Origin of the sequence: Kribbella yunnanensis (assembly GCF_039529655.1) — a bacterium.
Taxonomy (GTDB): domain Bacteria; phylum Actinomycetota; class Actinomycetes; order Propionibacteriales; family Kribbellaceae; genus Kribbella; species Kribbella yunnanensis.
The window spans coordinates 129,627-185,605 of sequence record NZ_BAAANF010000013.1 but is presented as its reverse complement, the minus strand read 5'-3'; the positions used below and the strand labels follow the sequence as shown (position 1 = coordinate 185,605).

At 67.2% G+C, this 55,979-nt stretch carries 56 protein-coding genes and 1 riboswitch; of the genes, 32 read left to right on the top strand and 24 right to left on the bottom strand.

Translation table 11 applies throughout. From position 1 onward, the window contains the following. Positions 1–407 precede the first annotated feature (407 nt). Positions 408–803: an SRPBCC family protein gene (locus tag ABD231_RS18770; protein ID WP_344153164.1), complete on the top strand. Its 396-nt coding sequence runs from the start codon at positions 408–410 to the stop codon at positions 801–803. Between the two features lie 655 nt (positions 804–1,458). Here ABD231_RS18770 and ABD231_RS18765 read toward each other — a convergent pair. Continuing rightward, positions 1,459–2,115, bottom strand: a complete 657-nt coding sequence (locus ABD231_RS18765) for a response regulator (protein ID WP_344153161.1) — start codon at positions 2,113–2,115, stop codon at positions 1,459–1,461. Continuing rightward, the gene (locus tag ABD231_RS18760) at positions 2,112–3,260 is read right to left on the bottom strand and encodes a sensor histidine kinase (protein ID WP_344153158.1); all 1,149 of its coding nucleotides are present in this window, start codon (positions 3,258–3,260) and stop codon (positions 2,112–2,114) included. Before ABD231_RS18760 ends, ABD231_RS18765 begins: the two co-directional genes overlap by 4 nt. Positions 3,261–3,416: 156 nt before the next feature. On the opposite strand from ABD231_RS18760, the gene ABD231_RS18755 reads away from it, so the two are divergent. Genes ABD231_RS18755 through ABD231_RS18745 form a run of 3 tightly spaced genes read left to right on the top strand, consistent with a single transcriptional unit; the run spans position 3,417 to position 7,026 of the window. Then, a complete protein-coding gene (locus ABD231_RS18755; RefSeq protein WP_344153156.1) occupies positions 3,417–5,534 on the top strand; it encodes an MMPL family transporter in 2,118 nt (705 codons plus the stop codon). A gap of 39 nt (positions 5,535–5,573) precedes the next feature. Further along, positions 5,574–6,365 carry an MBL fold metallo-hydrolase gene (locus ABD231_RS18750; protein ID WP_344153154.1) on the top strand — a complete coding sequence of 264 codons (792 nt, stop codon included), beginning with the start codon at positions 5,574–5,576 and terminating at the stop codon, positions 6,363–6,365. A 40-nt stretch (positions 6,366–6,405) separates the two neighbouring features. Next, positions 6,406–7,026 carry an LLM class flavin-dependent oxidoreductase gene (locus tag ABD231_RS18745; RefSeq protein ID WP_344153152.1) on the top strand — a complete coding sequence of 207 codons (621 nt, stop codon included), beginning with the start codon at positions 6,406–6,408 and terminating at the stop codon, positions 7,024–7,026. Here the strand turns inward: ABD231_RS18745 and ABD231_RS18740 are convergent. The 3 genes from ABD231_RS18740 to ABD231_RS18730 all read right to left on the bottom strand — a co-directional run bounded on the left by ABD231_RS18740 (position 7,015) and on the right by ABD231_RS18730 (position 9,872). Further along, on the bottom strand, positions 7,015–7,449 hold the full coding sequence (locus tag ABD231_RS18740; protein WP_344153149.1) for a hypothetical protein: 435 nt from the start codon (positions 7,447–7,449) through the stop codon (positions 7,015–7,017). The two genes, ABD231_RS18745 and ABD231_RS18740, sit on opposite strands and share 12 nt — an antisense overlap. A 111-nt stretch (positions 7,450–7,560) precedes the next feature. Next, a complete protein-coding gene (locus ABD231_RS18735; RefSeq protein WP_344153146.1) occupies positions 7,561–8,943 on the bottom strand; it encodes a hypothetical protein in 1,383 nt (460 codons plus the stop codon). Between the two features lie 137 nt (positions 8,944–9,080). Continuing rightward, complete coding sequence (locus ABD231_RS18730) at positions 9,081–9,872, bottom strand: hypothetical protein (RefSeq protein WP_344153143.1); 792 nt, start codon at positions 9,870–9,872, stop codon at positions 9,081–9,083. Between the two features lie 415 nt (positions 9,873–10,287). Here ABD231_RS18730 and ABD231_RS18725 point away from each other — a divergent pair, with 415 nt between their 5' ends. The 5 genes from ABD231_RS18725 (at position 10,288) to ABD231_RS18705 (ending at position 14,744) form a co-directional block, all read left to right on the top strand. Then, positions 10,288–11,415 carry a helix-turn-helix domain-containing protein gene (locus tag ABD231_RS18725; protein ID WP_344153140.1) on the top strand — a complete coding sequence of 376 codons (1,128 nt, stop codon included), beginning with the start codon at positions 10,288–10,290 and terminating at the stop codon, positions 11,413–11,415. A gap of 47 nt (positions 11,416–11,462) precedes the next feature. Beyond that, complete coding sequence (locus tag ABD231_RS18720; RefSeq protein ID WP_344153137.1) at positions 11,463–12,569, top strand: hypothetical protein; 1,107 nt, start codon at positions 11,463–11,465, stop codon at positions 12,567–12,569. 71 nt (positions 12,570–12,640) lie between these two features. Further along, the gene (locus ABD231_RS18715) at positions 12,641–13,153 is read left to right on the top strand and encodes a GNAT family N-acetyltransferase (RefSeq protein ID WP_344153133.1); all 513 of its coding nucleotides are present in this window, start codon (positions 12,641–12,643) and stop codon (positions 13,151–13,153) included. A gap of 105 nt (positions 13,154–13,258) precedes the next feature. Next, a complete protein-coding gene (locus ABD231_RS18710; RefSeq protein WP_344153130.1) occupies positions 13,259–13,999 on the top strand; it encodes an oxidoreductase in 741 nt (246 codons plus the stop codon). Between the two features lie 13 nt (positions 14,000–14,012). Further along, positions 14,013–14,744, top strand: a complete 732-nt coding sequence (locus ABD231_RS18705; protein WP_344153127.1) for an SDR family NAD(P)-dependent oxidoreductase — start codon at positions 14,013–14,015, stop codon at positions 14,742–14,744. On the opposite strand, the gene ABD231_RS18700 is transcribed toward ABD231_RS18705, so the two are convergent. From ABD231_RS18700 to ABD231_RS18685, 4 genes are all read right to left on the bottom strand, one after another. After that, on the bottom strand, positions 14,673–15,611 hold the full coding sequence (locus tag ABD231_RS18700; RefSeq protein WP_344153124.1) for a LysR family transcriptional regulator: 939 nt from the start codon (positions 15,609–15,611) through the stop codon (positions 14,673–14,675). The genes ABD231_RS18705 and ABD231_RS18700 overlap by 72 nt on opposite strands. 241 nt (positions 15,612–15,852) lie before the next feature. After that, positions 15,853–16,887 (bottom strand): amidohydrolase family protein, encoded by a 1,035-nt coding sequence (locus ABD231_RS18695; RefSeq protein WP_344153121.1) that lies wholly within the window; start codon positions 16,885–16,887, stop codon positions 15,853–15,855. Positions 16,888–16,920: 33 nt separating this feature from the next. Next, positions 16,921–17,499: a suppressor of fused domain protein gene (locus ABD231_RS18690; RefSeq protein WP_344153118.1), complete on the bottom strand. Its 579-nt coding sequence runs from the start codon at positions 17,497–17,499 to the stop codon at positions 16,921–16,923. Between the two features lie 22 nt (positions 17,500–17,521). Further along, positions 17,522–18,013 carry an HAD domain-containing protein gene (locus tag ABD231_RS18685; RefSeq protein WP_344153115.1) on the bottom strand — a complete coding sequence of 164 codons (492 nt, stop codon included), beginning with the start codon at positions 18,011–18,013 and terminating at the stop codon, positions 17,522–17,524. Between the two features lie 70 nt (positions 18,014–18,083). On the opposite strand from ABD231_RS18685, the gene ABD231_RS18680 reads away from it, so the two are divergent. After that, entirely contained in the window at positions 18,084–18,374 is a 291-nt protein-coding gene (locus tag ABD231_RS18680) for a DUF6247 family protein (RefSeq protein ID WP_344153112.1), read from the top strand. A 266-nt stretch (positions 18,375–18,640) separates the two neighbouring features. Continuing rightward, complete coding sequence (locus ABD231_RS18675; RefSeq protein WP_344153109.1) at positions 18,641–19,111, top strand: NUDIX hydrolase; 471 nt, start codon at positions 18,641–18,643, stop codon at positions 19,109–19,111. Here the strand turns inward: ABD231_RS18675 and ABD231_RS18670 are convergent. Together ABD231_RS18670 and ABD231_RS18665 are read right to left on the bottom strand one after the other, a co-directional pair. After that, entirely contained in the window at positions 19,062–19,697 is a 636-nt protein-coding gene (locus ABD231_RS18670; RefSeq protein WP_344153106.1) for a tyrosine-protein phosphatase, read from the bottom strand. The two genes, ABD231_RS18675 and ABD231_RS18670, sit on opposite strands and share 50 nt — an antisense overlap. Before the next feature lie 61 nt (positions 19,698–19,758). Continuing rightward, complete coding sequence (locus tag ABD231_RS18665) at positions 19,759–21,183, bottom strand: MFS transporter (protein WP_344153103.1); 1,425 nt, start codon at positions 21,181–21,183, stop codon at positions 19,759–19,761. Between the two features lie 83 nt (positions 21,184–21,266). On the opposite strand from ABD231_RS18665, the gene ABD231_RS18660 reads away from it, so the two are divergent. Genes ABD231_RS18660 through ABD231_RS18650 form a run of 3 tightly spaced genes read left to right on the top strand, consistent with a single transcriptional unit; the run spans position 21,267 to position 22,770 of the window. Beyond that, the gene (locus ABD231_RS18660; RefSeq protein ID WP_344153099.1) at positions 21,267–21,935 is read left to right on the top strand and encodes a TetR/AcrR family transcriptional regulator; all 669 of its coding nucleotides are present in this window, start codon (positions 21,267–21,269) and stop codon (positions 21,933–21,935) included. 4 nt (positions 21,936–21,939) lie between these two features. Then, the gene (locus ABD231_RS18655) at positions 21,940–22,533 is read left to right on the top strand and encodes a GNAT family N-acetyltransferase (RefSeq protein ID WP_344153096.1); all 594 of its coding nucleotides are present in this window, start codon (positions 21,940–21,942) and stop codon (positions 22,531–22,533) included. Positions 22,534–22,584: 51 nt separating this feature from the next. Then, a complete protein-coding gene (locus ABD231_RS18650) occupies positions 22,585–22,770 on the top strand; it encodes a YegP family protein (RefSeq protein ID WP_344153093.1) in 186 nt (61 codons plus the stop codon). 57 nt (positions 22,771–22,827) lie between these two features. On the opposite strand, the gene ABD231_RS18645 is transcribed toward ABD231_RS18650, so the two are convergent. Further along, positions 22,828–23,190 carry a YciI family protein gene (locus ABD231_RS18645; RefSeq protein WP_344153090.1) on the bottom strand — a complete coding sequence of 121 codons (363 nt, stop codon included), beginning with the start codon at positions 23,188–23,190 and terminating at the stop codon, positions 22,828–22,830. Positions 23,191–23,284: 94 nt separating this feature from the next. On the opposite strand from ABD231_RS18645, the gene ABD231_RS18640 reads away from it, so the two are divergent. Together ABD231_RS18640 and ABD231_RS18635 are read left to right on the top strand one after the other, a co-directional pair. Then, positions 23,285–24,247, top strand: coding sequence for a pyridoxal-phosphate dependent enzyme (locus ABD231_RS18640; protein WP_344153088.1), 963 nt, complete (start codon positions 23,285–23,287; stop codon positions 24,245–24,247). A gap of 293 nt (positions 24,248–24,540) precedes the next feature. After that, a riboswitch (cyclic di-AMP (ydaO/yuaA leader) is annotated at positions 24,541–24,710 on the top strand. Beyond that, entirely contained in the window at positions 24,710–25,543 is an 834-nt protein-coding gene (locus ABD231_RS18635; protein ID WP_344153085.1) for a C40 family peptidase, read from the top strand. It overlaps the preceding riboswitch by 1 nt. Before the next feature lie 118 nt (positions 25,544–25,661). Here ABD231_RS18635 and ABD231_RS18630 read toward each other — a convergent pair whose 3' ends face one another. Together ABD231_RS18630 and ABD231_RS18625 are read right to left on the bottom strand one after the other, a co-directional pair. Continuing rightward, complete coding sequence (locus tag ABD231_RS18630) at positions 25,662–26,321, bottom strand: response regulator (RefSeq protein ID WP_344153082.1); 660 nt, start codon at positions 26,319–26,321, stop codon at positions 25,662–25,664. Beyond that, complete coding sequence (locus tag ABD231_RS18625) at positions 26,318–27,523, bottom strand: sensor histidine kinase (protein ID WP_344153079.1); 1,206 nt, start codon at positions 27,521–27,523, stop codon at positions 26,318–26,320. Before ABD231_RS18625 ends, ABD231_RS18630 begins: the two co-directional genes overlap by 4 nt. 143 nt (positions 27,524–27,666) lie before the next feature. On the opposite strand from ABD231_RS18625, the gene ABD231_RS18620 reads away from it, so the two are divergent. The 3 genes from ABD231_RS18620 to ABD231_RS18610 all read left to right on the top strand — a co-directional run bounded on the left by ABD231_RS18620 (position 27,667) and on the right by ABD231_RS18610 (position 29,786). Then, a complete protein-coding gene (locus ABD231_RS18620; protein ID WP_344153076.1) occupies positions 27,667–28,551 on the top strand; it encodes an ABC transporter ATP-binding protein in 885 nt (294 codons plus the stop codon). A gap of 34 nt (positions 28,552–28,585) precedes the next feature. After that, entirely contained in the window at positions 28,586–29,392 is an 807-nt protein-coding gene (locus ABD231_RS18615; protein WP_344153073.1) for an ABC transporter permease, read from the top strand. A 205-nt stretch (positions 29,393–29,597) separates the two neighbouring features. Beyond that, a complete protein-coding gene (locus tag ABD231_RS18610) occupies positions 29,598–29,786 on the top strand; it encodes a DUF3073 domain-containing protein (RefSeq protein ID WP_344153070.1) in 189 nt (62 codons plus the stop codon). A 267-nt stretch (positions 29,787–30,053) separates the two neighbouring features. On the opposite strand, the gene purM is transcribed toward ABD231_RS18610, so the two are convergent. Then, complete coding sequence (gene purM, locus ABD231_RS18605) at positions 30,054–31,127, bottom strand: phosphoribosylformylglycinamidine cyclo-ligase (RefSeq protein WP_344153067.1); 1,074 nt, start codon at positions 31,125–31,127, stop codon at positions 30,054–30,056. Positions 31,128–31,169: 42 nt separating this feature from the next. Beyond that, positions 31,170–32,729 (bottom strand): amidophosphoribosyltransferase, encoded by a 1,560-nt coding sequence (purF, locus tag ABD231_RS18600; RefSeq protein WP_344153064.1) that lies wholly within the window; start codon positions 32,727–32,729, stop codon positions 31,170–31,172. A gap of 325 nt (positions 32,730–33,054) precedes the next feature. Between purF and ABD231_RS18595 the strand changes: the two genes are divergently transcribed. Both ABD231_RS18595 and ABD231_RS18590 read left to right on the top strand, forming a co-directional pair. After that, positions 33,055–34,038, top strand: a complete 984-nt coding sequence (locus ABD231_RS18595) for a helix-turn-helix transcriptional regulator (RefSeq protein ID WP_344153061.1) — start codon at positions 33,055–33,057, stop codon at positions 34,036–34,038. Further along, entirely contained in the window at positions 34,039–35,022 is a 984-nt protein-coding gene (locus ABD231_RS18590; protein ID WP_344153058.1) for a helix-turn-helix transcriptional regulator, read from the top strand. 610 nt (positions 35,023–35,632) lie between these two features. Here the strand turns inward: ABD231_RS18590 and ABD231_RS18585 are convergent. From ABD231_RS18585 to ABD231_RS18570, 4 genes are all read right to left on the bottom strand, one after another. Continuing rightward, positions 35,633–37,003 carry an NAD(P)(+) transhydrogenase (Re/Si-specific) subunit beta gene (locus ABD231_RS18585; protein ID WP_344153055.1) on the bottom strand — a complete coding sequence of 457 codons (1,371 nt, stop codon included), beginning with the start codon at positions 37,001–37,003 and terminating at the stop codon, positions 35,633–35,635. Continuing rightward, positions 37,000–37,305 carry an NAD(P) transhydrogenase subunit alpha part 2 gene (locus tag ABD231_RS18580; protein WP_344153052.1) on the bottom strand — a complete coding sequence of 102 codons (306 nt, stop codon included), beginning with the start codon at positions 37,303–37,305 and terminating at the stop codon, positions 37,000–37,002. Before ABD231_RS18580 ends, ABD231_RS18585 begins: the two co-directional genes overlap by 4 nt. Then, positions 37,302–38,426 (bottom strand): NAD(P) transhydrogenase subunit alpha, encoded by a 1,125-nt coding sequence (locus ABD231_RS18575; protein ID WP_344153049.1) that lies wholly within the window; start codon positions 38,424–38,426, stop codon positions 37,302–37,304. The genes ABD231_RS18580 and ABD231_RS18575 overlap by 4 nt, the downstream gene beginning before the upstream one ends. An 80-nt stretch (positions 38,427–38,506) precedes the next feature. After that, on the bottom strand, positions 38,507–39,841 hold the full coding sequence (locus ABD231_RS18570) for a dipeptidase (protein WP_344153046.1): 1,335 nt from the start codon (positions 39,839–39,841) through the stop codon (positions 38,507–38,509). 92 nt (positions 39,842–39,933) lie between these two features. Here ABD231_RS18570 and ABD231_RS18565 point away from each other — a divergent pair, with 92 nt between their 5' ends. Further along, positions 39,934–40,872 (top strand): hypothetical protein, encoded by a 939-nt coding sequence (locus ABD231_RS18565; RefSeq protein WP_344153044.1) that lies wholly within the window; start codon positions 39,934–39,936, stop codon positions 40,870–40,872. Here ABD231_RS18565 and ABD231_RS18560 read toward each other — a convergent pair. Next, a complete protein-coding gene (locus ABD231_RS18560) occupies positions 40,869–42,293 on the bottom strand; it encodes a serine/threonine-protein kinase (RefSeq protein ID WP_344153041.1) in 1,425 nt (474 codons plus the stop codon). The two genes, ABD231_RS18565 and ABD231_RS18560, sit on opposite strands and share 4 nt — an antisense overlap. 87 nt (positions 42,294–42,380) lie before the next feature. Here ABD231_RS18560 and ABD231_RS18555 point away from each other — a divergent pair, with 87 nt between their 5' ends. The 9 genes from ABD231_RS18555 (at position 42,381) to ABD231_RS18515 (ending at position 51,436) form a co-directional block, all read left to right on the top strand. Next, positions 42,381–43,481, top strand: coding sequence for a hypothetical protein (locus ABD231_RS18555; RefSeq protein WP_344153038.1), 1,101 nt, complete (start codon positions 42,381–42,383; stop codon positions 43,479–43,481). A 28-nt stretch (positions 43,482–43,509) separates the two neighbouring features. Continuing rightward, a complete protein-coding gene (locus tag ABD231_RS18550; RefSeq protein WP_344153036.1) occupies positions 43,510–44,676 on the top strand; it encodes a hypothetical protein in 1,167 nt (388 codons plus the stop codon). Between the two features lie 14 nt (positions 44,677–44,690). Then, complete coding sequence (locus ABD231_RS18545) at positions 44,691–45,428, top strand: metallophosphoesterase family protein (protein WP_344153034.1); 738 nt, start codon at positions 44,691–44,693, stop codon at positions 45,426–45,428. Between the two features lie 17 nt (positions 45,429–45,445). Continuing rightward, a complete protein-coding gene (locus ABD231_RS18540; RefSeq protein WP_344153032.1) occupies positions 45,446–46,576 on the top strand; it encodes a histidine kinase in 1,131 nt (376 codons plus the stop codon). A 9-nt stretch (positions 46,577–46,585) separates the two neighbouring features. After that, a complete protein-coding gene (locus ABD231_RS18535; RefSeq protein WP_344153030.1) occupies positions 46,586–47,329 on the top strand; it encodes a LytR/AlgR family response regulator transcription factor in 744 nt (247 codons plus the stop codon). A 1-nt stretch (position 47,330) separates the two neighbouring features. Further along, positions 47,331–47,717: a hypothetical protein gene (locus tag ABD231_RS18530; RefSeq protein WP_344153027.1), complete on the top strand. Its 387-nt coding sequence runs from the start codon at positions 47,331–47,333 to the stop codon at positions 47,715–47,717. An 11-nt stretch (positions 47,718–47,728) separates the two neighbouring features. Continuing rightward, the gene (locus ABD231_RS18525; RefSeq protein WP_344153024.1) at positions 47,729–49,267 is read left to right on the top strand and encodes a sodium/solute symporter; all 1,539 of its coding nucleotides are present in this window, start codon (positions 47,729–47,731) and stop codon (positions 49,265–49,267) included. A gap of 190 nt (positions 49,268–49,457) precedes the next feature. Continuing rightward, positions 49,458–49,796 (top strand): DUF485 domain-containing protein, encoded by a 339-nt coding sequence (locus ABD231_RS18520; protein ID WP_344153021.1) that lies wholly within the window; start codon positions 49,458–49,460, stop codon positions 49,794–49,796. Then, positions 49,793–51,436, top strand: a complete 1,644-nt coding sequence (locus tag ABD231_RS18515) for a solute symporter family protein (protein WP_344153018.1) — start codon at positions 49,793–49,795, stop codon at positions 51,434–51,436. The genes ABD231_RS18520 and ABD231_RS18515 overlap by 4 nt, the downstream gene beginning before the upstream one ends. 112 nt (positions 51,437–51,548) lie before the next feature. Here ABD231_RS18515 and ABD231_RS18510 read toward each other — a convergent pair whose 3' ends face one another. From ABD231_RS18510 to ABD231_RS18500, 3 genes are read right to left on the bottom strand one after another with little or no spacing between them, the layout of a single operon-like run. Next, positions 51,549–53,033 carry a CYTH and CHAD domain-containing protein gene (locus ABD231_RS18510; RefSeq protein WP_344153015.1) on the bottom strand — a complete coding sequence of 495 codons (1,485 nt, stop codon included), beginning with the start codon at positions 53,031–53,033 and terminating at the stop codon, positions 51,549–51,551. Positions 53,034–53,053: 20 nt separating this feature from the next. Continuing rightward, entirely contained in the window at positions 53,054–53,197 is a 144-nt protein-coding gene (locus ABD231_RS18505; RefSeq protein WP_344153012.1) for a hypothetical protein, read from the bottom strand. Next, positions 53,194–53,985 (bottom strand): methyltransferase, encoded by a 792-nt coding sequence (locus tag ABD231_RS18500; RefSeq protein WP_344153009.1) that lies wholly within the window; start codon positions 53,983–53,985, stop codon positions 53,194–53,196. The genes ABD231_RS18505 and ABD231_RS18500 overlap by 4 nt, the downstream gene beginning before the upstream one ends. Before the next feature lie 28 nt (positions 53,986–54,013). Between ABD231_RS18500 and pdxR the strand changes: the two genes are divergently transcribed. Beyond that, on the top strand, positions 54,014–55,471 hold the full coding sequence (gene pdxR, locus ABD231_RS18495; RefSeq protein WP_344153006.1) for a MocR-like pyridoxine biosynthesis transcription factor PdxR: 1,458 nt from the start codon (positions 54,014–54,016) through the stop codon (positions 55,469–55,471). Positions 55,472–55,979 lie beyond the last annotated feature (508 nt).

Here is a 55,979-nt window from a genome sequence, read left to right as displayed (position 1 = left end):
TGTGAACCGCGTACGCCTCGCCTTCCACTATCGGCCAGATGCGCCTGGCCAGTGAGAGTGCGGAGCAGGTGGGCGGCCGACTCCGCACACAAAGCGGTCCCCGGGTCCCCGGCGAGGGCGGACTCGGGGACCGCTCTACAACCTCACGCCTCGGTCGGAAGATCTGAGTCCTGGGACGTCGGGCGGCTCGCTGCGGGTCTGGATGGCAGGTTCGTGCCGGTGGCTGCGGGACACAGGTGGGCCGGACTGGCATCGGCGGCGCGGTTTGCTGGCTGGACCCGCATCTTCTGCCGGGGACTGGAGCGATTCGCCATGAAGTACACCGTCTCGATCGAGATCGCGCTGCCGCGGGAGAAGCGGTTCAGTTGCTCGCTGACTCCGCGCACGTGCCGAAGTGGGTGCGGGGCGTGGTGCTGCATGAACCGCTGAACGGGCTGCACGGACAGGTCGGCACCAAGTCGCGCGTCGTGATGCGGATGGGGCAGCAGGAGATGGAGGCCATTGAGACCATCACGCGTCGGGAACCGGCGGACCTGCACGGGATCCCGAAGGACGCCGTCGTTCGCTTCGAACGTGAGATCGTTGCCGAGGGCATGTGGAATGCCGCGCGCGAACGACTGACTGAAGCCGGGCCGGAGATGACGCTCTGGGTGAGCGAGAACGAATTCCGGTTCAGCAGCTTGCCGATGCGGCTGGGGGCGACTTTCCTGCGCGGCGCCTTCCGCAAGCGGTCGCAACAGCACATGCAGGACTTCAAGGCGTTCGCCGAGCAGGGAACGGATGTTCGCGAAGCGAAGGGCTGACCCACGCGCTGGCTCTGCCGCGCACCCTCGAGACGTGTCCCATGGATTGTCGGAGCGGACCTGCAGCACTGTCTAACCTCCTGTGCGGCGCCTTGTGCAGGTGGTGCTGAGCGTGAACTGCCCGAGCCGCGCACAGTTAGACGGTGGTGGCGGTCCGCACTTGCCCGCATCCCTGCCTTCCCGCTCCTACGTGCTCGGTGGCTTCGGTCACCGTGCGGGAACAGCGGCCCAGCCGTCGAGTGAAGGAAGATTGTCGCCAGAAATCGATGTCCGGCGGCACAGTGCTTCCAGTCGACGCGACCTACGCGGGGGTGGGCGCACCCGTCCTAGACATCAAACCCTGGCTCACCGAATTTGCTCCCGGAGGCCACGTCCACGCAGCCGTCGTCATCCTCTGCCCGAGTGAAGGTGAGGACTCGTCGCGGCGGCCAGCTACGGACCGGGTGCCCGCGATAAGCGGGCAAGGGCGGGCGGTAGCCCGCGGGAGGGGCGCGGTAGCGCTAGGAGCGGGCGGAGCACGCACCGTCGCAGGGTGGGTGGGTGCGCGCGTAGCGGGCGCTGTGAGGAGCGCAGCGACGAATGGCGGCTGCGTAGCACGCTGGGGAAGGAGAATCTCTTCCCCACTACTCTCCCAATAGGCAGCGCCCGGCTGGCATCAAGAGGGGTTGAGGCGGCGGGTTTCGTAGGCCCACATGGCGATTTCTACTCGGTTTCGGGCGCCGATCTTGGCCATGACGGCTGTTAGGTGGGTTTTTACGGTGCTGAGGCTGATGTGGAGGTCTGCTGCGATCTCGGCGTTGGTGCGGCCGCGGGAGGCGGCTAGCAGGACCTCTTCCTCGCGGGGCGTGAGGGGGTCGGTCGGTTGGGCCGGGGCGTGGCCGGTGGGTTCGGCGAAGGCAGCCAACAGGCGTGCGGTGATGTTGGGGGCGATCAGGGCGTCGCCGTTCGCGGCGGCGTGGATGGCTTGGACCAGGAGGTCGGAGCCGGCGTCTTTGAGGAGGAATCCGCGGGCGCCGGCTTTCAGGGCGCCGTACACGTATTCGTCGAGGTCGAAGGTGGTGATGACGACGATGGGGAGTGGGTCGGGGACGCCGGGGCCGGCTAGTTCGCGGGTGACGGCGATGCCGTCGAGGCCGGGCATTCTGATGTCGAGCAGGCAGACGTCGGGGCGGAGGCGGCGGGCGAACTCGACTGCTTCGACGCCGTCGGCCGCTTGGCCGACGACCTCGATGTCGGGTTGGGCGTCGAGGATCATCGCGAGGCCGGTTCGGACGAGGTCTTGGTCGTCGGCTACGAGGACGCGAATGGTCATCGGCGGACCGCCGTTCGGGGGAGTACGACGTCGACGGACCAGCCGCGGTCAGAGCCAGGACCTGCGGTGAAAGTGCCGCCGAGCAGGGTGGCCCGCTCGGTCATGCCGGCCAGGCCGTAGCCGAGCGAATTCCCCGGCGCCGAGGTGGCCTCGCCGTCGTCGTGGACGGTCAGCCGAAGAGAGTCGTCGTACGACGTCAATCGGACATCGATGCGCGTTGCGTGGCGGGCGTGCCGGATGGCGTTCGTGATCGACTCCTGGGCGATTCGGTAGATCGCGGCACCGACCCCGGGGCCGAGGTTGTCGAGGTCGCCCGACATCGAGACCTGGACCCGCGGCCGGTCGCCGACACTGCGGGCGAGCCGTTCCAGGTCGGCGACTCCCGGTTGCGGCACGAGCGCCGCCGTACCGTCGTCTCGCAGCAACCCGACCATCGTCCGCAGCTCGGCGAGGGTACGCGTGCCCTCGGTCTCGATGATGTCGAGCGCATCGACTGCGGCTTCCGGGCGGGTGGCGGCGACGGCTCGGCCGGCCTGGGCGCGGATGACGATGGCCGAGACGTGGTGAGCGACCGTGTCGTGTAGCTCGCGGGCCAGTTGCTCGCGCTCGCGGAGTCGTACCTGGTCCAGTTCGCGGAGCCTGGCGGTACGCCGGTAGCGCGCCGCGTGGCCGAGTGTCGCCGGGAAGAGCAGGAACATGCCGCCGAGAACCGCTTCGCCCCACCCAGGGAAGTCGCTGGCGGTTCCAGTCACGAGTGCCACCAGGACGAAGATCAGCCCGATGAGGACCTCGCGACCGGACGCCCAGCGGAGGAGCGAGTACGGCAACAGCACCACGCAGATCATCGAGTAGAGGCCGAAAGGCGCGCTCCCACTGATCAGCACCACGGTGTTGATCAGGATCAGAACGCTGAACACACCGACCACTACCTGCAACGGATGGGTACGGCGCCAGAGCAGCGCGTACGCGATTGCCGCAGCGAGCACCAGCGCGACGGGCGGCCACACCACGTCCTTGCTGAGCACGACCTCCAGCACGCCGCCTATCAGCACGCCGGCGACGAGCACCCAGTCGCGCCACACCCTCCTGGGCGGCTCGGGTGCTCGCGGCTCGCGCAGTAGCGAGCGGACGGCGTTTCTCAACATGCACACAGAGTAGAGACTCCGGGCCGCCTGGCGTATCGGCTCAAAGTACGGGACCCGACCTGGCTCATCGGCCGAGGGAAGTCCGGCTCATCGCCCGAGGTGGCACCCAGCCCTTCGACCGCAGGCTGAACCCAACTCTCGCCGAAAGGAACCGTCATGAGGTCGAACCTGTACAAACTGGGCCGGTACGCCGCCCGTCGGCCCTGGGTGGTGATCGGAGCGTGGCTGGTCGTAGCGGCACTCGTGATCGCCGCTTCCGGGGCCTTCGGCAAGAAGCTCGAGGAGTCGTTCGGGGCACCCGGTGTCGACTCGCAAGCCGCGACCGACCTGCTGTCGACCGCGGGAGCGGATCAGGCCGGGCTCACCGCCCAGGTCGTCGTCACTCCGAACAACCCGGCCGCGACGCTCACCGCGCCCGAGCTGCAGACCGCCCTGACGCGAGTCCGAGAGACCGCGGCGTCGTTGCCGCACGTCGTGTCGGCGGGCGATCCCGTGATCTCGGTCGACGGCAGGGTCGGGCTCATCCGGCTGCAATACCCGGTGCTCGACAAGCTCGAGCCGAGCGATCTCGAGAATCTGAAGACATTGAGCTCGGTGCAAGGGCCGCTGCGGATCGAGCTGGGCGGAGACATCTTCTACGCCTTCGAAGAAGCCCAGGCGGGTCTCGGCGAGGCGGTCGGGTTGATCGCGGCCATGGTGATCCTGCTGCTCGCCTTCGGGTCGATCATCGCGATGGGCCTGCCGATCGGTATGGCGGTGTTCGGCCTCGCGCTGGCGATCAGTTCCCTGGGCCTGGTGAACTATCTGATCGACCTGCCCAGCTGGGCGCCCGTACTCGGCAGCATGATCGGACTCGGCGTAGGCATCGACTACGCGCTGATGATCGTCACCCGGCACCGCGAGTACCTGACCGCCGGGATGGCAGTCGAAGAAGCCGTCGGCCGAGCTGTCTCCACGGCCGGGCAGGCGGTGCTCTTCGCCGGTGGCACGGTCGTGATCGCAATCCTCGGGCTGGCGGTGGCCGGCGTACCGTTCATGACTGCCGGTGGCATCGCCATCTCGCTGATCGTGCTGACCATGGTGCTCGCCTCACTCACCTTGTTGCCCGCGTTCCTGGGCTTGGCCGGGCACTGGATCAACCGCCTTCAGGTACGGCGGGTGCGGTCAACTCCTGGTTCCGGATGGCAACGGTGGGCGGGCCACGTGTCCAGGCACGCAGCCGTTTACGCCGTCGGCGCGACTGTCCTCCTGCTCGCATTGGCCGCACCCGTGCTCGCGCTCCGCGTCGGTACACCTGATGACGGCGCGCTCCCGGTACAACGCACCGAACGCCGCGCCTACGACCTGGTCGCCGCGGGATTCGGTGCCGGTAGCAACGGTCCGCTGGTGATCGCGGCCGACATCTCGCGCGATCCGAACGTCATCCAACCCCTGTACGACGCGATCGGGGCCGACCGCGGTATCGCATCGGTGGCGCCGCCTCAGGTGAATTCCACGGCCGGCGTTGCGACACTGATCGCCGTACCGACGACTGGTCCGCAGGACGACGCGACGATGACCACTGTCGAACGGCTGCGCGCCGAGGTCTTCCCTTCGGTACTGCGGGACAGCCCGGCGAAGGCGCATGTCGGCGGTCAGACCGCGACCCTGGCGGATGTCGGTGCGAAGGTCAATGACCGGCTGCCGTGGTTCATCGGCGCGGTGATCCTGTTGTCGGTCGTGCTGCTCATGGTGGTGTTCCGGTCGGTCGTCGTACCGCTGAAGGCTGCTCTGATGAACTTGCTCAGCATCGGCGCGTCCTTCGGCGTCGTCGTGATGATCTTCCAATGGGGCTGGGGCGCGAACCTGATCGGACTGGAGTCGACGGTGCCGATCCTGCCGTTCATCCCGATGTTCATGTTCGCCGTGGTGTTCGGGCTGTCGATGGACTACGAGGTGTTCCTGCTCAGCCGGATCCGCGAGGAATACATGCGGACCGGTGACAACACCAACTCGACCATCCACGGCATCACGACGACGGGTCGCGTGATCACTTCGGCAGCGCTGATCATGATCGCGGTCTTCGTCAGTTTCTCGCTGGCCTCCGACCCGACGGCCAAGATGTTCGGGCTCGGCCTGGCGACCGCCGTACTCGTCGATTCGACCATCGTGCGCTTGATTCTGGTGCCGGCGTTGATGAAGCTGCTGGGTGACGCGAACTGGTGGATGCCCGCCTGGTTCACCCGACGCACGCCGCGGCCGGCGCTACAACAGCAAACTGTCGGTGCGGAGTAGCACAATCGCAGCAGCAGTCGACGAGGGGAAGAGGGAACCATGCTGACGCAGGTTGCAGAGGGTGTGCTGGTCCACCAGAGCGAGTTGCTCCAGAACAACACCGCCGTGGTGCAAGGCCGGAACGGCGTGCTGGTCATCGACGCCGGGATCACGGACGCCGAAATGGCGTGCCTGGCAAGCGACCTGGATCAGCCGGTCGTGGCGGGCTTCTCGACACACCCGGACTGGGATCACGTGCTCTGGCACGCCCAGCTCGGCGAGGCGCCCCGCTACGGTACGACGGGTTGCGCGGCCTTCATGCGCGATCTGCGGTCGAACGCGGATTGGGAGGCACGTGTCACCGCGGGGCTGCCTCCGGAGATTGCCGACGACATGTCGCTGGAACTGTTCGGCCTCATCACGGATCTGCCTGCGGGTGAGATTCCGTGGGATGGCCCAACCGTCCGGATCATCGAGCATCCGGCGCATGCCACGGGCCATGCGGCGCTGTTCATCGAGGAGAGCGGGGTGCTGGTGGCCGGGGACATGCTCTCCGATCTCTTCGTGCCGATGCTCGACTTCGACGCTGATCCGATCGAGGACTACCTCGTTGGACTGCAACGGCTCGAGGAGGTGGCGGACGGCGTCGAGGTCGTCGTCCCGGGGCACGGGTCGGTCGGCTCGGGCGACGTACGCAAACGGATCGAGCAGGACCGCGCGTACGTGCATGCCCTGCGTGACGGCGGCGCGTTCGATGACTCGCGCATCACGGATCCACCGCCTGGCTGGGATTGGGTGAGCGACATCCACAACGGACAGGTCCAGCAGTTCGCCAACTGGAGGGCGAGGTGAATGCAATTCTCTGTGACGTTCGGAGCGGTGGGGCCAGGTCGTGATCCACGCGGTCTGGCCGAGCTCGCGCGGATGGCCGAGGACTGCGCGTCGTCCCTGGAAGCTCGCGGCCGAGGCGGTCGCCCTCGACCACCTGTCGAACGGCCGACTCATCGTCGGCGTCGGAATCGGCGACCCCGGTGATCCGTTCCTGGCCGGCGTCGGCGAACCGACCGACCCGCGGGTGCTCGCCGAGATGCTCGACGAATCACTCGAGGTCATCACCGCCCTCTGGACCGGCCAACCCGTGCACCACAACGGCAAGCACTACCAACTAGCCGGCGCTCAGCTCACCGCTCGCCCACTCCAACACCCCCGAATCCCCATCTGGGTCGGCGGCAACCTGCTTATCCCCGCAGTCCGCCGCCGCATCCTCCGCTGGGACGGCTCCACCGCCTACAAAGGCCCCACCACCGCATCCCAAAAGCTAACCCCACAAGACATCCGCTCACTACTTGCCGACCGCAACGAACCTCTGGACATCAAGGTCCGCCTAGGCGACGGAGACCCCGCCGCCTACGCCGAAGCCGGCGCCACTTGGTGCGGCCGCTGGATAGCCCCCGGCCCGCGATCCGAAGCCGAAGTCATCCTCCGCCAAGGACCACCACAGCTACGGGCGTAGCGGGCCGAAGAGGACGCGACTAAGGAGGGCCATCAGGATCAAGGCCAGGAGGCCTGTCAGGGCAACGATCGAGATGATGCAAGCGATGTTTCTCGCGATCGCCAGATTTCGGGTGCTGTGGGTGAAGTTGTCGGTCAGGACGGCGAGTGCTGCGAGCATCACGAAGCCAATGATGGCAACGATCATGAGGAGGACGTGGTGACCGCCGAGGGTGCCGGTGGCGGTGAATTTCGAGGTCGTGTCGAGCCATGGCCCGACGGTGTACATCCAGATCGCGGTCGCCAGATCGCTGACCATCAGGAACCAGTACATGGTCGAGGGCCGCGACACGGCCTGCTTCAGAGCAACGGCTTCGGGGTCCTTCGGGCGCACCAGTACCGGGTTGCGGGCGGTGCTCAAGCTACTCAGTCTGCGGACGGCCATCGTGCTACTCCTATCGCCCGGAGCGACGTCCGCCTCTCATCGCGAACGTCCTTCTGACGCTAGTGAGCCTGAGCACGCAAGGGCCTGGCGAATTCCGATGTCGTGACGACATCAACGCGCCTGGTGAACCGCCGCAAGCTCCGCAACCAACGGTTCGCCGGCACCCCGGGTGCCCGTGAACCACGGATGAACGGTCCCCGGCGCAGCATCGACGTACCGGCTGATCTCGTCCCGCGTCGGACCACCACGGAAGACGGGTTCGTCAGCATCAGGAACAGCCTGATTCAGTACGGCGGTCAGTCGCGCGAGCCGGCGGTTCCGCGTCTTCGGCTGCCGCGAAAGCCGGATCTCCACCATCGCCCGCCGCCACTCACTCAACACGAACTGCGCCCTGCGTTGCCGAACCAGCTCGTCGTCGCCATCCGTCAGAGCCGGCGAGGTCTCATACCCCGGGTCGAAAACATCGGCCCGAACATCATCAGCCGACGCACCCCGCAACGGAACGTCCTGGGTGAAGACTGGCGCCCCGACTCCGAACTGCTCGGCGTCACGCCCCGACCGCAACTTCAGACGGACCGGCGCATGCGCCTCCCCGGAACGCCGGTCGACAAGTCGCACCATCAACTGGTCCGCGATCACCGAAGGCACCCGCGCACCGAACGCGGGTACGACCACGCGGACCGCTGAGCCTCCCCGCGACTCGACCATGCGGATCTCCGTGGCGACGACACGGGCGCGCACCTGACGAGGATCGACCGGGCTGCTCAGCGTCGTACTGTCTCCGCCGCCGAATTGAACTGTCGGCAACTGCCTGAGAACGCCGCCAACCGGGACGGCGAGCTTCAACCGACTCCACGCTTCAGCGACGGCATCGAAGCACTCGTCGGGCCCGCCGGTCACCTGGCTTGCCAGGCCCGCGTATCCACTCGTAACCCGTGACAGCGAGGAATACAAGGCCCGCGGCAACGAGGACGCGGAGTTCGCCAGGCCTGTTAGGTAGGTGGAGAGCTCGCCCGCTGAGCGCCGAGCCAGTATTACCGCCTGCCCGTTGCGGTGCTCCCGTAGCGATCTCGATCGCAAGGTCCGCGCAGCCCGCGCTCGAACGACCGCGCGCTCGGCATCCAGCAACGCCTGATCCAAAGGCACCTGCAGCCAGCGGTCCAGCGCGTCGATCACCGCAAGCCTGCGCCAAGGCCCCGACCTGGCAGCCTCAACCGGAACCTCGGTGGTGAGTTGCGAGGCCAGGCCGGCTCGGAGTTGGTTCAGACGCCGGATGCAGTCCTGCCCCACAACGGCTTCCAGGAGATCCCGATCCGCCGCGTCCCATCCGTCGACCGCAACCGATCGCCATCCGCCCGGATCCGCCAGATCGATTCCGACACTGACGCCGGCCCCGAGTTGCGTCGTACCGGTCAGGTCGGCCGGCGGCTCGTCGGCCAGCCGGACCTCGGGCACACCACCCCCGCTCCCTGGCACGGTCAGGACGGCGATCATCGAAGTACCTCCTCCGCGCACTGCCGGACCGGCGGGTCGAGATCGTTGATGATGTCAACAATGGGCCGACGATGCGTTGGAATAGGGATCCTTAAAGGGTAGGTCTGCAGGGAAGACGCGTAAAGACATCGGCGAAATCAGGATGCCCGGGCGAATTGCCAGGCATTGACGGAACTCAGGCGGGAAGGACAGTCGGCGGGTTTCGACGGGCCGGCCCAGGGCGGTTCCGAACGGCGAGCGAGCTCGAGGATCGCCAGTCTCTGCAATCCGTTGTATTTGCCGCCATTGCTCCAGACCATGAGGGACATCTCCCCCGCGGACGGGTACCGCAAACGGCGCAGATCGGTCGCGCTGCGCAGAAACTCCGCGCGCAGCCCGTCGCGGAACGCATCGATCCGTTCCTCGACAGCCGCGGCTTCCTCATCGATCGGCGCCGTCTTCGTCCAGGTCCCCGGGTCGTGCCGCACCCAGCACATGTACTCCACGAAGGCGAGCACCAGGATGTGAGTGGCCGGGGTGAGCCCGGTCGACCGCTCGGCGATCTGCCGGAACAACTCACTCAGTTCCTGCTGCTCCCGCCAGATCAGCCGGACAGTCCGAAAGACCAACTCGGCATCGCCACCAGCGGCCGGCCTTTGCGGGAGTGCCAGTCGTTCGACCTCACCGGGCCAGGACGGTACGTCGTCGATCTGGCCGCTGTCGTTGACCGCCAGGCACGGAAGCCGCGGGTGCCGGCGCCGCATCTGGACCGCCGCACCTCCGAGCGTGGTCCAGGCCCGGCTGTGCTCGCCGATCGCGCGGTAGGACATCGCTCGGGCGACCCTCATCAGGATCGTCGCCAGGTACGCATCGGACAGCTCGGCGTCGTGCAGGATGCGCGAGGCCTTTCGCCAGTTCCCCAGCTCGAGCGCCTCGATCACGCCGATCATGGCCGCGGAGGGTCTGGCCGAACACCCCTTGCGAAGGGCGATGGCGTCACGGTGAGCATCGGTACTACCGCCGGGAGTCTGCTCATGGGGGCACCTGCCTCGATCATCGAACGGCTGCGGTCGTGAGAAGCTCCTGTCGCTGGCTTGTCCATCTACAGCTGTTCTACCCGCGCATCCACCTAGATACACAGTAGATTCAGTAGAAAGGTGGATTTCCTCTTTCGGAGCCTTGATCAGGCCGGAGAAGTCACGGGATGATCACGATGCAAGCGGTCTTGCTAGCGCCTCAGCCGTTCCACAGTTGTCGATGCGGACCCTGGATCTGTCCACGCTTGAACTTCACCTGTAGTTAGGTGTAATCCGGTGTAGGGTGACCGGATCCATCCTTGGACGCTGACCCTCCAGGAGTGAACCCTTGGCCCCCTCGCCAGAGGCGGTACTCGCCGAGCGGCTGCGCGCGCTCAGACAGTCGCAGCGGCTGACCCAGGCGAAACTGGCGCGCGCACTGGGCGGCACCAAGGGCGTCTCGGTCTCGGCGATCAGCTCGTATGAGAACCCCTCCGACCCCAAGGTTCCCCCCGCCAGCCGCCTCCGCGCCTACGCACTCTTCTGCGCCCAGGACCACGCCACCGAAGCCGTCCCCCAACTCGCCCGCGAAGAGGACCTCAACTCCTCCGAACGAGAAAAGTTCGCCGCGCTTTACCGCGAACTGACGGGGCTCCGAGACGCCGCCCGGAACAAGGCCAGTACGCCGGCTGCCGGCGCTGGCCTCTGGTCCTTCGACGAAGGTCCGGTCACGGTCATCTGCCCCGAAGCACCCGCTGCCTATCGGTCGCCGCTGGCAGACGAAGCAAACCCCAACTACACCCGCATGTACCGGTACGCCGATGTGGACGCGTTGATCGAGCTGTGGGGGCACCTGCGCGCCTGCAATCCCGAGCTGGAAGACCTGGCGCACAAGTTGCCGGAGGAAGCGGTCGCACCCGACCTGACCGGTCACTTGATCGTGCTCGGCGGGATCGTCTGGAACGACGTCGCCCATCAACTGCAGCCGTTTCTGCGCGATCTGCCGATCCAGCAGGTCGAAGTAGATGACTTGCTCAACGGCGAGATCTTCAGTTTGCCCGACGGTCAGGAGTTCCGGCCGCAATGGGGCGAATACGAGCGGACCTTGGAAAAGGCGCCAACCAAGGAACAGATCACCGCGGAGCAGACCGAGGATGTTTGGCGCGACGGTAAAAGGCGCAGCCTGATCGCCGATGTGGGATTTCTGGCCCGGGTTCCCAATCCCCTCAATCACACGCGCACGCTGACCGTCTGTAGCGGGATCTACAGCCGTGGAGTTGTCGGCGCAGTCCGCGCGCTCACCGACATCGCAGTTCGCGAGCGGAACGAGGCGTACCTCGCGAGCCGGTTCCCGAGCGGATCCTTCGCGCTCCTGATGCGTGTTCCATTGCTGAACGGTGGGGCGATGTCGCCCGATCTTGGGGAGCCCTACAACCGGCTCTACGAATGGTCGCCGAGTGACGAGGCGGTTGTGTGAGCCGTCGAATCGGTCAGCGGCATTCCCATGCATCCCTGTTACGCGATGTGTCGACCTCCGCGGTACCCCCGAGCCGCAGTCGGCTGGACGCGATCGTCGTACCGGCCGCGCGTCCTGCATCGGCTCTGCAGAACATCATCGAACTGTCCGCGACGCTGTCTGTCCCGTTGGTGGTTCTGTGTAGCCATCAGACGAGTGGCGAACAGGTCCGCGAGCGCGTGGAAGAGTGTTTTGGCGCCCGCGCACTGATCGTCGACGTACCAGGCGACTATCAACTCCCGGAGCAGTCGTATGCGACCGCGGACCCGACGTTCTTGAAGGCGTCTGCCGATCGGTCCAGCGATCTCAGCACCAAGCGCAACATCGGCCTGTTGCTGGCGCGACTGCGCGGCTGGAACAAGATCCTCTTCGTCGACGACGACATCAGCCACCTTCGTCCGTACGACGTCGCGCGCCTCACCAGCGTGCTCGACCGGAACCCGGTGGCCTCGATGATCACCCGGCGGTTCCCGGACAACTCGGTGGTCTGTCACGCTCGACGGCTCGCCGGGTTCGAGCAGGACATCTTCGTCAGCGGGGCGGTGCTCGGCGTACAGGTGCAACATCCGGACTTGTCGTTCTTTCCCGATGTCTACAACGAGGACTGGTTCTTCTTCGCGCGTCAGGCCGCTGACCGCCATCTGCCCAAGGTCGGTGAAGTTCGGCAGCTCGACTACCAGCCGTTCTACGATCCGCAGCGGGCGGCCCGGGAGGAGTTCGGCGATCTGCTCGCGGAGGGGCTCTATGCACTCTTCGAGAGCACGCCAGGATGGGACTTCGACGATCAGCTGAAGCTCGCCAGGCGCAGCTATTGGAGCGACTTCCAGGAGATCCGCCTGGAGATGATCCAGGAGACGTTGGACAAGCTGGCGCCGGCGCATCACCCTCACGTGCGGAGCGCGGACACGTCGCTGCGCGCAGCGATGTCGCAGGCATCGGCGATTGATGGCGGACTGTGTGTCGACTACCTCGAAGCATGGCAGCAGGACGAGCGCAGATGGCGGAAGCGCCTGGTGAACCTGAGCCCTGCATCAAGCGATCGCTACGCATTGGCGGAGCTCGGCCTGCCCGCCGGAATCGCCTGCGGTTACGGGGCCGAAGTCCTGTCCCGCTGATCGTTTCACTTGAGGCCGTTCACCGAGCGCAGCTAAACTCCTCCTTCCCGGCGCGGACGGAGGGGTCCCGGTTGCTGGAGCTGCCCACGCGCGATCCGCAGATCTCGGTTTTCCGTCTCGAGGCCGATGACTGGCCAACCGCCCGGGCGATGCGGTTGCAGGCACTGAGTGATTCTCCTGATGCGTTCCTCGGCGGCATGTCGGCAGAGGGCGAGTACGACGAGAAGCACTGGCGCGGTTTGCTCGAGGTGCATGTCTGGTTCCTGGCCAGGCTGGACGGCGAACCCGTCGGTCTCGCGAAGCTCAACCGCAGTCCGGAAGAGGACGACGGTATGCACCTGGAGGCGATGTGGGTCGCCCCGTTCGCTCGGCTCCGCGGCGTCGGCGAAGTCCTGGTATCTGCCGTCGAGTCGACGGCATTCGCCCTCGGCGCACAGCTCTTGCGGCTGTGGGTCTTCGCCGAGATCGAGTCGGCGCACAGGTTCTATCGGCAACTCGGCTACTCCGGCCCGACCCGCATCCAGGCGATCAAGGTGAACGATCGGGTCCGGATCGAGGAGGAGTACGAAAAGTATCTCGGGTGACGCCATAGGAATCTCCTATGGCGGGCACTGTCTTTTCGTCTTTGTGTGCTTTGTTTTTCGGCTTTAGGTTGAAATGGAGATTGCCGGGAAACGAGAGGTTGGACGATGTTGGAGTTTGCGGGGAAGCGGGCTGTTGTTACGGGTGGTACTCGGGGGATCGGGGCTGCTGTGGTTCGGCAGTTGGTGGCGGGTGGGGCGGAGGTGGTTGCTACTGCTCGGTCGGCGGGGAGTGGTGTGCCCGAGGGCGGGACTGTGGTGGAGGCCGACGTACGGGGGCGGAGTGGGGCTGAGGTTGTTGCTCGGGCTGTGACGGAGCGGCTTGGTGGGGTGGACATTGTGGTTCACAACGTGGGTGGGGCGCGGCCGTTTGTGGATAGTTCGGCTATTCCTGATGAGGAGTGGCAGGACGCGTTGGACTTGAATTATTTGGCTTCTGTGCGGCTGGATTCGTTGCTGGCGCCGGGGATGCGGGAGCGGCGGTCGGGGGCGATTGTGCATGTGTCTTCGGCTGCGGTGTTTACGCCGATTGGGCCGTTCTTGCATTACATCGCGGCCAAGGCTGCGTTGGAGAGTTATAGCCGTGGGTTGTCGGTGGAGTTGGCGCCGTACGGCGTTCGCGTCAACACCGTGACGCCGGGGCGGGTCGCAACGCCGGGTGGGGAGGCGACTCGCGAACTGTGGGCGCAACTGGAGGGCGCGTCAGGGGATCTCGGGTCGCCGCCGTTGGGACGGGATGGACAGGCTGACGACATTGCGAATGCGGTGCTGTTTCTGGCGTCAGAGCGGGCGGGTTGGTTGACCGGCAGCAATCTCGTTGTCGATGGCGGCGAATATCCCAGGCGCTGAAGGAGAACACGCGATGGAATTGCAGGGTAGAACCGCATTGGTGACCGGCGGGACGTCTGGGATCGGGTTGGCGACGGCTCGGTTGCTGGCCCGCGGTGGTGCTGAGGTTGTCATCAGCGGTCGTGATGTACGGCGTGGTGCGGGTGCTGTGGAGTCGGCGCGGGAGGATGGCGCGGTTCGGTTCGTACCGGCTGATCTGGCTGACTTGGAGTCGGTTGCCGAGCTTGGTCGACAGAGTGGGCCGGTCGACATTCTGGTCAACAACGCTGGTGCTTTTCCGACGGCGCTGACTGTTGAGCAGAGCGTCGCGGACTATGAGCGGATCTTCGACACCAACGTGCGGGGTGCTTATTTCCTGGTCGCGACGCTCGTACCGCACATGCTGGCGAAAGGTGCGGGGAGCATCGTCAACGTGACCACATTGGCTGCACACAAGGCGTTTTCGGCCACTTCGGCGTACAGCGCTTCGAAGGCTGCGTTGGATGCGCTGACGCGGACTTGGGCGGCTGAGTTCGCGGAGGGCGGCGTACGGGTGAACAGCGTGGCGCCTGGGCCGACGCGTACGGAGGGTGTGCTGGCTGAGTGGGGTCCGGAGGGTAATGAAGGGATGGCGAAGGAGTTGGGGCTTGGGCGGACGGCGCAGGCATCGGAGATTGCCGAGGCGATCTACTTCCTAGCTTCGCCGCGCGCCAGCTATGTCAACGGGACCACGCTCCACGTCGATGCCGGCGGTCGTGTCTTCTAAGGGCCAGGTCGCCTGACGGAGGAGTTCGAGCAGGGCGGTCTCGGCGGGACCCGCGTCCTCACGGACGACAGCGATCACGGGTTGGGTGACGACCGGGGACACCGGGCGGATGAGGTGCTCGTTGCCGTCGGGTACCGCCGAGGCCGGGACGAGCGTCACGCCCAACCCGTGCGCGGCCCAGCGCACGGCCGTCGAGGTTTGGGAAACTCGGGCGGCCGTGGTCGGGGCCAGGTCGTGGTCGCGGAGGACACTCAGCAGTACGCCGTCGAGCGCGCTGTCGCGGTCGAAGCGCAGCCAGGTTTCGTCTTTCAGGTCGCGGAGGTTGACCCGGTCTTCTTTGAGCAATTCGTGCCCAGGACCCAGCACTACAACGAATTCCTCGACTCCGAGGCGGTGTGCGTTGGCCGGGCTGCGATCGCATGCGGCCATCAGGGCGAGGTCGAGTACGCCGCGACTGCAGAGGCGCTCCAGCTCGGCCGAACTCTGCTCCTCGAAGACGGTGACCTCGAGGCGCGGGAAGCGGCGGCGTAGCGCGCTCAGAGCACCCGGCAGCTGTCGGGTCCCGAATCCCAGCTGTACGGCGACAACCAGCTCGCCCACGAGTTCCACGGCACCGGCCCGGGCGGTCGCTCGCGCCCGGCGTGATGCGTTCACCGCAACCTGTGCCTCGCGCAAGAACGCGCGGCCGACGACGGTCGGTACCAGACCGGTCGGCGTACGGGCGAACAACTGCACCCCGAGCTCCCGCTCCAGCCCACGAATCTGCTGCGACACCGACGGCTGCGCAACCCGCAACCGCTCCGCGGCCGCCGTCACCGAGCCTTCCTCCGCAACAGCCAACGCGTACTCATACTGCCGAAGGCTCATGCTCCCCAGTCTTACACCGCACGCCAGCACCCGACCGACAGGACGTATACGCCTACGACTGCCTATGCGCGGCGGGTTGCAGGCGGGCGCGGGGCTATGCGTAGAGGGCTACGTCCTGTTCATAGAGCGATCCAACGCGTCGGGAAGGACACGTAGTAGTGGGTTGGGGGCGGTGTTGTGGCTGGCTTTGAGCGTGGGAGAGGTGGTGTTTCGGGACTACTACGTGTCCTTGGCGACGGGGTTAGCGGATGCGGTGGCCGCGGAGGACTACGGCGGCGGGGGTGGCGAGGATGTCGGGGTGGTCGCGGGGGTCGACGTCGTAGGTGACCAGGTCGTCGGTGGTGGTGAGGCCCAGGAAGGTAGCGGCGGAGGTGGTGGCTGCTTCTATGGCTTGGGTGACGGTCAGGCCGTGTTTGACGAGTTGGTCGACCTCGCCGGCGACGGTTCCGATCATGTCGGAGCCGGTCAGGACATGGACGCCGTACTGGCGGGCGAGCGGGAGCATCTCGGTCATGTGTTCCGTGCGGAGGCGGCGGCGTTCGGCTTGCTGTGGGGTGGCGTTGGGGTCGGGTGGGCCGTACGCGGAGAGGGTTGGGGTCCAGCCGCCGCCTCGTGCGCCGAGGGTTTGCAGGTCTTCGGCGGTGACGACTTCGCCGTGTTCGACGGAGTCGATGCCGGCGCGGATGAGTTCGCTGACCAGGCCGGTTTGGACGTGCGCGGCGACTCGGGCGCCGCGGGCGTGGGCTGTTGCGATCAGCTGATCGACGGCGTCGGGCTCGTAGTTCGGCGTCATCGGGCTGCCGGGGATCGGGCCGTCGGGGCCGACCGGCGGGAAGTCGGCGACCAGTTTGATCCAGGTGGCGCCGGCGTCGAGCTCGGCTTCGACCGCGGTCACGAGGTGCTCGGCGGGGACGGGTTCGTAGATGCCGTTGAAGTACGACGCTTCCGGAGCGAAGAACCGCCCGGCCGCGAGGACTAGCGGGCGGCCCTCCTCAGGGTTTGCTGCGAGTTTGAGCGTAATCGACCGATCGCCACCAACATCCCGTACGGCGCGAACTCCCGCCTGACCGAGGTCGTCGAGCATCGCCCGCGCGGCCGCTTCGTCGAGCGGTACCGGCGTGCGCTCCTGAACCCCGACCGTCAGATGGCAATGCGAATCCACCAACCCAGGCAGCACAAACCGCCCCGGCAATGTCTCGGCCGCACCACTCCCCGCCTCGACATGCACCTGCTCCCCGGTCGGCAGACCGATCCCGTCGAATACCCAGCGCGTCATACCGGCATCCTCCTCCGCGCCGGGTCCACGCCGTCAGATCGCGGAAGGGCGGTCCACCTGCCAGTAGCGCAAGCCCACCTGGTCGAAGCGTGACTCCAGTGCTTCCAGACCGGACGCGACCTTGAATGCACGTTCTGCCTCGGTGATTGGAAGCAGCCAGAGGAAGTCGACATGCCGGTCGCCCACGTGGCAGGTCTGTAGGTCGGGGCCGAACGGATACGGCAGGCAGATCAGGAGGTGGTCACAGGCCGATCCGGTCAACCACGGTTCGCCGATTGGCACGGTGTGGCCGAGGCCGAGTTTGCCGCCCTGGTGGTAGTAGGTGGTCGCGGCGAGCAGCTCGACTGCACGTGGGTCTTCAGCTTCGGTGCAGAGGACGAACTCCAGGCCGCGGTCCGCATCCTCAGTCGCAGCCCAACCACCGATCGACAGGTAGGTCCACAACCCACCACGCTCTTTCGGCGGCACCCGGAGAACCCGGAAATGCGGATTCTGACCGAGAATCGGCCCGGCGCTCCACGTGAACGCCTCCAACTCCTGCCCACCGAAGAACCGCCGTACATGCTCCTCGAGCGCGCCACAAACATCGTCGCACGGCGGAAAGTCAGCCATCCCCGGAGTCTAGTGCACCGCCTTATTTACAAGGGGATTCATGTGCGGCCAGCCATTGCTGCAGGATGGCGAAGTCTTCGTCGGTGAGGCCGCGGGTTGGATCGACTTTGTGGAGGAGTACGGGTTCCGGGTGGTTGGCGTGGACCCAGTCGCGGTCGATGTTGGTGATTTCGTCGTCCAGCCAGATGAAGGGGCGGGCGGCGGCTTGGCGGACGAGAGTGGGGGTCTTCCAGTGCAGGCCGACGGGCTCGTCTCCGGTTGAGCGGGGCCAGGTGACAACTGGGAGGTCCGCTAGGCCGAGTCTTGGCGAGACGCAGTCGTTTGCGTCGTCCATCCAGGTGGTCGCCCAGACGAGTTCACAGCCGAGGCCGGCCAAGCGGGGGCCGTGTGCTGGGTTGACGCGGTCGAGGAGCGGGTTCATGTCGTCGTACGGCGGGTAGGCCGGGTACGGCTGCGTGGCCCCGAAGGGGATGAGCGGACCGTCGACATCGAGGAAGAGCAGCGGGAGCGACACCCCGGCACGATAGCGGGCTCGGCTGTGGATAACTTGAGCCCGTCTGCGGTGTCCGGGGTAACCTAGCCACATGACCGCGGAGCCGCTGAGCGCAGGACCCGAGGATCCTTCGGAGATTCTCCGGGTGCTGCCTGCGGAGTGGCATGAGCAGTTCCTGGCGGAGTATCACGGAGCGCTCGATGCTGCACACGAGGTTTGGCGGTTTCAGCAGTTGCGGGATGTGCTGCACCTTTGGCGGTTGCGGGCGGTCGCGTATGCCAACCCGGAGTATGAGCGAGCTCGGGAGGCTGCTCGCGAAGGCCGGTCCGAGGAGTTCGTGCCGGCCGAGCAAGTGATACCTGGTTGGTCCGACAGACAGTGACCTATCGCGTGGAGTTCCACGCGGCTGCCCTGGCCCAGCTCCAAGGGCTTCCACCATCGGCCTTCGACGCCATGGTCGAACGCGTCACCGAGTTGGTTCGTGCACCGTGGGAAGCACAGATTCCGGATCAGGACGACCCGCCTTCCGCCACTGCGTCTTCGGCGAAGTCGGCCTCTTGTCCTTTTATGTCAATGACAGCCGCGAGCTGATCAGCATCTTCGACGTCACCTGGGCAGGTTGAGCATCTCCGGCGGTAGCTTGCTGGGATGAGTTTTCGGTTGGCGGCGTACGGCGTTTGTCTCGATGGCGGGCGGGTTTTGCTGGCTCGGTATGTGTCGCCGGTGGGTGATGGGAGTTGGTGGACTTTGCCGGGCGGGCAGGTGGAGTTCGGGGAGGACCCGGTGGATGCGGTCGTGCGGGAGCTGGAGGAGGAGACCGGGTTAGTGGGGGTGGTGGAGGAGTTGCTGGGGGTGGATTCGCGGGTGATTCCGGCGCACGAGGCGAAGCGCGGGGTGCCGCATCAGAACGTGGGGGTGTTTTACGGAGTGCGGGTTGTTGGTGGCGTGATGCGACCGGAGGCCAACGGGGAGACGGCGGAGGCGGTGTGGACTCCGGTGCAGGAGGTCTCGGGGTTGGACCGGTCAGCTGTGGTGGATGTGGGGGTGGGGTTGGCGACACAGCGGCCGGCTAGTGGGCATCTGCCGCCGGTGGTGGTTGGTGGGTTGGTACGGCACTGAGGCGATTCTTCAAGGCAGCAAGGTGATTACGGGTTAGGCCGGCTGCCAGGAGGTAGGCAACGACTCCGCCGTGGTTGAGGTCCACGTGGGTCAGGAGGGCGCGCATGGTGGCGGCCTCGGCTGGGAATTGTGGTGGCGCCGTGGCGTAGTCGGCGGCTATGGCTTCGGCCGGTACGTCGATTGCTGCGAGGGTGAGGGCGGTTACCAGGCCGGTGCGATCGCGGCCGGCGTGGCAGGCGACTAGGACTGGGCCTGGTGGGGCTTCGGCTATTGCGGTGAGGGCGGTGGCGAAGCGGTGGGGGTAGTTGTCGATGAGGGCGCGGTACTGGACTAGGAGGTCGTCTGAGTCGATGGCGGGGTCGGCTGGGTCGTTCAGGGGGATATTGAGCCAGCGGGGGTCGGCTCGGTAGGGGGAGGGGAAAGCTTCGGTCTCCCAGACGTCGCGGAGGTCGATGATGCGGCTGATGTCGGCGGCGGCTAAGGCGGCGTGGCCTTTGGGGGTTAGTTGGTCGAGGTTGTCGCTGCGGATGAGGCCGCCGAGGTCGCGGGTGTTGTGGCAGTTGGGCCAGGTGAGGGGCGTCGGCATGGGGACGATCATCGACGACGAACCCCTCGGCGCACGAGGCACCGAGGGGTTCGGGAGAGAGTCAGGCGGCGGCTGTGGCTTCGGTTAGTTGGTCGGCGGTGGGTTGGAGTTGGGGGCTGGCCAGGGTGAGGAAGACGTTGGCTACTGAGAAGAGGGCGGCTACTAGGAGGCCGCGTTCGAAGCCTGCTTCCAGGGCGTGTTGTTGGGTGGCGCCGTGGGTTAGTTCGGCGGTGGTGTGGCTGATGGAGAGGGTGGTGACTATGGCTAGGCCTAGTGCGCCGCCTACTTGGTACATGGCGTTGACTACGCCGGAGGCTGCGCCGGCTTCGGCGTGTTGTACTTCGGAGACTGCGGTGATTTGGCCGGGGACTCCGACGCCGATGATGCCGAAGCCGAAGAGGATGAGGCCGGGTAGGAGCTGGGTGGTGTAGCTGCCGGTTGCGTCGGCTTGGGAGAGCCAGAGCAGCGCACCGACGCTGAGGACGGCTCCTGCGAGTTGGACGGTCCGGGTGCCGATTCGCTGCACCAACTGGGAGGCCAGTACGGCGCCGACGATCGCGGCGCCGCCCATGGGCAGGAAATGCACGCCTGCTTCGAGTGCGCTGTCGCCTCGGACCTGCTGCAGGTAGATGGCAGTCAGGAAGAACATGGAGAGAAATGCAGCGCCGTTGAGCGACAGCGATGCACCGGACACACTCAATGCCCGCGACCGGAAGAGCCGCATCGGGACGAGCGGTGCTGCGGAGCGCCGTTCGACGATGACGAAGGCGACCATCAGGATCACTCCGGCAGTCAGTACGCCGATGACCTCGGCAGAGCCCCAACCCTGCGGTTCCGACCGCACAACGCCGTACACGATCGCCATGAGTCCCGACGTACCGAGGACGGCGCCCAGGGTGTCAAAGGTGCGCGCACCGACGTGGTGACGAACGTCCGGCACGAACACTGGGATCAGCGCGACCAGTGCGATCACGATAGGCACGTTGACGAAGAAGACCCACTGCCAGCTGAGTGCATCGACCAGTACGCCGCCCGCGACCACGCCGAGCGTGCCACCGAGACCGGCCAGGCCGCCCCAGACGCCCATGGCGATGTTGCGCTCGCGGCCGTGCGCGAAGGTCATGGTGAGGATCGCCAGCGCCGCGGGTGACAGCAGTGCGCCGCCAAGACCCTGTACGGCGCGGGCTCCGATCAGGAACTCGGGTGAGTTGGCGAGGCCGGCCACCAGCGAGGTGATGCCGAACAGCACCAGACCGCCGACGAACACCCGGCGGGCGCCGAGGAGGTCGGCCATTCGGCCACCGAGGAGCAGGAAGCCGCCGAAGAGCAGGGTGTAGGCGTTGATCACCCACTGCAGGGAGTCGGCGGAGAAGTTCAGGTCCGCCTGGATGTCGGGCAGCGCGACGTTCACGATCGTCACGTCGAGCACCACGATGAATTGGGCGAGAGCCAGCACCGCCAGGGTGGCCCAGGGACTGCGTCGCATTCCGACCTCACTAAGTCTACGCCGTATGTATACGCTGTATGCGTACGCAGTAGACGTTAGGTCTACGGTGTAAACTTGTCAACGTGATCACCAAGGAGACGCCCCGCCGCCTGGATCCGCAGAAGGTTGTCGACAGCGCCCTGGCCATCGCCGACGACGAGGGTCCGGCGGCCGTCACGCTGCGACGGCTGGCTCAGCTGCACGGTGTGACGCCGATGGCGCTGTACCGGCACTTCAAGGACAAGGACGACCTGCTGGCCGCCCTGGGTGACCGCCTGCTCGCCAGCGTCGTGCTGCCCGAGCCGACCGATGAGCCTTGGGACCAGCAGCTGCACAAACTGCTGACGGCCTTCGTGACCGCACTGCGCACCCATCCGCGACTGGCTGACCTGACGCTCCCCCGGATACTGCGCATCGAGCCCGGGCTGAACTTCGCGGAGCGGGCGCTGGAGCTGCTCACCGAGGGCGGGTTCTCCACCGACGATGCCGCCGAGATCGGCCGCCAGTCGATCTGCACACTGATCGCACTGGTGTCCACCGATCCAATGACCCGGGAGGCGACTGACCCGGTCGAGCGCGAGGATTCCTTGCGGATGAAGCGGGCAGCGCTCTCCGCGTTGCCGCCCCGCAAATACCCGCTGGTGACCGCCTCGGCCGACACCCTGGTCTGCTCGAGCTCAAACGACCGGTACTACGGTCTCGGGATCGACCTGGTTGTTGCCGGCATCTGCGGCGTACAGAACAAGGAGTAGCGCTTTGGCCCTCAGCGTCCTGACCTATCTGGAGATGCACAGCCCGGCTGAGCTCCAGCCGGCGAAAGAACAGCCAGTAGAGGTCAGAGCGGTCGAGGAGGTCTCACCGGAGTTCGCTCGCTACCTCTACACCGCAGTGGGCGGCCACTGGCACTGGATCGGCAAACTCGGCTGGAACTGGGACCAGTGGGTGGAGTGGCTGAGCAGGCCCGGTTTCGAGACCTACGTGCCCTGGGTCGGCGGAGTACCGGCCGGGTACGTCGCCCTGCGCGGAGTGGGCAGTGAAGTCGAGATCGAGAACTTCGGCCTGCTGCAGGGCTTCATCGGCCGCGGACTCGGCGGTCACCTGCTCACAGTCGGCATCCGACAGGCGTGGACGCTGGACGAGCGGCACGAGGACGTCGCCCCGATCACGCGCGTCTGGGTGAACACGAACACCCTGGACGGACCGGCCGCGCTGGCGAACTACCAGGCGCGCGGACTGTCGCCGTACCAGACAGTGGAGGAGGAGCGGCCGGACGCTGACGGTGCGGCCGCTGGACCGTGGCCCGGCTGGGACGGACCGCCCGGCGTGGTGCGGGAGGTACCGGCGGGCTGACGGCGCTACGCTCGCCAACGGAGTGATACCAATCCAGGTGGAGGTATACCGATGGCGGCGAAGTTCGAGCTCTACAAGGACAAGTCCGGCGAGTTCCGGTTCCGGCTGAAGGCCGGCAACGGCGAGGTCATCGCGACCAGCAGCGAAAGCTACGAGACCAAGGCCGGCGCACTGAACGGCATCGAGTCGATCAAGAAGAACGCGGCCGACGCGAACCTCGACGACCAGACCGACTGAAACGTCAAGAAAACAAGGGGGTTTCTCCACAGGCTGTGGAGAAACCCCCTGCTTGTTCTACAGGCCGACCTCGTGGATGACCGGCCGGACCTCGACACCGAGGCCCTCGATCCCGGCGTCCGGAATCATCGCGGCCAGCTCCTGCGCGCGCTCCAGACTGGCGACGTCGATCAGGTAGTAGCCGGCCAGGAATTCCTTGGCCTCCAGGAACGGTCCGTCGGTCACGGCCGGCACGCCGTCGCGGACCTTCACAACCGAGCTCTTGGCCGGCTCGGCCAGGGCGACCGTGCTGTGGAACTCGCCGGACTCCTGGATCGTCGCCATGAACTTCTCGTGCCCGGAGAAGATCGCCTGCTGCTCGGACTCGCTCAGCGCGGACAGCACGTCCGGATTGATGTTCAGGACCACTAGGTACTTCACGGGTGTCTCCTTCAGCTACGGACCCGGCCCGGGCCCTCTCGGTGATGAGTACGGAGCCGACCGCACCACTTTGACATCGCGATAGCGTCACCCCATGGCTGAGCTGAGTCTCACAGATGTCCAGGCCGCCGCGGGCCGGATCGCAGGCGTCGCACACCGTACGCCGGTGCTCACGTCCCGGACCCTGGATGAGCGGGCCGGGGCGCAGGTGTTCCTGAAGGCGGAGAACTTCCAGCGGATCGGGGCCTTCAAGTTCCGCGGCGCTTTCAACGCCATCAGCCGACTCTCGCCAGAAGAGCTGGCAAGAGGCGTCACCGCCTACTCATCGGGGAACCACGCCCAGGCGGTGGCTCTGGCGGCTCAACTCGTGGGCAGCAGGGCGGCGATCCTGATGCCGGCTGACGCGCCGCCGACGAAGGTCGCAGCCGCCAAGGGGTACGGCGCGGAGGTCGTCAGCTATGACCGCTATACGCAAGACCGGGCCGCCTTGGCCACGGAACTGGCCAAGGACCGCGGGATGACGCTGATCCCGCCGTACGACCACTACGACGTGATGGCCGGGCAGGGGACGGTTGCGCTCGAGCTGATCGAGGAAGTCGGCCAGCTCGGCGCGCTGCTGGTTCCGGTCGGCGGTGGCGGGCTGATGGCCGGCTGCGCGACCGCGGCCACGGCACTGTCACCGGGGATCCGGATGATCGGCGTCGAGCCGGCCGCCGGCGACGACCACGCCCGATCCCTGGCGGCCGGCGAGCGGGTGACGATCGACGTACCGCGGACGATTGCCGACGGTCAGGCGATCGCGACGCCGGGCGAGCTGACGTTCGCGATCAACCGGCGGTTGGTGGAGGCCTTCGCTCTCGTCACCGACGAGGAGATCCTGGCCGCGATGACGTTCGCGTTCGAACGGCTGAAGATCGTCCTCGATCCGAGTGGGGCGAGCGCGCTGGCGGCCTTACTGGCCGGGCGGATCCAGGGGCTGCCCGAGCGCGTCGGAGTGGTGCTGAGCGGCGGGAACGTCGGCCTCGATCGCCTCCAGGCACTGCTCGCACAAGGCTGAATTCGCAAGGAACTCAGCCGGACCTGAGTACGCACTGTGCTCGTTGTCACAGACAGCGACCGCAAAGTGTGACCCAGCTCACATCGAAGCCCTCATTTGGCGCCTCCGGCACGCTCAGACGCGCTCAGGACACCAGATGTTCACCAAGACTCATTGATCCGTCAGAGAGGCTCTGAGGGCCTTTTGAGAGGGTCTCTGTCGATCTGAGGGTTTGCGTCGTGATCGTTCTGTTATACAGTCGTCGGCGGTTCGGTAAACAACACGAACTGCACAGGTGTCACGCCGAGCTCTGCCAGGCACCTGCGCTCCCCTCGAACAACCAATGGCAGAGGTGGGGGACCCAGGAGGTTGGGGCCCGACCGTGAGTGGTCGGATCCCTGGGGTGAAGTCCACGGGAGTGGACCGGGCAAGATTTCCCAGCCCGAACCCGACAGCTAACTCCGTAGGCGTCGGGAGACAACCATGCCCGTCACTGCCCGACGGACGTCGCTTTCGCGCGCCGTCAGCCATACCGAGTCCGCCGCCATTCGGACTCTCCCGAAGCACCGCAAGCCTTCCCGGTCCGCAGCTCCGCGGGCCGCGGCCGCCGTACTGTCCGTGGGTCTCGCCGTCAGCGGCGGCGCCCTGGTCAGCATCGCCGCCGCTCCGACCACCGCCTCGGCCAAGGCCCTGAGCCCGGCCCAGGTCCGCGGTCACGCGACGATCAAGAGCCGCCCGCTGCTCCGCAAGGGTGACTCCGGCCCGACCGTGAAGTTCGTCCAGCGCGCCCTGCGGCTGGGTCCGGACGGCTACTTCGGCAACAGCACCGTGGTGGCCCTGAAGAAGTTCCAGCTGTCCTGGGGTATCAAGGTCAGCGGCACCACCGACCACGCGACCTGGGGTCGCCTCACCTGGGCCGCGAAGCACAAGGTGCTCTACGGCAACAAGGGTGGCGTCAAGGCCGACATGTTCCGGGCCAAGGTGCTCCGCGAGGCCGCGAAGCTCAAGGGCACGCCGTACCGCTACGGCGGCACGTCGAAGCGCGGCTTCGACTGCTCCGGCTACACCGGCTTCGTGTACCGCGCGGCCGGCAAGAAGATGCCGCGTACCTCGCGTCAGCAGTACGCCGCGACGAAGCACATCAGCCGCGCGGCCGCCAAGCCGGGTGACCTGGTCTTCTTCAAGAACGGTGGCGGCAGCGTCTACCACGTCGGCGTCTACGCCGGTGGCAACCTGCTCTGGCACGCGTCGAAGCCGGGGACCCGGATCGGCAAGGGCAAGATCTGGACCAAGAGCGTGGCCTTCGGCCGCGTCTGACCTGACTGTCAGGTCCTCCCCCGTCAGCGTGCCCTCCCCCCGGGCACTCTGACCCGAGACCGGCCGCGGGATCGTCGACCCCCACCCCTCCGACGATCCCCCGGCCGGTTTCTCTTTCTCAGTCGTCGGTGAGCAGACCGGCCTCGTAGGCGATGATCGCGGCCTGGACCCGGTTGGTCGCGGCCAGCTTCACCAGCAGCCGGGAGACGTGCGCCTTCACCGTGGCCTCGCTCATGAACAGCTTCTTGCCGATATCGGCGTTCGGCAGCCCGCTGCCGACCTCGACCAGCACCTCGCGCTCTCGCTCGGTGAGCTTGCTGACCCGCTCCTGCCCGACCCGGCGCCGATCGGCGCGGGAGTCCTTGGCGTAGTGGCCGATCAGCCGCCGGGTCACCGCCGGCGACAGCATCGCGTCCCCGGCCGCGACCACCTTGATCGCCTGCACCAGCTCGCGCGGCGGCGTGTCCTTCAGCAGGAACCCGCTCGCCCCCGCCTGCAGCGCCCGGAAAACATAGTCATCCAGATCGAACGTCGTCAGTACGACGACCTTCGGCGGATCCGGCAGCGCCTGAACCGCCCGAGTCGCGGCCAACCCGTCGAGCCGCGGCATCCGGATGTCCATCAGGACGACGTCCGGCCGGTGCTTGGTCACCATCGCGGCGGCGTCGGCGCCGTCGTCGGCCTCGGCCACCACCTCGAGCTCACCGTCGGACTCGAGGATCATCTTCAACCCGGCCCGAACCAGCGCCTCGTCGTCCACGATCAGCAGCCGTGTCATCGCTCCCCTTCACCCAGTGGTGAGACCTTGTCCACCTCAACCGGTGAGACAGTCTGGCCGCTCGGCCACGGCAACCAGCCTTCGACCCGCCAGCCGCCGTCCGCTGTCGGACCGGTCGCCAGCCGGCCTCCAACCAGTACGACGCGCTCGCGCAGACCGACCAACCCGGCCCCGGCACCTGGGAGCAGTGAATCAGCCGCGACGGGCCGAATGTTCGTCACCCTCACCGTCACGCCTTCGCCCCGCCCGCCGGACACCAGTACTTCGGTCGAGGCCCCGCGGGCGTGCTTGTGCACATTCGTCAACGACTCCTGGACGATCCGGTAGATGGTTCGCCCGATCGACAGCGGTACGTCGGCCGCCAGCGTGATCTCGCTGGTCACCGTCACCCCGGCCGCGCGCGAGTCGGCCACGAGCCGCTCGAGATCGGCAGCCTGAGGTACCGGCGCCAGGTCGGCCCCGGCCACGCTGGTGTCAGACCGCAGTACGCCGAGTACCTCGCGCAGATCCTCCATCGCCTGCCGGGCCGTCTCCCGAATCAGCCGGGCCGAACCCTCGATCTTCTCCGGACCAACCGCCGGGTTCACCTCCAGCCCACCGGCGTGCAACGCGATCAGCGAAACCTTGTGAGCCAGTACGTCGTGCATCTCCTGCGCGATGCGAGCCCGCTCACCCAGCCGGGCCTGCTCCGCGCGCAACTCGCGCTCGGCCTCGGCCCGCTCGGCCCGGTCCTGCCACGAGGCGACGAGATCCCGACGAGCCCCGACAAACGCTCCGATGGCGACCCAGGTCCCGATCATGAACGGGCCGGTGAACACCGAGACCCAGAACGCTTCGCCGGACACACCACTGTTGAGCACCAGAGCGACGTACCCGAGGAAAGTCAGGATGGCGAGGACCAGGTCGCGGCGACGGATCGCCAGTGTCAGCAAGGCCAGACCGAGCGGCACGAAGATGCCGCCGACGGCCATCGCGGCAATGCCGATCAGCGTGACCGTGACCGTGAATCGGCGGCGCCAGAGCAGCGCCACCGACGCGACGACGCCCGCGCCGAGGACGAGCCAGTCGTTGATCTCTGCGCCTTCGTCGCCGGCACTCGCCTGCAGAACGACGGTCAACAGACCGAAGAACAAGTAGAGGAAGTCGCGGATGCGCGGGGCATGCGTGCGCCACCAGGCGTACCACCGGCGCAGACGTCGCATTCACCCAGCGTAGTGGGGAGGCCTCAGGGAAGCCCTCCCCCATGTGGTTAGGTTCCTGACCCCGGAGCCCAGACTTTGGTAGGGGGTGTTTGCAGCCGGACGTCCGATGTGGCGAAGGGGGTCCGGACGGTTGACTCGTTGTCATGATCACCGTCGAGAACCTGACCAAGCGCTACGGCAGCACCACGGCTGTCCAGGATGTGTCCTTCACCGTCCAGCCCGGGAGCATCACCGGCTTCCTCGGCCCGAACGGCGCCGGCAAGTCCACCACGCTGCGGATGCTGACCGGGCTCACCCCGCCGTCGTCCGGTACCGCGACCATCACCGGCAAGCGGTACGCCGAGCTGCCGAACCCTGGTCGGGTTGTCGGAGTCATGCTGGACGCCGCCGCACAGCACGCCGGCCGCACCGGCCGCGAGACGCTGGCCCTGAACGCGAGCCTGCTCGGTGTCCCGAAGAACCGCGCGGACGAGATGCTCGAGGCGGTCGGCCTCGCCCACGCCGCGAAGCGCCGGGTCGGGCAGTACTCACTCGGCATGCGGCAGCGGCTCGGGATCGCGAACGCGCTGCTCGGCGACCCCGCCGTACTGATCCTCGACGAGCCGGCGAACGGCATGGACCCCGAGGGCATCCGCTGGATGCGCGGGCTGCTCCAGGACTTCGCCTCCCGCGGCGGCACCGTGATCCTGTCCAGCCACCTGCTCGGTGAGGTCCAGGCGACCGTCGACCGGCTGGTCGTCATCGGCGGCGGCCGGATCGTCGCCAACGGTTCGCTCGACGAACTGCTCGCCGGGACCGGCACGCTGGTCCGCGGCCTCGACCCGATCGGCCTGAACCAGGCGCTGACCGCAGCCGGCCTGACCGTCGAGCCGCTGCACGACGGCTCGCTGCGGGTCGACGCCACCGCCGAGCAGGTCGGACGCGCCGCCGCTTCCGCCGGACAGATCCTGCTCGAACTCCGCCAGAGCGACGGCGCCGGCCTGGAGGACCTGTTCTTCCAGCTGACCGCCACCCCCGCGGCCGCCTGATCACCTTCTCCTAAGACTCCTGGAGCACATCACCATGACCACTCTGACCGAAGCCGCGCCGGCCGCCCCGGCCAAGCACAAGGCCGCAGCCGGTACGGCGCTGCCGCCCGCGCGCGGCCAGTCCTTCCTGAAGCTCGTCACGATCGAGCTCCGCAAGTCCGTGAACACCCGCAGCGGCCGGTTCCTGATCGCCGGCATCCTGCTGATCGCGCTGGCCGCGATGACCTGGCAGATCACCCACCTGCCCGAGGGGGCCGCCGGATTCGACGGGTTCCTGGGCGCCGGATCGACCGGCGCGATGCTGATCCTGCCGGTCATCGGCGTGATGGCGATGACCTCGGAGTGGACGCAGCGGACCGCGCTGACCACGTTCACGCTGTCGCCGCGCCGGGTCCGGGTCCAGCTGGCGAAATTCGCCTCCGCGATCGTCCTGAGCGCGGTCGTGATGACCGCGGTCGTGATCCTCGCCTTCGGCGCCACCGCGCTGGCAGGCGCAGTCACCGACCACAGCACGTCGTACGCCGGAGTGGGTGGGCAGCTCGCCGGTTCCTACCTGACGATGGCGCTGAACGTGGTGATGGGCGCCGCCTTCGGTGCGGTGATCGCCCAGACCGCGGTCGCGATCCTGGTCTTCTTCATCGCCCCGACCGCCTGGGCGCTGGCCGGGCCGGCACTGTTCAAGGACAACGCCAACTGGCTGGACGTCTTCTCCGCCTTCGGCCGGATCGCCGAGCGTGATCTGCACGGAATGCTGCCGGAAACCCTGACCGCGATCGGCGTCTGGGTGGTCCTGCCGACCATCGTCGGACTGTGGCTTAGCTCACGCCGCGAGGTCAAATAACACCGAAGAACGCGGCGGGGTGGACCGGTCTGAGGGGTCCGGGCCACCCCGCCGGCACGGTGATCGGACCTCTTCGGCGTCCGCCCAGGGGGCCGGTGCGTGTGTCGATCCCCAGCTCCGGGTATCCTTGAACCACGATTACTGACGACTGATCCGTGGGCGCCACGCAGCGTACCCGGTTGACTTGTGCGAGGGGGTCGACGCTATGGGGCGCGGCCGTGCAAAGGCCAAGCAGACGAAGGTCGCACGCGACCTGAAGTACCGCACCTGGGACACCGACCTGGACCAGCTCAAACGAGAGCTGGCCGGCGGAGACCAGAGCGGCACCGCTTCTGCGAACGGTGACAACGACGGCGACGACAGCGACGCCGACGACTACCATCCCCGTCGGTAAACATCAGCCCGGCTGAGCTGCTCAGCGCCCCCACGGGTGCCTGAGTAGTTCTCCGTGTGTCCGACGTAGTTCCACCACACCAGCACCACGCGGTGATGTTGTGCTGCTCAAGCCGGCGGGCCGAGGCAGCACACCGCACCACCTGGGGCGACCGCTCGGTGGACGTGTGCGCGCAAGCACTCACCGCGCCCGGCTCAGGCCGGCCGCGGTTCTTGTGCGTCTACCTCTGACCGCGCTCGGCTAGTCCGAGCGCGGTTTTCGGGGTGCCTACTTGGCGTAGTCGCCTTCGAGGGTGACCGTGCCACCGGGTGCGGCGAGGACCTCGCCGCAGACCCAGGCCGGGATGTCCCGTGCCGCCAGCTCGGCGATCGCCGCATCGGCCGCCGACTGATCCAGTACGGCGACCATGCCCGCACCCATGTTCAGCGTCTTCTCGAGCTCCAGCAGCTCGACCGCACCGAGCTCGCCGACCAGACCGAAGATCGGGGCCGGCGACCAGGTCGACCGGTCGATCCGGACCGAAAGCTCCGACGGGATTACGCGGGCCAGGTTCGCCGCGAAACCACCGCCGGTGATGTGCGACATCGCGTGCAGCGGTCGCGCGTCGGCGGTGTTGAGCGCGCGGATCAGCTCCAGGCAGTGCTTGGCATAGACCCGGGTCGGCGTCAGCAGCGTCTCACCGAGCGTGGTCCCGAGCTCCGGAACCTCCCGGTCGAGCGTCCACTTGGCCCGGTCGAAGAACACGTGCCGAACCAGGGAGTATCCGTTCGAGTGCAGACCCGAGGAAGCCATCGCGACGACCACATCCCCGGCGCGCACCCGCTCCGCACCGAGCAGCTCGTCTGCCTCGACAACGCCGGTCGAGGCGCCGGCGACGTCGTACTCGTCCGGCTCGAGCAGGCCCGGGTGCTCCGCGGTCTCGCCGCCGACGAGCGCCGTACCGGCCTCGACACAGGCTTCGGCGATGCCCTTCACGATCTGCGCAATCGTCTCCGGGACCACCTTGCCGGTGCAGATGTAGTCGGTCATGAACAGCGGCTCGGCGCCGCAGACGACCAGGTCGTCGACGACCATCCCGACCAGGTCGAACCCGATCGTGTCGTGCTTGTCCATCCGCTGCGCGATCTGGACCTTGGTCCCGATCCCGTCCGTCGAGGTCGCCAGCAGCGGCCGCCGGTACGCCGTCAGCGCGCTCGCGTCGAACAGACCGGCGAACCCGCCGAGACCGCCGACGACCTCGGGACGGGTCGCCTTCGAGACCCATTCCTTCATCAGCTCGACAGCCCGGTCACCGGCCTCGATGTCGACTCCGGCGGCGGCGTAGCTCGCGCCTTCGCTCACGTTCTTCTCCTCGGTACGACGTCGATCCGTGCCGACGCGCTGTTACGGACGACTCAGGGCGTCGGCTGCGCCGCCACCACCGACGACGGCGGCCAGGCCGTCCGCATCGGTGACCGGGACCTCGAGCAGATGCTTGCCCAGGTACTCCGGATCCGGCAGGGCAACCGGGTACACACCGTCGAAACAGGCGCGGCACAGCGAGTCCTTCGGCTGATTCGTCGCCTCGACCAGCGTGTCCAGGTCGATGTACCCGAGCGAGTCGGCGCCGAGCGAGCGGCAGATCTCCTCGGTGTTCAGCCCGTTCGCGATCAGCTCCGCGCGGCTGGCGAAGTCGATCCCGTAGAAACACGGCCACTTCACCGGCGGGGCGGTGATCCGAACGTGGATCTCCTTCGCCCCGGCCTCGCGCAGCATCCGGATCACGGCCCGCTGAGTGTTACCGCGGACGATCGTGTCGTCGACGACCACCAGGCGCTTGCCCTCGATCACCTCACGCAACGGATTCAGCTTCAGTCGGATCCCGAGCTGCCGGATCGTCTGACTCGGCTGAATGAACGTGCGGCCGACGTACGCGTTCTTCACCAGGCCGGATCCGTACGGGATGCCGGACTCTTCGGCGTACCCGATCGCACCCGGTACGCCGGACTCCGGCGTCGCAATGACCAAGTCGGCATCGGCCGGGTGCTCCCGGGCCAGGCGACGACCGATCTCGACGCGGGTCGAGTGGATCCGCTGACCGGAGATCTGGGTGTCCGGGCGGGCGAGGTACACGAACTCGAACAAACAGCCCTTCGGGTCCGCCTCGGCGAACCGCTGCGAGCGGAGACCGTCCGCGTCGACCGCGACCATCTCACCCGGCTCGACCTCACGGATGAAACTCGCCCCGACGATGTCGAGCGCCGCAGTCTCACTCGCGATCACCCAACCGCGCTCCAAACGCCCCAGCACGAGCGGGCGGATGCCCTGCGGGTCGCGAGCGGCGTACAGAGTGTTCTCGTCCATGAAGATGAGGCTGAAAGCCCCCTTCACCTTCGGCAGCACCTTCGCGGCCGCCTGCTCGATGGTGAGATCCGGGTACCCGGCCAGCATCGACGTCAGGATGTCGGTGTCCGAAGAGGCGGAGTGCTTCGCGTTCGCCTTCGCGTGCTCGACGCCGGCATCCAGACCGAGATCCAGATCACCACCGCCGTTCAAGCTGGCGGCGAGCTCCCCGGTGTTCGTCAGGTTCCCGTTGTGCCCGAGCGCGATCGACCCGGTCGCCGTGGACCGGAACGTCGGCTGAGCATTCGCCCACACACTGGAGCCAGTGGTGGAGTACCGGCAGTGCCCGATCGCGATATGCCCGCGCAGAGAAGCGAGCGTCGCCTCGTCGAACGCCTGGCTGACGAGACCCATGTCCTTGTAAACGAGAATCTGACTCCCGTTACTGACCGCGATCCCCGCCGACTCCTGCCCCCGGTGTTGCAAGGCGTAGAGCCCGAAATAGGTGAGTTTGGCAACCTCTTCCCCCGGCGCCCAAACCCCGAAGACGCCACAAGCGTCCTGCGGTCCCAGGTCCTGAGGGTCAAGGTCATGAGTGAGCCGACCATCGCCACGAGCCACACCAGCAGTCTACGCGACGTACGACGGTCTCCCGGACGAGCGATTGGAAGGGGCCGACCGGGCGGGGCCGACCCTGCAGTTAGCTAGTGCATTCCCCAGCAGGCCGAGGCCGGCTGATTGGGGCTGCACTGCGTCGTGGCCGGCGGGTCACCAGCATGAGCGGTGCCTGCAACACTCCACAGGAGGGCCGCCACCCCAATCACAGACAGCATCTTCTTGATCACAGCTCGTCCCTTCGAAATAATCCCGGAACCACGCATTGAGTGCCCTATGTCGACGCTCTCTGTATATGGTCGGTTCCGACAGGTTCACGAGGAGGGAAAAAGTGCTCGATCCGCTAGGTGTGGACGAAGCCACCTTTGCGGTCTATCACGCCCTGCTCAGCCAGCCTGAGAGTACGCCGGAGCAGATTGCCGCGCTAGTAGAGCGACCGGTTAATGATGTACACGAGTTGCTGAACAAGCTGCGCAAGCTCGAACTACTGGTTCCCACATGGGCCAATCCGGAGGGCGAACACGCCGTTCACCCCCGCGTCGGTCTCGCCAATCTCGCAGAGCGTCGTCGTGCGGCGCTGAATGCGGAGTTGGGACTCCTCCGCGAGGCCGAGGCCAGCGCGGAGGTCGTGGCCGAGCAGTACAACGAGCTCCTGACAGCCCGGAGCAGCGGTGATGTCGAGGTGATCAAGGGGCGCGCCAACGCTTCGCGTCGGATCGACGAGCTGGCCCTGAAGGTGCGCCAATCGTTCTGGGCGCTGACTCCCGTTCACATCGACGACGCCGTCCGCCCGCTAGAAGGCTCACCGGACGAGCCTCTGCTGGAGCGCGGCATCAAGATGCGCGCGATCTACCTCCAGAACATGCTCGAATCCAAGGGAGCATCGGACTACGCAGAGTCCATCCACCGCATGGGTGGCGAGGTCAGAGCCACCCCGACACTCCCGATGCGCCTACTGCTCTTCGACAATGAAATCGCCGTCATGCCGATGGATCCCAACAACCACGGCGCCGGCGCGGTCATCCACCGCAGCCCCGCGGTAGTCAACGTCGCCATAGCCCTCTTCGAGGCCTACTGGGCCCGCGCGTCCGAACTGTTCGCTCCCGACGACCGCGACAACGAATCCCCGCTGACGCCGCACGAGGCCGAAGTACTGCGTCTTCTGGCCGGCGGGGCTAAGGACGAGCAGGTGGCACGTCTGCTGGGCATCTCGCTGCGGACCGCACGGCGGATCACCGCCAACCTGTCCGAGCGCCTCGACGCTGCCAGCCGGTTCGAGCTTGGGGTGGCGGCCGCGAAGCGCGGCTGGGTCTGAGTGTTCGAGTCGCTGGGGCTGTCACAGGACAGCCTCGACCTCTACCGACTACTCCTACAGAAGCCGAACCTGGTCAACAGGGCGAGCCGCGCACTGCTCTGCACCGAGCTGGGGCTCCCGGAGGATGAGGTGGAGGCGCGGCTCGAGCTGCTGCGGGGATTGGGCTTCCTCGCGCCTCGCTGGGATATCGGCGACGACGAATACCCGGTGGATCCGGCTCTGACACTTGAACGCCTTGCAGCCAAACGCCAGTCGACGATCAGCGACCTCACCCAGGAGCTCGATTCCGATCGGCTCCGCGCGAGTGAATTCATATCCGACTACAACAGTTTCCTGGTTCAGAATGCGGTACCTGACGTTGAAATCCTCGACGGCGCCGAGAAGGCAAACCTGCGGATGCAGCGGTTTCATCCGACTAAATCAATGTGGGGCATGGCGAAACCTGGATCATATGCAATCAGGTTGACCGACAATTTCGCCGACACAGACATTCTCGCCCGCGGGGTTGCGTGTCGCTATCTCATCGCGGAGCAGCAACTCAAGGGCCCGTCAGCAAGGGAAGCAGTTGCCTTCATGCAGGATCTCGGCGGAAAAGTCCGGATCGTCCCGTCGATTCCGTTCAAGCTGGTCATCTTCGATGGCGAGACGGCGGTGATGCCGCTTGACCCGGACAACTATGAAGCCGGAGCCGTCGTACACCACAGCAAGGCTGTTGTGCGGATGGCGGTTGAGATGTATGAGCACTACTGGCGGTTTGCTGATCGCTCGTTTGAGCGGGTGCCTGAGGCGGGCGGGTTGAGTGGGCAGGAGGCTGAGTTTCTTCGGTTTCTGGTGCAGGGAGCGACCGATGAGCAGGTGGCTCGGAAGCTTGGCGTCTCTATGCGAACGGTTCGCAGAATGGCGGCGAAACTGAGTGAGCAGGTGGGGGCTTCGGGGCGGTTCGAACTGGGGGTTCGGGCGGCTCAGCGGGGGTGGGTGGATTAGCCCCAGTCCCAGGCTCGGGGGTGGGGCGAATTGTTGTGCGGGCAGGCCAAGGCGGAGCTCCTGACGGGTGTGGGCGGGCGGCGGGAGATGTCACGCCGGAGGTGCAGCGGCAGTTGCTGACGGCAGAAGTTAAACAGGCCGGGGAAATCGGCGGCAATGAATCCTGGTGGCCGGGGTGGGACGTTGGCCGGGAGCGGCCAACAGCGTCAACGAGCCGGTCTGGACCAATAGCTGCACGAATTCGTGCATTCCTGACGAAACGCCCGCCACGACCGGCCCCCGTGGTCTACACAACCACCTCATGAACTGCACCCCGCCGTACCGACCGCACGGAGATTGTCCCCAGCAACCGATTGCCGCCCACCTCTTGATGGGCAACCCCCCAACTCGGGGGATGCCCTCTGAGATAGGGGGTTGCCCCCTGAGAATCTCGTGGGGCAACCCCCCGGCTGGGGGGATAACCACTGGGGTGGGGGGGTTGTGCGAGCGGGGGTTGGGGCGGGGGGCGGGGCGGCGGTTGCTTCGGGCGCTGCGTTGGCATCACCCGCACCGGGGTGGGGATGACGAAACGGCTGCCGCGGGGGGCGGCAGCCGTTCGGGGAGGCGGGGACTAGATGTTTTTGAGGGCGGCCAGGAGTTTGGTGAGGGAGTCCTTGGCGTCGCCGAACAACAACGTGGTTCGGGGGTCGTAGAGGAGTTCGTTCTCGATGCCGGCGAAGCCGGGGCGCATGGAGCGTTTGAGGAAGATGACGCGCTGGGCCTCGTCGGCGTTCAGGATGGGCATGCCGTAGATGGGGGCCGAGGGCGTGGTGCGGGCGGCGGGGTTGACCACGTCGTTCGCGCCGACGACCAGGACGACGTCCGTCGACTTGAAGTCGCTGTTGATGTCTTCCATTTCGCGGAGCTGGTCGTAGGGGACCTGGGCTTCGGCGAGCAGGACGTTCATGTGGCCGGGCATCCGGCCGGCGACGGGGTGGATGGCGTAGTCGACCTTGACGCCGCGGCCCTGGAGTTCTTCGACGAGTTCGCGCAGGGTGTGCTGGGCCTGGGCGACGGCGAGGCCGTAGCCGGGGACAATGATGACCTTGTTGGCGTAGCCGAGCAGGATCGCGACGTCCTCGGCTCCACCAGAGATGACCGGGCGTTCGGATGCTTCACCACCGCCAAGGGTCGACCCGCCCTTTACGGCACCGAAGAGGATGTTGAAGACCGAGCGGCCCATCGCGTCGGCCATCAGCTTGGTCAGCAACGTACCGGCCGCGCCGACCAGGGTTCCTGCGACCAGCAGCAGGGTGTTCCCGAGGACATAGCCGCCGGCGGCGACGGTCAGGCCGGTGAAGGCGTTCAGGAGCGAGATGACGATCGGTACGTCGGCACCTCCGACCGGGAGCACCAGCATCACGCCGACCGCGAGACCGATCAGGCAGAGCAGGATGCCGACCCAGACGCGCGGGTCGGAGACCAGGAAGCCGGCCAGCACGAGGCTGCCGAGGATCGAGGCGATGAACAGCACCGGCAGACCGGGGAAGGTCACCGGCCGGGTCGTCATCAGTTCCTGGAGTTTGGCGAAGGTGACGATCGAGCCGGAGAAGCTGATCGCGCCGACCAGGATGGTGAACGCGGTCGCGATCGCGGCGACGGTGGCGCCGTCCGGGACCTCGCCGAGCTCCATCAGTGCGACCAGTGCGGCCGCGCCACCGCCGACGCCGTTGAACAGGGCAACGAGCTGCGGCATGTGGGTCATCTGGACCCGGCGCGAGCCCGCGACACCGCCGATGGTTCCGATCGCGAGGGCGACCAGGATCGGGGCCAGGTGGTCGGGCTTGTAGGCGACGAAGGTGATGATGACGGCCAGTACGGCGCCGGCCGCACCGAGCAGGTTGCCGGTCCGGGCGGACTTCGGTGACGACAGCGCCTTCAGTGCGACGATGAAGCAGACTGCGGCGATCAGGTACCCGATCTGGGCCCAGGTCGGGATCACTTGCCAAGCTCCTTCTTGCGGGCGGCCGGGGGCTTGAACATCTCGAGCATCCGGTCGGTGACGACGAACCCGCCGACCATGTTGACGGTCGCGAGGACGACGGCGAGCAGGCCGACGATCACCACGATGGTGGACTCGGCCTGGCCGGTGACGATGATCGCGCCGACCAGGATGACGCCGTGGATCGCGTTCGCCCCGGACATCAGCGGCGTGTGCAGGGTCGAGGAGACCTTGCTGATCACCTCGACGCCGACGAACGCGGCGAGCACGAAGATCGTCAGCAGAGCAATGGATTCGGTCATGCCTGCGGTCCGTTCAGGAGTTCGCGGGTGGGCTCGTGCAGTACGGCGCCGTCGTGGGTGACGCAGCAGCCGCGGACGATCTCGTCGTCGAAGTCGGGGTCGAAGGCCGCGTTGCGGGTCATCAGCCGGATCAGGTTGGCGATGTTCTGCCCGTACAGGCGGCTGGCCGGGCCGGCCATCTGGCTGGGCACGTTCGCGCCGCCCCAGACCAGCGCATTGCCGATCGTCAACTCGGTTCCGGCGACCGATCCTTCGACGTTGCCGCCCTGTTCGGAGGCGAGGTCGACGACGACGGAGCCGGGCTTCATCTGCTCGACCATGGCGCGCGACACCAGCATCGGCGCGGTTCGCCCCGGTACGGCGGCGGTCGTGATCAGGGCATCCGCAGCGGCGACGTACGGCGTCAGCAGCTCGCGCTGGAGTTGCGCCCGCTCGGCGGTCATCTCGCGGGCGTAACCGCCGGGGCCGTCGAGGGTGCCGAGTTCGAGCGTGATCGGCTGCGCGCCCATCGAGGCGATCTCCTCGGCGGCCGCGGTACGGACGTCGTACGCCTTGACGACGCCGCCGAGACGCTTCGCAGTCGCGATGGCCTGGAGGCCGGCGACTCCGGCGCCGAGGACGAGGACCTGGGCCGGCGGAACCGTGCCTGCCGCAGTCATGTTCAGCGGGAAGAACCGCGGGAGCCGTTCGGCGGCGACGATCGCGGCCCGATAGCCGGCCACCAGGGCCTGCGAGGACAGCGCGTCCATGGACTGGGCCCGGGAGATCCGCGGGACCAGTTCCATCGCGAACGCGGTCAGCTTGGCCCTGGCCGCCGAGCGGATGATGTCCGGCGGATTCGTCGGCAGGAACGACAGCAACGCCGTACCGGCGTGGAGCCGCTGCAGGCGTTCGCGCTCCAGCGGCTGCACCGATGCCACGATGGTCGCCGCGTGGTCGGCACCCCAGGCCACCTCGGCGCCGGCGTCGCGGTACTGGTCGTCGGAGTAGAGCGCGCGCTCTCCGGCGGCCGGCTCGACCGCAACCTCGTACCCGAGCTCGATCAGTTTCGCGACTTGTTCCGGCACCAATGCGACCCGGCGCTCGGCCGGCCTGGTCTCCCGTACCACTGCGATCTTCACTCGCCGAAACCTATGCCAAACCGAGCGTTGTCGGAAACCCTGGCCCCGACCTCGTGGTCAGGTTGTGTCCTGTAAGGGCCTTACGCGTTGTCTGCGAGGTTCTGCAGGAGGAGCGCTTCGGCCAGGCAGACCTTGCGGAACTCCGCCAAATGCAGGCCTTCGTCGACGCCGTGCGCGCGGGTGTCGGGGTCCTCGACACCGGTCACCAGGATGGCGGCCGCTGGGAAAACCCGCTGGAACTCGGCGATGAACGGGATCGATCCGCCCATGCCCATGTCGATCGGCTCGACACCCCACGCGGTCTGGAACGCCGACCGCGCCGCTTCGTAGCCGCCACCGCGTGCGTTGATGCTGCACGGCTGGCCGACCTCACCCTCGGTGACAGTCACCTGCGCGCCCCACGGTGCGTTGCTCTCCAGGTGCTCCTTCAGCGCAGCACTGGCCTTGAACGCATCGTCACCAGGCGCAACCCGCAGGCTGACCTTGGCTCGTGCGACCGGCACCAGCGTGTTGCTGGCCTCAGCCACGGCAGGTGCGTCAATACCCAGTACGGCGATCGCCGGGCGCGTCCACAGCCGGTCGACCAGCGAACCCGATCCGGTCAGCCGCACCGAGTCCAGAACACTCGACTCGGCCCGCAACCGGTCCTCCGGGTACACCACGTCAGCCGCACGCGACGCGTGCAGACCGTCGACAGCGACATCACCCTTGTCGTCGTGCAGCGTGGCGAGCAGCCGGCACAGCGCTGACAACGCATCCGGAATCGGTCCACCGAACAGCCCAGAGTGCACAGCGTGGTCGAGTGTCCGCACCTCGACGTACGACTCGACCAGTCCGCGCAGTGACACAGTCAGTGCGGGGTGGCCGACATCCCAGTTGCCGGAGTCGGCGATCACGATCGCATCGGCGGCCAGGTCGGCGGAGTACTCATCCAGAAGCTGCAGCAGAGTCGGCGAACCGATCTCCTCCTCACCCTCGACGAACACCGTCACACCCACCGGCAGGTCGTTGCCAAAGGCCCGTACGGCGGCCAGGTGCGCAGCAATCCCGGCCTTGTCGTCAGCCGCCCCGCGACCGTAGAGCCGGTCCCCCCGCTCAGTCGGCTCGAACGGGTCAGACGTCCACTGGTCGACCGGACCGGTCGGCTGCACATCGTGGTGCGCGTACAACAGCACCGTCGGCTTCCCGGCCGGCGCCGGCTTCTTCGCGATCACCGCAGGCGCACCCTCACCGGCCCGCACGATCTGAACCGCGAACCCCTCCGCCTCGAACAACGCAGCGGTCGCCTCGGCGGACCGTTGGACATCGCCCGCGCGGGCGGCTTCGTAGCTGACCGAAGGGATCCGGATGAGGTCCTCGAGGTCGGCACGGACACTGGGCAGAACGCGGTCGATCGCCGCAGACAGATCGCTCATGCCGCCTACGGTACGGCGTAGCCAACGGTCAGTCATTGTCGCCATAGTATGACTGCACCGTAAGATTCCGCCCCCTACGGAAGAGGACACCTATGTCCCGCTACCGCCCCGTTCTCATCAGCCTCCTGCTGACCGCCGGCGCACTGACGGTCGCACTGCCGGCTCAGGCCGCGATCACGTGTGACACCGCCACCACCGGCGGTTCGACGTTCTATGACGGGCCTTCGGCTTCCAAGAAGTACGACGCTCGGTTCAGCAACAGCGCGAGCATTCCTAACCTGAGCACGCACACGCCTCAGGGTGCTGGCACTTGGTACAACTGGGACGGCAGCGGCAAGAACCTGCTGCTGGTCGCGTCGTACCGCGAAGGTGCTGACTCGCAGATCTACGGCATCGACCCGGCTACTGGTTCCACTGTGGGTGTGGTGGCGGTGGCTGAGTCGCATGTGGGTGGGATTGCGGTCAGCAAGGGCTGGGCGTTCGTTTCGGGTGCAGGGTCGAGCATTCGGAAGTACAGCCTCACCGCGTTGCGGGATGCGATGAAGGCCGCAGGAACGCCGTACCTGACTCAGGTTGGTACGGCGCGGGATGTCGCCGCAGCGTCGTTCATCGGCACCTACGGCGACTCGCTGTTCGCGGGCTCCTTCAACGAGACCGGTCGCGGCGCTATGTACGAGTACAAGATCGCTGACGACGGCACGCTCACCACGCTGTCCGGCGCCTGGGAGATCCCCACCAAGACACAGGGGCTGACAGTCACCGCGAACCACTTCATCTACAGCACGTCGTACGGGCGGTCCAACCGCAGCAACCTGTACGTCGTGAAGCGTGGCCAGAAGGACCTGGATGCCGCGGCACTCAGTTGCTTCCGGGCGCCGAGCATGACTGAGGGCATCACCGAGTACAACGGCACTGCCTACCTGGTCTACGAATCGGCGTCACACCTGTACGGCTCGGACCCGAACACGCTCAACGTGATCCCGCGGCTGCACAAGGCCTCGATCTCGTCGCTGACCTCACTGGTGCCTTAAGGCTGGTAGCGGGCCGAGTTCACGATGGTCTCGCGGCCGTTGGGGTTGTCGTCGCGGACCTGGATCCGGAGCTGGGTGGTCGCATTCAGCTGCCGGTACTGCTCGATGACCGATGGTCCGCTACCGCAGGTGTAGCGAAACGTCGCCAACGCCTGGTCGCCGACCTGGCCGCCGTCCGGTGTTGCCGGCTGGCAGCCGGGCGGCGGCGTGGTGGTCGTCGGGAGCTTGCCGGCTTGGCGGATCTCCATGTACACGCCTTCGACGCGCGGGTCCGTCTGCCAGGTCGCTGTGCTGGTCGCGACGAGCAGGCGTTGTGCGGCGGTGTCCTCCGCCTTCTGCGACCAGGCGCGCGGTACCTCGACCGACAGCCTGCCGGACTCCACCTTCACCGGACGCGACAGCACGAACTGGTAGCCGCCGTACCCACCACCCGCAGCCAGCAGTACGGCGAGCAGTCCGGCAATCACGCGACCTCGGCCGGACCGCTTGGGCGGCGACTGGGTCAGCTGGTTCGCACTGGACAGTGCGGTCTCCTGGTCGACGCCACCGGCGACAGGGGTCGCCGGAGCCACGTCACGCGCGGGAATCAGACCTGCGGGGATCTTGCCGGTCACATGCGCTTCGCGGAGTGCGTTGAGGAAGCTGTCCAGGTCCTGCCACCGCAGGTCCCGGTTGGGCTCGAGTGCACGCCGTACGACGACGTCGATCGCGTCGGGGATCTCCTTGCGCAGCGTGGTCATCGAGGGCGGTGGCTTGTCGATCTGCATCACCGCGCCGAGGCTGTTCACCCCATGTGGTGCTTGGCCGGTGAAAGCGGCGTACGCGACCGCACCGAGCGAGTAGAGGTCCGCACGGTGGTCGAGGCGATCACCGAGAACCTGCTCCGGGGCGACGTACGCCGGGGTGCCGCCGGGCATCGTCAGCTGCGAGACGTCCTGAACCGCTTTACCGAGACCGAGGTCGCCGAGCATGGCGCGGTCGCCGCCGGCGATGCTGCGGAACAGCACGTTGGCCGGCTTCACATCGCGGTGCAGGACCCCGCGGCTGTGCAGGTGCTTGAGGCCCTTGCCCACCTCGGTGATGATGCGGACCGCGTCGCCGATCTCCAGCGGGCCGGCCTTGATCTTGTCGGCCAGGGTCCCGAGGTCGGCGTAGGTGATGACCAGGTACGGGCGGCCGTCGTCGGTCTCCCCGACGTCGTGCGCACCGACGACGTACAGCGAGTCGACCTTGCGCAGAAACCGGCCCTCGGCCAGGAAGCGGCGGCGGACATCCTCGTCGTCGGTCCAGAGGTCGGAGAGGATCTTGACCGCCACATCGGCGTCCAACTGCTCGTCCTTGGCCAGCCAAACGGTCGCGAAACCACCGGCACCGACCCGGCGGACCAGGGCGTACCGGCCGATCCGCTGAGGCTGGTCCATGCACGCATTATGCTCGATCGTTCCTGCGACTCGCTCGCCGGTGCGAACAAAACGGCGACTTGGTGCGTCTCAGCGAGGATGGAGCAGGTGTCGAACCGGAACCGGCCGCTGGTGATCGCGGTGGCCGCAGTGGCTGTCGTCGCGGTAGCAGGCGGCGGCATGCTGGCTGCTGCGCGCGGTCCGGAGAGCCAGACCGGGGCGGCAGCCGCACCCCTGAGCGTGCCGACGACCCCGCCCGTGACACTGCCCGCCAGCAAGGTCGTCATCGACGCCACCAAGCTGCCGACGGGCCGGACGCCCCAGGTCTCGTACCTGCGCGGCCGGACTGTGCAGGGAGGCATCAGCAGCCCGGTGAAGGTGCCCGGCTCTGTACCTGTCGAAGCGGTTGCACGACTGTGGGACACCACCATGGCCATGGAGGTCCCGAACGCGAACAGCAGCAGCCTGGTGGTGCTCGACGAGGCCGGCAAGGTCTCCCAGCGACTGCCCGGGATCGACTCGCTCGTCACCAGCGCAGACGGGAACGCGGCTGCCTTCGCCACCGGCGGGCGGTACACCGGCCACGACGGTGGGACGGTGCACTTCCGGTCCACCGATGGCAAGGACCTCACCCTGGACCACGCGAGGGCTCGCGAGATCGAGGTCCTGGCAGTCGTGGACCGGTCGGTTTACCTCAGTAGCCGACCGGAGGACAGCAAGACACCGAACCTGTACCGCTGGGACGTCGACGCATCGGCCGTGGCAGAGCCCCTCAAGGTCGCGCGGCCGGTAGCAGTGTCACCGGACGGCACGCTGGCCGCCGGTCTGCCGGTCTTCACCGACAGCGGGCTGTGCTCGGTGGTGACCGACCTCGCCAAGAACCGCCAGCAGTGGCGGACGTGCCAGTACCGCCTGGACAACTTCAGCCCCCGCAACGCATTCGTCATCGGCTACGCGCCCAACGCCGGTTCGCCGTACGGCGAGAGCACGGCCAGTGCTCTGGACGCCAAGACCGGCAGGGTCCTCCGCACCTGGCTGGCCGAGTCGCTGCGGAACGCCGTACCGGAGGACGACGACCACGTCCTCTTCGAGTGGCACAACCAGGCCGGACCGGAGTCCCGGTCCGCTGTCGTCCGCTGCACCGTCAGCACCGGCCAGTGCGAGCTGGCCAGCCCGCTGTCCCCGGAACCACTGCTCCTCGGCTCATGAGAGCGAACACCTGTAAGGAGTCCCGCCGATGCGGAACAACAACGGCCGCCTGATCGCTGTGGTGGCTTCGGTCGCCGTGGCAGCGGTCGCCATCGGCGCCACCCTCGCCTACCGCCAGGGCCCGCAGACCGCCAAGGCCGACGTCGCTCCCCTGACCAGCACGCCCAGCCCGACCCCGACGCCCTCGGCCACGCCACCTGCGCCGACGCTGAGCGCTGTTCCCAGCAAGCCACCGGTGACCAGCACCGAGAGCACAGTGAACGTCAGCAAGCTCCCGGAAGGCCGCGCGCCCCAGGTGCCGTACCTGATCGGCCGAGAGGTGCGCAGTGGCTCCGAGCTCGTGGAGACCATTCCAGGCAAGGGGTCCGTGCTCACCGTCGGCCGGTTGGGCGGATCCGTCCTGGCGGTCGTCATGTACGAGCCGGATGGAGACGGCACCGAACTACTGAAACTCTCGTCCGGCGACACAGTCCGCCGTACGCCGGATGTGTCGTCCCTGGTCACGACGTCCGACCAGACCGGTGCCGCGTACGCCGCTTCCCGGCTCAGCAGCCTCGGCGTCACCACGAAGGGCGGCACGGTCTACGCGGAGTCAGGCGACTCGGTGCAGTCGCTGAAGCTACCGAACAGCTGGGAGGTCCAGGTCCTCGCCTACACCGACGGGAAGGTGTACTACCGGGCGAGCGACAAGGAGACCGGCCCCTGGAAGCTCTACTCCTGGGTGCCGAGTGCAGCGAAGGCCGAGCTGATCAAGGCCGTCATCTCACCGACCGCAGTGTCCGCCAACGGCAACACAGCCGCAGCCATGCCGGTCCGCAACGACGACGGCACCTGCTCGAACGTCGTCCAGGTTCCCAGCGGCACCCAGTTCTTCCGCACCTGCGAGTTCCAGGTCCGTGGCTTCACCCCGAACGGCGCCACCGCCTATGGCGACGAGGACAACGCCGAGGGCTTCTGCTCCGGCATCTCGGCAGCCTTCGAGGCGAACTCCGGCAAGATCCTGCACAAGTGGAAGGGCTGCTTCCAGGAGATGGCAGTCGAAGACGACCAGCACGTCCTCGTCGTTGCCTACGCAAGCGCCGTCGGCCAGACCGAGAAGATCAAGACCGCCATCATTCGCTGCACCATCACCACCGGTGCCTGTGAGCGCGCCACCCCGATCGGCACCGACACACCTCTCGTTATTGGGTCGTAGACGACACTGGCTGTATGACTCGGCTTGCGGTGCTTGCGGATGTCCATGGAGTGATGCCGGCGTTGGAGGCGGTGCTGGCGGAGAAGGACGTGCGGGCGGCGCACACCGTGGTGGTGGCGGGGGATGTGGTGAGTGGGCCACAGCCGCGGGAGGTGTTCGACCGGCTCAAGGCCATGGGTGACCGGGTGGTGTGGGTCCGGGGGAACGCGGACCGCGAGGCGGTGGCGATGGCTCGGGGCACGTTCACGGGCGTGGTCCCGGATCCGGTGAGCCCTTGGGCCGCTGGGGAGCTGACGGCAGCGCAGGTGGAGTGGCTGGACAATTTGCCGACCACGGTGACGTTCGGGGACGTACTGGTTTGCCATGCGACACCTCGGGACGACGAGGAGGTCGTGCTGGTGGACAGCCCGATCAGCAGGTGGGTCGACGTATTGGGTGGAGTGCCGGACAGCATCAGGACTGTGGTCTGCGGGCACACGCACATGCCGTTCGTGCGGCAGGTGGACCGGCGGACGGTGGTCAACGCTGGCAGTGTGGGCATGCCGTACGGCGCTCCTGGTCCCAGCTGGGCGCTGGTCACGCCAGAGGGGGTTCAGCTGCGGCGGTCGGCCCTGGACCCGGCGAAGGCGGCCAGCCAGATCGTGCAGACGTCGACGTACCCCGGGCGGCAGCAGTGGGTCGATGAGTTCCTGCTGACCAACTACTCCGACACGGAGGCACTCGACGCGTTCAGGGCACGGGCTGAGGGTTGAGCGGCTACGGTCGTGGGGTGTTCGCGCGGCGGCGGAAACATTTCGGCACTCCGGCTGACAAGGCGACGTATGCGACTCTGCATACCGCCTCGTTGGCCAGTCCGCACCTGCGCGAAGGCCTGACCCCCGCTGCGGCCGGCAAAGCGAGCCGCCACCTCAGAGACCTCCTCGGTACGGCGGCCATCGCGATCTGCGACTCTTCCGGCGTACTGGCGTGGGACGGGGTCGGCGGCGCGTACGAGAGCAACCACCGTCGGGACGCCCGCACCCTGGCCGGGCCGACTCTCCGCACCGGCCGGACCGCAGTACTCGGCGTACACGACGTTGCCTGCGGAGACCCGCAGTGCCCGATCCGTACGGCGTCGGTCGCACCAATCGTGATTGAGGAGCGCGTGGTCGCCGTACTGGTCGCCTACAGCGAGCGGTCGTCGGCAGCGCTGGTCAGAGCAACCGAAGAGGTCGCCCGCTGGGTGTCCGGTCAGGTGGAGCTCGCAGAGCTCAACAAAGAGCGCACCCGAGCCATGGAAGCCGAGTTGCGCGCACTGCGCGCTCAGATCAGCCCGCACTTCATCTACAACGCACTGGCCGCCATAGCGTCGTTCGTACGCACAGACCCCGAGCGCGCGCGTGAGCTGCTGCTGGAGTTCGCCGACTTCTCCCGCTACGCACTGCGTCGTGGCGGCGAGTTCACCACGCTCGCCGACGAGCTGCGCAACGTGGAGCGCTATCTGGTTCTCGAGCAGGCCCGCTTCGGTGAGCGGCTGACCGTCTCGCTGCAGATCGCCCCTGAGGTGCTCCCCGTCGTCGTACCGTTCCTGGTCGTCCAGCCGCTGGTGGAGAACGCCGTACGGCACGGCTTGGAGGGCACCACCGGCGTCGGCCGGATCACCATCCGCGCCCGGGACCAGATCAACGAGGCGGAGATCAGCGTCGAGGACGACGGCGCCGGCAGCGACCCCGAGGTCATCCGCGCGGTCCTGGCCGGCGAGTCCGCCAGCGACTCGATCGGCCTCGGCAACGTGGACGCCCGCCTCCGCCAGGTGTACGGCGACGCCTACGGCCTGGTCGTGGAGACCCAGGTCGACGCGGGCACGAAGGTGACCTTCCGGATTCCCAAATACTCCTCAGGAGTGCATGCCTCCCCCTAGGGTGAGGCTATGGCGGAGATACCACTGCGGGCGCTGGTCGCAGATGACGAGGAGCCGGCGCTCAATGAGCTGGTGTACCTGCTCCGGCGCGACGAGCGGATCGGTGAGATCCGGACGGCCTCCAACGGCCCCGAGGCGCTGAAGATCCTGCAGGCGGCCGACCTGGACGTGGTGTTCTGCGATATCAAGATGCCCGGCCTGGACGGGATCGACCTGGCCCGGGTGCTGTCGAAGTTCGCCAGCCGTCCGCAGATCGTCTTCGTCACCGCGTACGACGAGCATGCGGTCCAGGCGTTCGAGCTGGAGGCCACGGACTACGTGATGAAGCCGGTCCGGGCCGAGCGGCTGGCCGAAGCGGTCCGACGCGTCGTCACCGCCGGTGCGCCGGCCTCACCGCAACCTGCTGACGATGGCGACGAGGTGATCCCGGTGGAGCTCGCCGGGGTGACGCGGTTCGTGCAACGCTCGTCGGTCCGGTATGTCGAGGCCCAGGGCGACTACGCCCGGCTGCACACCGGTCAGAACTCACACCTGGTCCGCATCCCGCTCAGCACGCTGGAGGAGCGCTGGCGCGACGCAGGCTTCACCCGGATCCACCGCAGTACTCTCGTCGCGCTCGCGCATGTGGACGAGATGCGCGTCGAGAGCGGCCGCTGCGCCGTACGGGTCGGTGATGACTGGCTTCCGGTCAGCCGGCGGCACACGCGTGAGCTCCGCGACCTCCTGGTCCGTTCCACCTCCTTGCGCCCGTGACATGAGTACCAACACACCGCAGGGTCCCCGCCGCGTCCGAGTGACGAGTCCGCGGACCAGTGCGGCCCGTCGGCCGGCCACTCCGACCGGTACGCGGGAGATCGACGAGCAGACCCGGCTCGGTGAGGTCTACATGAACTCGCTGATCCAGTCCCAGCTCCGCCTCACGCTCGCGGTGATCGGCAGTACCGCTCTGGTCCTCGGCAGCGTCCCCTTGCTGTTCTGGCTGGTACCACCCACTCGCACCTTCGCGATCTTCGGTCTCCCCCTCCCCTGGGTGATCCTCGGCATCGTCGTCTACCCGGTCGTGTACGTCGCCGCCCGCATCTACGTCCGCAACGCCGAACGCATCGAGACCGAGTTCACCGAGTTCGTCGGGCGGCAGTGATGTCGTCCGCGATGAGCCTCACCGGCATCGGACTGGTGATCGTGGCAACGATCGGGATCGGCCTGTTCGGGCTGCGGATCTCCCGGACCACCAGTGACTTCTACGTCGCCAGTCGCGCGGTCACTCCGCGCTGGAACGCCTCTGCTATCAGTGGCGAGTACCTGAGTGCCGCATCGTTCCTCGGAGTCGCCGGTCTGGTGCTGGTGAACGGCGCTGACATGCTGTGGTTCTCAGTCGGCTACACCGTCGGCTATCTGATGCTGCTCGTCCTCGTCGCTGCACCACTCCGTCGTTCTGGCGCCTACACGCTGCCCGACTTCGCCGAGACTCGGTTCCAGTCGGCCATGGTGCGCCGCATCTGCTCCGGACTCGTCGTCGGCATCGGCACGCTCTATCTACTGCCACAACTGCGCGGTGCCGGTCTGACGTTCCAGACCGTCACCGGTGCGCCGCCAGACGTCGGCGCGGCCGTCGTAGCGGTCATCGTGGTGATCAACGTGGCCGCAGGTGGCATGCGCTCGATCACCTTCGTGCAAGCCTTCCAGTACTGGCTCAAACTCACCGCACTAGCCACACCGATCTTCGTCATCCTGATCGCCTGGCGTTCCGGCGACCACCAGATCGGCGTACTCCAGTCACTGCAGGGCGCTGCGTCCGAATGGGCCGAGCCACTCTCCACAGCCGGCGGCCGCGACCACCCGCTCTATTCGACCTATTCGCTCTTACTGGCCTTGTGTTTCGGCACCATGGGCCTGCCCCACGTACTGGTCCGGTTCTACACAAACCCGGACGGCCGCGCGGCCCGCCGTACGACGGTTGTCGTCTTGGCACTGCTCGGTCTCTTCTACCTGTTCCCGCCGATGTACGCGATCCTCGGCCGCTCGTTCGCACCAGACCTGGTCGCAGGTGCGGCGGACACCGTCGTACTGGAACTGCCCAGCCGCATCTTCCCCGGTACGGCGGGAGACCTGCTCGGAGCGCTGGTTGCAGCCGGAGCGTTCGCCGCGTTCCTGTCCACCTCATCCGGACTGACCGTCGCGATCGCCGGAGTGATCGACCAGGACCTGCTGCGGACCAGACTGACCCGTCTGACCGGTGGGGACTACCTGGCCGTCAACAGCTTCCGCATCGCCGCACTACTGGCCATGACAGTCCCGTACGTCGCCTTCCGGCTCACCGGCGCTCTGAGCCTGGCGGACACCGTGGGACTCGCGTTCGCGGTCGCAGCGTCGACCTTCTGCCCGATGCTGGTTCTCGGCATCTGGTGGCGGCGCATGTCGACCACCGGCGCGGCAGCCGGCCTCGTCGTCGGTGGAGTCGCAGCCAGCGCGGCCGCTCTGGTCAACGTGATCGGCGCACCCACCGGCGGCTGGCCGCGCGCCCTGGTCGTCCAGCCGGCCGCCTGGACCATGCCGCTGGCCTTCCTCACCGTCATCGTGGTCTCCAAGCTGACCCCGCACACGATCCCCGCCGGCGCCGCCCGCAGCATGGTCCGCCTGCACACCCCCGAAGCCGTCAACGTCGACCGCGATCCCACGCCGCTGCCCTGAGCCCGGTCCACCGCTGGTCGTGGGGGATCGACCGTTCGGCGCAGGAGGTGCACCCGCCGGTCGCCCGGGCCGGCCCGCTGAGCGCTCGATGCGTGTGGGTGCTGTCGGGCGGGCGTGAGCTGAACCACAGTACGGGTCAGCACAACGTGCCGGTTCCGCCCGGCCTATCCCCTGTCTGGAGGTCCCGCGCATGAGTGATATTCGGCCGGGCGACCCGGAACCGACGACGTACCGAGATGTCCAGCTGTCACCGGACTTCTCCGAACTGCGCCGCCGGTTCCGCCGCTTCGTGTTCCCGATGACCGGGCTGTTCCTGGTCTGGTACTTCGTCTACGTCCTGCTCGCCGACTACGCGCCGGGATTCATGTCGACCAAGATCGGCGGCAACATCACTGTCGGCCTGCTGTTCGGGCTCGGCCAGTTCGTCTCCACCTTCGCGATCACGTTGCTCTACGTCAACTGGGCCGACAAGAAGTTCGACCCGGACGCCAAGCACCTGCGTGACCAGATCGAGGGAGAGACCGTATGAGCGCGCCACTGCTGTTGCCGCAGGCAACCGTCGGGGACCCCAAGGTCAACATCGCGATCTTCGCGCTGTTCGTGGTGGCCACCCTGGCGATCGTGATCCGGGCCTCCCGCAACAACCGGAGCGCGGCCGACTTCTACGCCGGCGGCCGCTCCTTCACCGGCCCGCAGAACGGCATCGCGATCGCCGGTGACTACCTGTCGGCCGCGTCGTTCCTCGGCATCGCCGGTGCGATCGCGCTGAACGGGTACGACGGCTTCCTGTACTCGATCGGCTTCCTTGTGGCCTGGCTGGTGGCACTGCTGCTGGTCGCGGAACTGCTCCGGAACACCGGCCGGTTCACGATGGCCGACGTACTGTCGTTCCGGCTCAAGCAGCGTCCGGTCCGGATGGCCGCGGCCATCTCGACCCTGGGTGTCTGCTTCTTCTACCTGCTGGCCCAGATGGCCGGTGCGGGTGGTCTGGTGGCGCTGCTGCTGGGCATCTCCGACCGCGCCGGGCAGAGCGTCGTGATCGCCGTCGTCGGCATCATCATGATCACCTACGTCCTGGTCGGCGGCATGAAGGGCACCACCTGGGTGCAGATCGTCAAGGCGGTCCTGCTGGTGCTCGGCGCCGGCATCATGACGCTGTGGGTGCTGGCGAAGTACGCCTTCAACCTGTCCGGCCTGCTGGGCGCCGCAGTCGACAAGAGCCCGGCGGTCGGGGAGAAGCTCCTCAGCCCGGGTCTGCAGTACGGCGCAACGGGGATCAGCAAGCTCGACTTCATCTCGCTCGGCCTGGCACTGGTTCTCGGTACGGCGGGTCTGCCGCACGTCCTGATGCGCTTCTACACGGTGCCGAACTCTCGCGAGGCCCGGCGCAGTGTCAGCTGGGCGATCTGGATCATCGGCATCTTCTACCTGTTCACCCTGGTGCTCGGGTACGGCGCCGCGGCGCTGGTCGGACCGGACGCGATCCGGGCGGCACCGGGCAAGGCGAACTCGGCGGCTCCGCTGCTCGCCTACGAACTCGGCGGCGAGATCCTGCTGGGTGTCATCTCGGCGGTTGCCTTCGCCACCATCCTGGCTGTGGTGGCCGGGCTGACGATCACCGCCAGCGCGTCCTTCGCGCACGACATCTACGGTCAGGTGATCAAGAAGGGCCAGGTCAGCGGCGACGGCGAGGTCAAGGTCGCCCGGATCACCGTCCTGGTGATCGGCGCGGTCGCGATCGTCGGCGGTATCTTCGCCAACGGCCAGAACATCGCGTTCCTGGTGGCCCTCGCCTTCGCGGTGGCGGCCAGCGCGAACCTGCCGACCATCCTGTACTCGCTGTTCTGGCGGCGCTTCAACACCCGCGGCGCACTCTGGAGCATCTACGGCGGTCTGGGTTCGGCGATCTTCCTGATCGTCTTCAGCCCGGTCGTCTCCGGCAAGGTGGACAAGAAGACCGGCGCGAGCCTGTCGATGATCACCGACACCGGGATCGACTTCCACTGGTTCCCGCTGGACAACCCCGGCATCGTCTCGATCCCGCTGGCCTTCGTGCTCGGCATCATCGGCACGCTGACCAGCAAGGAGCAGGTCGACGTCGACAAGTTCGCCGAGATGGAGGTCCGCTCGCTGACCGGTGCGGGCGCCGAGAAGGCGGTCGCGCACTAACCCCTAGACCTGTCAGGCAGGCCCTGCGAAGTTCGGCGGACCTGCCTGGCAGCCCCAAAGTTCCGCCTCCAGAAGGTCCCGGTATTCCCTGAACCGGGACCTTCTGCTGTACCTAGAACTTCAGCGACGGCCAGACCTCGAGGAACGCCTCGATGGAGGCCTTCCCGCGGGCTTCCTCCAGCGCGTGCAGGCGACCGAAGGTGAACGCGTTGCCGCCCTCGAGATGCACCTGTACGGCGAGCTCCCGCAGCAGCTCACGCGACACCACCGAGTCCTGGAAGTCGCCGAGAATCTCCTGCACCTCCTCGGCCCGCGTGGCCAGCGTGCTGCCCTCCGCACCCAACACCGGTACGACGGCCTCCCCGGCGTACCGGAGTCGTTTCGCGGCCTTGCGCACCTCGTGGAGCTCGTGGTCCTGCTCTTCGGCGGTCTCGGCCTTCTGCGCCCGGCGCACCGCCTTGCTCATCCGCTTGCGGTCGTGCTGCAGCAACTCGGGGAGCTGCTTGGCGGCCTTCCGGTTGTCACCGGTCAGCGGCGGCTCGGCGACCAACTGGTCGAGCGTGTCCAGCAGCCGGAAGTACCGCTCGCTCTCCAGCGCGGCCAGCGCACCCGCCCGGCCCTCCTTGTAGACCCCGCGCAGGTGGTCGTCGATCCGCGCGGCGACCCGGCCCATCACCAGCTCGACAGGCTGCTCGCCGACCTCGGCAGCGAAGTGCGCGCGCTGGACCTCGGCGTCCCGGGCGACCCCGAGCTCACCGGCCAGCCACTTCAGCTCGGCCCGGATCTCGTCCCCGACCTCGCGGTCGATGACCGGACGAAACGTCGCCAGGGCCGACCGCAGCCGCCGGGTCGCGACGCGGAACTTGTGGATCCCCTCTGGCGCATCCCGACGTACCTCGGGATCGCGCTGACGAATCGCCTGCACCTGCTCGGCTGCGTACGCCCGGAACACGTCGGCCGTCCGCGGCTTGGCGGGGAGCTCCCACTGGTCGCCGGGCTGCAGCCGATCGCCGAGCGCCCGCGCCAGCTTGCTCGGTCCGGCGGCCGGCTCGGCACCCGCAGAACGCAGTACCGTCTCGGCCGCCTCCAAGAGCTTTAGGTCGCCGCCGACCAGCTCGACCTCCCACTCACGCCAGCTGTCCGGTTCGCCGTCGCCGGTCGTCGCCGTGACGTGGTCGTCGGCCAGCTCAGCCAGTACGTCGCCATTGGCGTCGAGCAGCCGGTGGACCACGCGGCGGGTCTGCAGCGTGACGACCGGGATCAGCTCGTGGTCGCGGACGTGCACCCGGACCGTGCGGACGACCGCGATCGGAACCTTCCGCACCGCCCGGCCGAGCGGGTACTGCACCTCGAGCCGCGCACCGGACGACTTCGGGAACTTCACGTGCCAGCCGTCGTCCTCACCGCCGGTCCGCCGTCGCAGCGTCACCTTGTTCGTCGCGAGGTCGAGGTCCTCGGTGTCGAAGTACACCGCCTCCAGATCGAGCTCGACCGGCTGCGCGACACTCGCGACACCAGGTAACTCGTGCAGTGCCGGAAGATGGGTCGACTCGGCGACGTCGTACTTGGTCTCGATCTCAGTCTGCTCGGTCGGCATGCCTCTTGTTTACCAGCAGTTCATGAACCAGCCCTCAAATCGCCGACCAGCCGTTCCAGATCGCGATCGGGAACGCCGTTGTCCGAGATGGTCCGGATCTGCCGGCGGTGGTTGCGCTCCAGCCCCCACACGGTCAGTACGACGATTGCCAGGAAGCCGATCATGTTCGCCCCACCCCTCTGAAGAATGTGTAGTGGAAGGTGCCGCCGGACTCGGCGGTTCGCTCCAGGTCCCGGATGCCGGCGGCCCATTCGGCCGGTGTGAGCAGACCTTCGGCGAGAGCTTGCTCACGCACCGACTCGACCATCGCGATGAACGTCTTCCGGGTGAAGCCGTCGACCAGGTGCGGCAGGGTCTCGTCGGCGTACACGGTCCGGGGCTCGGTGCGGACGTCGTCGTACCCGGCCGCTTCGAGGAGCGGTTGGACCCGGCGGCCGATGAGCGAATCGCCGCCAGCCTCCGCCTGCAGGTCGACGAGGCACTCGATGACGGCCTGCGCGGCCGCACTGCGCGGGTGGAAGAACGCCGACTGGTGATCGCCCTCGATGACCGTGATGGTTCCGCCGGGCCGCAGCAGTTGGCGCAGGCCGATCAGCGCGGCGGTCGGATCGCTGAGGTGTTCGAGGACGAAACAGACGAAGATGTGGTCGAACTGCTCACCCGCGAGCTCGCGAAGATCGGCGCATCGCCACTCGACCCGCGCTTCGGGCCCGACCCGCTCCTTGGCCTGGGCCAGCGACTCCTCGGAGATGTCGATCGCGACCAGGTCGATGCCGGGATTCCGGGTGACCAACTGGACTGTCTGGGCGCCGACCCCACAGCCGGCTTCGAGCACCCGCGCTCCCGGCGGGAACTCGATGCCACCGTGCAGGAGCTCGGCCAGGGTCTGCGCCTGGTCGCTGAGCCGGCGGGTCTCCGCCGCGGTGTAGCCATGCACGTAATCGGTTCTCATATCTCCAAGGTGCCGCCACAATGGACCGATGGACAGGTCCAATCAAGCCGACTTCCCCAGGACCATTGGAGCGGACTTCCTCCAACTGAACCCTGCCGAGGCGCCGGTCGGCGGTCTGGCCGACTGGCTGACCGACCAACTCCGGGCGGCGATCTCCGACGGCCGGCTCGCGATCGGCAGCCGCCTGCCTGCCAGCCGGTTGCTGGCCGCCGAACTGCAGGTCTCTCGCGGCGTTGTCACCGAGGCCTACCAACGACTCACCGAGGACGGCCAGGTCAGCGGCCGCGGCCGCGCCGGCACGGTCGTGGTCGCCGCACCGGCTGTCGCGCCCGCACCGCGCGCCCGGTCGGGATCGCGGCCGCCGCGGATCAACGCACCCGGTCTCGACATCTTCGACGAACTCCGCGCCGCACCAGCCCGCATCGATCTGACTCCCGGCGTACCGGACCTGGCCTCCTTCCCGCGGGCCGCCTGGCTGCGCTCCGAACGCGCAGTCCTCAGCAACCTCGAAGCCTCCGCCTTCGGGTACGGCGACCCATCCGGTACGCCGGAATTGCGCGCAGCCGTCTCGACCTGGCTGGCGCGCTATCGCGGTATCACCGCCGCCCCCGACGAGGTGATCATCGTCGCCGGAGTCGCGCAGGCCATCTCCCTCCTCACCCACCACCTCGCGGCCCGCGGGATCACCGAGATCGCGGTCGAAGATCCGAGCTCGCTGGGCTCACGTCAGCACCTGGAGGAATGGGCACTCCGGACCCGGCCGATCCCGGTCGACTCCGGTGGGCTGCAGGTCGACGTACTGCGGAAGTCGGGTGCTCAGGTGGTCATGGTGACTCCGGCACACCACTTCCCGACAGGCGTCGTACTGGAGGGTGAGCGGCGACGCGACCTCCTGCAGTGGGCCGCCGACGGCGGGTTGATCTTCGAGGACGACTACGACGCCGAACACCGCTACGACCGCCCGCCAATCCCAGCCCTACGGTCGATGCAGGCCGAGCAGGTCGTCTACGCCGGCAGCGTCTCCAAGCTACTCGCCCCCGCGCTGCGCATCGGCTGGATCGTCCCACCGGCGCAGTACCGCGACGAATTCATCGCCCTGAAACGCCGCGCCGACCTCGGCAACGCCGCCCTCCCCCAACTAACCCTCGCCCACCTGATGAACTCCGGCGACCTCGAACGCCAACTCCGCTACGTCCACCGCCGCCACCGCACCCGCCGCGACGCCATGGCCACCGCCATCACCAACTACTTGCCCACCGCAACAGTCCACGGCGCCGCCGCCGGCCTCCACCTCACCATCACCTTCCCCGAACACGTCGACGACGTGGCCCTAGCCACCGCCGCCCTGTCCGCAGGCATCAAAGTCCACCCCCTCTCCTGGCACTGCCAACTCCCGCACGCCCCCGGCCTGGTCCTCGGCTACGCCGCAAGAACCCCCACCGACCTAACCCAAGCCATCAAAACCCTAGCCACCCTCCTCCCCTGACGACCCAATTCCCTGCCTACCCACCGAAATGAGGGGTTCTGCACCCATAACCAGAGTGCAGAACCCCCAACCCGACTGCCCAGCCAGCCAAATGCGGTTCGCGCAGGTAGGCGGGCCACCACCACCCGTCGTTCGTGCCGCCGAACCCAGCCCGCACCCGCCGCCACCTCGCAAGCAGCCGCACCTCACCCACAGCAACCCAAGCCATGCAATCAGCCCCAGCCAGTCGCGCCCCTTAGCGGACCGACCCATCCGGTCGCGGGTGGGCCAACCGTGCCGTGGGCCGACCCGCAACCGCGTGGGTGGACCCATCAAATGGCGTCAGGCGGCCAACTGGCCTGTCGAGTTGGGGGGGGTTGCCCACTCAGATTCTCAGCGGGCAACCCCCCAACCGAGGGGATAACCACCGAGGTGGGGGGTTGCGGGGCGGGGACGAGGGGCGTTGCCGGGCGGGGTTGCGGCGCGGGGCGGGCGACCGCTGGCCTGTCGAGTTGGGGGGTTGCCCACT

Coding starts and splice junctions, on each gene's coding strand:
- ABD231_RS18705 (WP_344153127.1), top strand. CDS start 14,013: ATGGAATTGCAGGGTAGAACCGCATTGGTGACCGGCGGGACGTCTGGG.
- ABD231_RS18565 (WP_344153044.1), top strand. CDS start 39,934: ATGTCCCGCTACCGCCCCGTTCTCATCAGCCTCCTGCTGACCGCCGGC.
- ABD231_RS18675 (WP_344153109.1), top strand. CDS start 18,641: ATGAGTTTTCGGTTGGCGGCGTACGGCGTTTGTCTCGATGGCGGGCGG.
- ABD231_RS18735 (WP_344153146.1), bottom strand. CDS start 8,943: ATGATCGCCGTCCTGACCGTGCCAGGGAGCGGGGGTGGTGTGCCCGAG.
- pdxR (WP_344153006.1), top strand. CDS start 54,014: ATGGACAGGTCCAATCAAGCCGACTTCCCCAGGACCATTGGAGCGGAC.
- ABD231_RS18710 (WP_344153130.1), top strand. CDS start 13,259: ATGTTGGAGTTTGCGGGGAAGCGGGCTGTTGTTACGGGTGGTACTCGG.
- ABD231_RS18505 (WP_344153012.1), bottom strand. CDS start 53,197: ATGATCGGCTTCCTGGCAATCGTCGTACTGACCGTGTGGGGGCTGGAG.
- ABD231_RS18615 (WP_344153073.1), top strand. CDS start 28,586: ATGACCACTCTGACCGAAGCCGCGCCGGCCGCCCCGGCCAAGCACAAG.
- ABD231_RS18580 (WP_344153052.1), bottom strand. CDS start 37,305: ATGACCGAATCCATTGCTCTGCTGACGATCTTCGTGCTCGCCGCGTTC.
- ABD231_RS18765 (WP_344153161.1), bottom strand. CDS start 2,115: ATGACCATTCGCGTCCTCGTAGCCGACGACCAAGACCTCGTCCGAACC.
- ABD231_RS18650 (WP_344153093.1), top strand. CDS start 22,585: ATGGCGGCGAAGTTCGAGCTCTACAAGGACAAGTCCGGCGAGTTCCGG.
- ABD231_RS18670 (WP_344153106.1), bottom strand. CDS start 19,697: ATGCCGACGCCCCTCACCTGGCCCAACTGCCACAACACCCGCGACCTC.
- ABD231_RS18690 (WP_344153118.1), bottom strand. CDS start 17,499: ATGGCTGACTTTCCGCCGTGCGACGATGTTTGTGGCGCGCTCGAGGAG.
- ABD231_RS18730 (WP_344153143.1), bottom strand. CDS start 9,872: ATGATCGGCGTGATCGAGGCGCTCGAGCTGGGGAACTGGCGAAAGGCC.
- ABD231_RS18760 (WP_344153158.1), bottom strand. CDS start 3,260: ATGTTGAGAAACGCCGTCCGCTCGCTACTGCGCGAGCCGCGAGCACCC.
- ABD231_RS18680 (WP_344153112.1), top strand. CDS start 18,084: ATGACCGCGGAGCCGCTGAGCGCAGGACCCGAGGATCCTTCGGAGATT.
- ABD231_RS18570 (WP_344153046.1), bottom strand. CDS start 39,841: ATGAGCGATCTGTCTGCGGCGATCGACCGCGTTCTGCCCAGTGTCCGT.
- ABD231_RS18515 (WP_344153018.1), top strand. CDS start 49,793: ATGAGCGCGCCACTGCTGTTGCCGCAGGCAACCGTCGGGGACCCCAAG.
- ABD231_RS18520 (WP_344153021.1), top strand. CDS start 49,458: ATGAGTGATATTCGGCCGGGCGACCCGGAACCGACGACGTACCGAGAT.
- ABD231_RS18545 (WP_344153034.1), top strand. CDS start 44,691: ATGACTCGGCTTGCGGTGCTTGCGGATGTCCATGGAGTGATGCCGGCG.
- ABD231_RS18625 (WP_344153079.1), bottom strand. CDS start 27,523: ATGCGACGTCTGCGCCGGTGGTACGCCTGGTGGCGCACGCATGCCCCG.
- ABD231_RS18560 (WP_344153041.1), bottom strand. CDS start 42,293: ATGGACCAGCCTCAGCGGATCGGCCGGTACGCCCTGGTCCGCCGGGTC.
- ABD231_RS18755 (WP_344153156.1), top strand. CDS start 3,417: ATGAGGTCGAACCTGTACAAACTGGGCCGGTACGCCGCCCGTCGGCCC.
- ABD231_RS18525 (WP_344153024.1), top strand. CDS start 47,729: ATGAGCCTCACCGGCATCGGACTGGTGATCGTGGCAACGATCGGGATC.
- ABD231_RS18620 (WP_344153076.1), top strand. CDS start 27,667: ATGATCACCGTCGAGAACCTGACCAAGCGCTACGGCAGCACCACGGCT.
- ABD231_RS18510 (WP_344153015.1), bottom strand. CDS start 53,033: ATGCCGACCGAGCAGACTGAGATCGAGACCAAGTACGACGTCGCCGAG.
- ABD231_RS18500 (WP_344153009.1), bottom strand. CDS start 53,985: ATGAGAACCGATTACGTGCATGGCTACACCGCGGCGGAGACCCGCCGG.
- ABD231_RS18640 (WP_344153088.1), top strand. CDS start 23,285: ATGGCTGAGCTGAGTCTCACAGATGTCCAGGCCGCCGCGGGCCGGATC.
- ABD231_RS18535 (WP_344153030.1), top strand. CDS start 46,586: ATGGCGGAGATACCACTGCGGGCGCTGGTCGCAGATGACGAGGAGCCG.
- ABD231_RS18630 (WP_344153082.1), bottom strand. CDS start 26,321: ATGACACGGCTGCTGATCGTGGACGACGAGGCGCTGGTTCGGGCCGGG.
- ABD231_RS18550 (WP_344153036.1), top strand. CDS start 43,510: ATGCGGAACAACAACGGCCGCCTGATCGCTGTGGTGGCTTCGGTCGCC.
- ABD231_RS18635 (WP_344153085.1), top strand. CDS start 24,710: ATGCCCGTCACTGCCCGACGGACGTCGCTTTCGCGCGCCGTCAGCCAT.
- ABD231_RS18700 (WP_344153124.1), bottom strand. CDS start 15,611: ATGAGCCTTCGGCAGTATGAGTACGCGTTGGCTGTTGCGGAGGAAGGC.
- ABD231_RS18530 (WP_344153027.1), top strand. CDS start 47,331: ATGAGTACCAACACACCGCAGGGTCCCCGCCGCGTCCGAGTGACGAGT.
- ABD231_RS18750 (WP_344153154.1), top strand. CDS start 5,574: ATGCTGACGCAGGTTGCAGAGGGTGTGCTGGTCCACCAGAGCGAGTTG.
- ABD231_RS18695 (WP_344153121.1), bottom strand. CDS start 16,887: ATGACGCGCTGGGTATTCGACGGGATCGGTCTGCCGACCGGGGAGCAG.
- ABD231_RS18740 (WP_344153149.1), bottom strand. CDS start 7,449: ATGGCCGTCCGCAGACTGAGTAGCTTGAGCACCGCCCGCAACCCGGTA.
- ABD231_RS18665 (WP_344153103.1), bottom strand. CDS start 21,183: ATGCGACGCAGTCCCTGGGCCACCCTGGCGGTGCTGGCTCTCGCCCAA.
- ABD231_RS18610 (WP_344153070.1), top strand. CDS start 29,598: ATGGGGCGCGGCCGTGCAAAGGCCAAGCAGACGAAGGTCGCACGCGAC.